Consider the following 57671-nt stretch of genomic DNA (forward strand, 5'->3'; position numbering starts at 1 on the left):
GAAAAATCATAAACGACCTAGTTGTGACAATTTATTATCGAATAAATTCACACTGTGTCGTTAATTCGTTCACATTCCTAGCCTACAATGTAAAGCAGGTTGACAAAACGCTAAGCCATTTTTTGACAGATGGTCATTTTACGAACAGCGTGTCAGCTAAACTAAGTTGAGTATGGGAGCGAAACGCATATGACCCTAGAAATCGCCACTGTCTTAATCACTTTATTAGTCGCCTTTATTCTAATGGCGCTCGAAATTACCACCCCGAATGCGGTGATTCTGTGTGCGTTAAGTTTCTTAATGTTTGTCGGCATTCTATCACCAACGGATGCCCTGTCAGGTTTCTCGAATGATGGCCTAGCAACCATTGCCTTAATGTATATTATTGCGTATGCAATCGCTAAAAGTGACGTCATCACAACTCTATTTAATCGCATTTTAGGAAATGGAAAAAATGAACGACTATCCTTATTAAAATTACTAGCTAGTGTTAGTGTGATTTCACCATTTATGAATAATACACCAATCGTTTCAACGGTGACCCCCATGGTGCAACGGTGGTGCCGAGAAAAGGGCTTAGCGGTATCGAAATTTTTGATTCCGTTATCCTATGCCACAATTTTGAGTGGGTTAACGACGGTGTTAGGGACCTCGACGAATTTGGTGGCCCAGGGGTTGCTATCTAAGTATAATTTGAAGCAATTTGGTATTTTTGATTTAGCCGTTGTCGGGATCCCAATTACCGTGGTGGGTCTAGTCTACTTGGTCACGATTGGCTATAAACTATTGCCGACTTATCGCGGCAACTCAATTGATGAAGTCGTCAAAACCCCGAATGAATATCTGATTGAAATGTCGATTGGCGCGGACTTTGATTATTTAAATCGGACGGTCGCCGCTGCTAAGTTGCGTCACCTAACCAATGTTTATCTAGCGGCGATTAATCGTGAAGGCCAAGCCATCGTTCCGGTTACTGATGGCACGATTTTGCGACTAGGAGACCGACTTTATTTTACTGGTCCTGTGAACTGTATTAATGATTTATTACAGATTAAAGGCTTAATTCCCAGTACTGAAAAAATTAATATGGCGGATATTACCAATGAACGGGCCCGCTTAGTTGAAATCACAATTCCAGAAAACTCTGGTTTGATTAGTCAAAGTGTTAAGTCAGCGGACTTTCGCAATGTCTACGGTAGTGTGATCGTCGCCATTCATCGTAATGCGGTCAAACTGCATGACCAAATTGGTCGTATTACACTGAAGGCGGGCGATAACTTGGTTGCGATTACGGCGAATGAACCGGAACAATTGGCAGCCATGCGTGACGTCCAAGTATTCAATGTCCAAGCAACGAAAAATAAAAATAAGAAGACTAATTATAAAGACTATTTACCAATTTTTTTATTAGTCATGACGATTATAATGTCGTCGTTCAATGTGATTGAACTATTTGTTGGGTTGGCAGTGAGTTGTGTCATCTTGTTCTTAACAAAATGTGTCTCGGTTAAAGACGTGGTCAAAGCGGTTGATATGAATGTTCTATTCCTAGTTGCCAGTAGTTATGGTCTAGGGTTAGCGATGTCCAATGTGGGCGCGGATAAGTATATTGCAAAGCTGTTAGTTAACGTGGCGGGGACGTCGACGCCGATTTTGTTTATGTTCTTGCTATACTTTGTGACGAATTTTTTAACGGCGATCTTGTCAAACGCAGCTGCCATTTCATTGATGTTTCCCATTGTGATTTCGGCCGCAAAAATCGTGGATTTACCTGTGATGATGCTCGTTATGTTGATCACGATTGCGGCGACAGCCGACTTTTCAACGCCAATCGGCTACCAGACTAATCTGATTGTGTATGGTCCCGGTCATTATAAATTTACAGATTATTTTAAAGTTGGAATACCACTGAATCTTATTTGTATGGTGATTTGTGTCTTGGTGACGTATTATCTCTATCTCGTCTAGAAACGGCGTGCAAACTGTTGTTGGTCCGCAAGGAAAGCCTTGCGAATCGACTGCAGTTTTTTTGCTTTTAAAACCCTTGATAAGTCGGCAAAATTGTTATAAAAACAAGGACTTTAATAATTTAGAATAAATGACTAGTATTGCGATGGTAAAGTTGGTATACTAGCAAAGTTTGCTTAGAAACTGGCTAAAGAAAACGTTTTCTTAACCACGACTTCACTTAATGAAAGGAGCGTAAAAATGAACGATTTAACGAAGGGGAACCCGTTAAAACTAATCTTTTGGTTTACGATTCCATTATTAATCGGTAACATTTTTCAGCAATTTTATAGTTTATCAGATACGTTGATTGTTGGTCAGACTTTGGGTGTTAAAGCCTTAGCGGCCGTTGGATCAACTGGGAGTGTCCAATTCTTAATAATTGGGTTTGCTCAAGGCCTAACCGCCGGCTTATCTATCTTAACGGCGCAACACTATGGCGCCAAAGATTTTAAAGCTGTCCGGCGTAGTTTTGCCATTAGTATCGTGGTTAGTTTGGTCGTGGGGATTATCTTAACGATTGTGTCCTTAATCTTTGTTGACCACATCTTAGTCTTAATGCAGACGCCGACTGACATTATTAATGATGCGCGAACCTTCTTACAAATCATGTTGGGCGGCATGTTGGCACCAATTGCCTTCAATTTACTGTCTAATATCATTCGTGCGCTCGGTGATAGTCGGACACCATTATGGTTTTTGATAATTAGTTCGGTGATTAATATCGGCTTGGAATTGCTTTTTATTTTAGGCTTTCATTGGGGAATCGCTGGGGCTGGCTGGGCGACAATTCTCGCTCAATTAATTGCGAGCTTGATGTGTGTGATCTATATCATCGTGCGAGTGCCAATATTACACATTGGTCGGCGCCATTTCAATTTGCGATTGTCTGAACTGAAAGGGCATCTCCGAGTAGGGTTACCAATGGCGTTTCAGATGTCAATTATTGCGATTGGAACGATTGTCTTACAGGCGGCCTTAAATAGCTTGGGGACTAACTCAGTGGCAGCTACCACTGCGGCTCAAAAGATTGACCAATTAGCAACGCAACCCTTAATGTCGTTTGGGGTGACGATGGCCACCTTTGCGGCGCAAAATTTTGGCGCCCATCAATATGAACGCATTATCAAAGGGGTTAAACAAACCATGTGGTTATCTGGCAGCTTCAGTGTGGCCGCCGGATTAATTGAAATTTTATGGGGCAAGCAATTGGTTGGGCTCTTCGTTGGGCACCAAGATATGGCCGTCCTAAACTTATCGCAAACTTATTTTAATGTCATTGGGAGTACTTATATTTTGCTGTCCATGTTATTCATTATGCGAAATACACTGCAAGGTCTAGGCCGAAGTGCCATTCCAACCTTGGCGGGTGCGGCTGAATTATTTATGCGGGTTTTTGCGGCATTAATTTTAGTTCGGTTCTTTGCTTATCCTGGGGCCTGTGCATCAGAACCGCTAGCTTGGTTAGGGTCCGTTGCAGTCTTGTTACCGGCTTATTTACAAGCCGTTCGTGAACTACATCAACGGGCGCGGGCCGAAAAAACGCCCGTTACCCCGACGACGCCAACGGTTGAAGTTGCGTCCAAAAACTAATCTTTTACTTGCAACTCAAGTGGGAATTTGCTAGTATGTGGTATTAATTTGAATTGAGGAGTTTTCTAATGGCTGTGGAATTAAAAATTGGCGATTACGTCCAAGGTAAAAAATTTGCTTCACTTGAACATGATTTTAGTGGTGAAATTGAAAAGGTCTACGAAAATTCAGTTTTAATTTTAATCAAAGAGTTCGACAAATCAGATGCACCAATTGTGAATGAATATAATCATCGGGCAGTCGTACGTAAGGTGGATATCAAGATGATTAAAGCCGCACCAGCGCCCGTTGAGGTTCCCGACTCAGAAGCTTAAATTTTTTTATTTTTTCAATGACAACACAGAAAATATATGCTATACTATTTTCTGTTGTCAATGCGGGTGTAGTTTAGTGGTAAAATACAAGCTTCCCAAGCTTGAGTCGCGAGTCCGATTCTCGTCACCCGCTTAATTAATAATTCGGCTGCTAGTAATGTCACTTGACGTTGCTAGCTTTTTATTTAGGAGGAGCGCTTATGATGACTTTTCAGGCGATTAAGTTTGATGATTTAACGCCACGCCAGTTGAATGCTATTTATCAATTACGGGTGGCAATTTTTGTGGTTGAACAAGCTTGTCCCTATCAAGACGTCGATGATTTGGATTTAACGGCGGTCCATCTGTTAGGCACTACCTCGGCTGGCTTACAGGCTTACGCGCGGTTAATGGTTGAACCACAGCAGCAAGCGCGTATCGGGCGCGTTGTCGTGCGAGCGACTGCACGTGGTACCGGTCAAGGACAGGTACTATTACGTCAGGCCATTGCGACGATTCAACAATTGTGGCCCCAAACGCAACAGATTAATATTCAAGCGCAACATTATTTGGACCGCTTTTATCGGTCATTTGGGTTTGTTCCCGTCTCAGAAGTTTATTTAGAGGACGGCATTCCGCACCAAGATATGATTTTGAAGGTCAACACTGGAACTGATGCTAGTCAAACGGTGTAATATTTGGTATACTAGCGCATGGTTTAAAATGTAAAACGTCTTATGAGAAAGAAAAGTAAGTCAGCTAACTGGCAAGCGAGTTCGGGGTGATGGGAGCCGAATCAGACAAGTTGATTGAAGCGCACTTTTGAGGACGACAATTAGATAATAAGTGGATCTTAACGTCAATTAGAGTGGTACCGCGGGTCATCTCGTCTCTTACATGTTTTTTATGTAAGGGGCTTTTTTTGTCTTGTGACCCTCAAATTCAAGGAGGACAATATGGATTATAAACAACAAGTTGCGGCGGCTTTAGCACCCGCATTACCAGCATTATCAGTGGCTGAAATTACTGAAAAAATTGAACAACCGAAAACGTCAAAACAAGGTGACTTAGCTTTTCCAACGTTTACTTTGGCTAAAACCATGCATCAAGCGCCACAATTGATTGCGGCCGCTTTAGTTGAAAAGCTGGATCAAAGTAACTTTGAAAAAGTGGTTGCGATGGGCCCATATGTCAATTTCTTCTTTAAGAAGACGGCCTTTTCAGCCGATATTTTAGGCCAAATTTTAACGGCCGGTGCTAATTTTGGGGCGGCAAGTATTGGGAATCAAGGCCAAGTGCCGATTGATATGTCATCACCTAACATTGCCAAGCCAATTTCAATGGGCCATTTACGGTCAACGGTCATTGGGAATTCATTGGCTAACATTTTAAGTAAAATTGATTATCAGCCCGTAAAAATCAATCACTTAGGTGACTGGGGTACCCAATTCGGTAAGCTGATCACGGCCTATAAGATGTGGGGAAGTGAAGCGGAAGTTAAGGCTGACCCCATTAATAATTTATTGAAATATTATGTACGTTTTCATAAAGAAGATGTTGACCATCCTGAGATGGATGATGAAGCACGTGATTGGTTTAAAAAGCTTGAAAATGGGGATGCAGAAGCAACTCATTTGTGGGAATGGTTCCGCGCTGAATCATTAAAAGCTTTCAAACAAATTTACCAACGCTTGGATATCGAGTTCGATTCGTTTAAGGGCGAAGCGTTCTACAATGATAAGATGGCGGAAATCGTCGATATTTTAGAAGCTAAAGATTTATTGCATGAAAGCCAAGGGGCCGAAGTGGTTGATTTAAGTAAATATGACTTGAATCCAGCCTTGATTAAAAAATCTGATGGCGCCACCTTGTATATTACGCGGGACTTGGCTGCGGCCGTTTATCGGAAGCGGACCTATGATTTTGTCCAGTCACTTTACGTGGTCGGTAATGAACAAACCAACCATTTCAAGCAGTTAAAGGCTGTGCTAAAAGAAATGGGCTTTGATTGGTCTGATCAAATCTACCACATTCCATTCGGTTTAATTACTCAAGGCGGTAAGAAATTATCAACGCGGAGTGGCCGGGTCATTTTATTAGATAAGGTGCTAGATGATGCCGTTGCATTAGCACATCAACAAATTGAAGCGAAAAATCCAGATTTGGCTAATAAAGATGCGGTTGCGGATGCCGTCGGGATTGGCGCCGTTATTTTCCATGATTTGAAGAACGAACGGATGAATAGCTTTGACTTTAATTTAGAAGAAGTCGTGCGTTTTGAAGGGGAAACGGGTCCTTATGTCCAATATGCCCATGCGCGAGCTGAAAGTATCTTGCGTAAGGCCGGTAGTCCAGCAATTGACACCACTGATCAACAATTAGCGGATCCAGCCGCTTGGGATACCTTAAAGCTATTGAGCGAGTTCCCAGCGACCGTTGTGCGGGCCAGTGATGATTACGAACCATCTGTCATTGCCAAGTATGCGATTCATTTGGCTAAAGCGTTCAATAAGTATTATGGTAATACCAAAATTTTAGTGGAAGATGCGGAATTACCAGCACGTTTAGCCTTGGTTAAGAGTGTCAGCATCGTCTTGAAAGAAGCGTTACGATTATTAGGTGTTAAGGCACCTGACGAAATGTAAGTGTTAGTCTGCAGGGGATGTGACATCAGTCCTTGTTTTAAAAGTCAGTCATAGAGAATCTGCGGATTCTCCATGACTGACTTTTTGATATAACGAAAACAAAGTACAAAAATGGACGTACAATCAAGATTCGGTTGTACGTCCATTTTCACTTTTCAAAGGCTAGATATGTCACAGCCTTTTTATTTATTTGCCATTTTTTCAATAACTTTTAGAACGGTTTTGCCCAGGAAATAAACGATCGTGCGACCCTACGCGAATTCCGATTAAGACTAGTTCATTTTTATCAATCGTGTAAACAACCAGGACATTGTTAGTTTCATTTGGTGTTTTATTTTTCGGTGTATCGCGTAAATGAAATTCATTATATCCGCTCATTCGTCGATTAAGCTCATAATCTTCAAATTCTGGTGGTAATTGTTGTTGTTCAAGCAACAGGTCGATGGCTGTTCGAACTTCGTCAATAATAGTTTTGTCCAAACTGGCTAATCGCTTTAGGTCAGCATTAAAAGTGGCACGTGGTTTAAATCTTAGTTTTTTCATGCTTTAAACTGACCCCAATAATCATCATTTGATTCTACACTTTCATCATCAGGCAAAACATGCCGTTTAATTAATTGATCACGCGCAATTGCATATTCTAATGAACCTTCCTTCGCTTTTAATGCTCTTTCTAGCCAGTCCATTTTTTCTTGCGAAACGATGGCCACTGCCCGACTATTTGAACGTGCAATATAAACGGTCTCGTCTTCGTCATTAACTTGATCTAAATATTTTTTTAAGTTAGCGCGGAAATCACTTTGTGTTAGTGCCAATGTCATCGTACCACCCTCTCTTTGTACCTAATGTTGTACCTTAATTTGTACTGAAAGGCAAAAAATCTTTTTGAAGGGCTAAAACTATGCAACAAGTTGTCTTACCAATCAAAGATTCAAATGTTCTTAAAGAGGTACAAAATACTTTACTTAATAATTTTAAAGCTAGCCGCCGTAACGATACGATTCTTCAAGTTGGGAAAGCTACGCTACTAGGAGTCAGTGACGTTATGTGTTTAAAACCAACAGATATCTTTAATGTTGAATCAAATTGACTTTGGCTAGGAGGTTTTCTTTATGGACTTAGATTTTGAAACAAACAAGTATGATCTTTTTGATGATTGACACCAAAACAAGAATTTACACAAGTGTTGGTCGCGTGCACAGAATGATTAATTCGATTGACAAACTAACGGCGCTTCCGTATAGTTGAACAACATCCGTTGACGGATATTAGAAAGTGATGGCACAATAATTGTGAATGATATTTTACATCAATATAAACTTAATCGGGCCATCGTCATCAGCTTATTAATCGGGCTATTGATTTTTGCCCAGTTGCCACTGATGACCTTAGCTAGTTGTGGAATTGCAGCAGCGATGATGATTCGCACTTGGTTAACGGCGTCGAAGCGGACAGTAAAAGTGGGACTAAGTGTCATTTACGGTGGGGTCATGGTCTTTCAGCTGACATTCAATGCGCTGGTCGTGTTTGCATTACGGGGCGTTAGTCCGCTCTATTATCCCACTAAATTAGTTGCGGTCGGCTTATTGCTATTGCCGCTAGTCGTCGAACGATTTATGATGGTGACGCAGCAAACTGAATTTTATTTACCAACTGCAGAAGATGTGACGGCGATTAGTTTTGCGGAATTACGCCGCAATCGAACCCGGATGCAGGCGACGTTAAAGCAGATGGCTGAAATGAAACAGCGGATTTCGGTGGCACATTTAAAAACGGTCATTACTGATTTGCCACGCCATCGGGCCGCAACTTATATTAATCATGGCACTTTGACAGCCGCTTATTTTACGGCCGCCCAGGCAACACTTGCGGACCAAAATATTTATTTAGTCGTTTCGAATACTGGCAGCCCGGCCAGTGAAATCATTTCATCGTTTACGCAAAAGCAATATAACCATGTGTCACTGGCTTTTGACCGGGAGTTAACGACCATTATTAGTTATAATGGTGGTGATAATGTCTATCCACCAGGGATGAACGCTGAAAACTTGGCGTTCTTTCATCAAAAAGCGGATGCTTCGGTTCTGGTCTATCGGCTACCGGTCACCACGGCGGCCAAGCAATTCATGATTGATAAAATTACTGAAATTAACCGTGAGGGGAGTGCGTATAATCTAGTCGGGCTCGTTGCCAAGCACTCCTTTCGCCCCAATATCATGTTTTGTTCGCAATTCGTCTATACGATGTTGAAGTTAGCTGGTGTCACTTATTTTGATAAAGCGGCGGGAGCAGTTCGGCCAACTGATTTCATTGAACTTGACTATTACAAGCAGTTGAAATTTGAATATGAAATCACATTTTAGGACCACTCAATAATGATGAATGGTGTGGCGCTTGACGTAATCCAAGCGCTTTTTTTGTGCACCGATTTTAGGGGTCTAATTAGGTAACTTTCGATACTAAAAGTTTGCGACCCGTCCTGGTTCATGGCAGTGCTAAGCTTTAAGTTGAGCTGAGATTGCATGCAGGGAAAAGTGGGGGTTTTAGATGAGTTACTTAGAATTACATGGGATTCATAAAGCTTATTATATTGGCAAGCAAGCTTATCCCGTCTTGAATGGGATTGATTTAAAATTTAACTTAGGTGAATTTGTGACCATCTTAGGTGAGTCTGGTGGGGGTAAATCAACCTTAATGAACATTATTGGCGGTTTGGATCGTGATTTTGACGGCGAACTGCGGTTACAAGGTCAACTTTTAGACCATCGTCATGATCGCCAACTAGATCAGTATCGGCGCGCCACAGTGGGCTATATCTATCAGGCTTATAACTTAATCAGTCACCTAACCGTGTTAGATAATGTGATGTTGTCGCTGGATATGACTCGGTTAAAACATGCGGAACGGTTAGCACGTGCGCGTGATTTATTGACTCAGGTAGGCTTACAAGATCAGTTAAAGAAATATCCACAACAACTGTCAGGTGGGCAAAAACAACGGGTCGCTATTGCCCGGGCCTTGGCAAGTGAGCCACAACTTATTATTGCGGATGAACCGACTGGGGCCTTAGACGCGCAAAATACGCAAGAAGTATTGGCGATTTTACAAAAAATTGCGGCGAGTGGGTGCTTAGTGATTTGCGTCACCCATTCGACGACTGTTGCCCAAGCTGGGACCCGGATGGTTCAGTTAACAGGCGGTAAAATTGTCGCAGATACGGCGTTGAAAACAGCATTGCCGCCCGTTAAGTCCCAGCCACGGTTAACGGCTCGAAACTTACCATGGCGCGTCTCATTGGCGACGGCATTTAAACATTTCCGCCATACGTTAAGTTGGAACTCATTAATTGTTTTAGGAACGGCGATTGGATTGTTTGCGGTCTTGTTGTTTGCCGGTTTAGGAAATGGGCTTAAAGGCTACATCAACCATCAAATTAATTCATTAGTTGATCCCCAATCCATTACAGTCATGCGGTATGTTAATAGTGCTAAGGACCAAGAAGAACAGTTTGCTGCCCAAGCCGACCCACAAGCGGCCGGGAGTATTGCAACACACATGCCGACATTTTCAGCGGCTCAATTACAACAGTTGCGTGATTTATCGCAGGTGGTGAAGCTGGAGCCTGGGATTGCGGCAAGTAATGCTATGATTAAGATTGCCGGCACTAGTTATTCGGCCCCCCAATTAACAACGTGGACCAGTGCTGATCAAACGGCTAATTTAAAAGCCGGTCATGTCGCCGGAAATAATCAGATTGTGGTTGATAAGAGCACCATTGCACAAAAATGGTCGGCTAAAAATTGGCGGCAGTTAATTGGTAAACCGGTGATGGTTAGTTATCAAGCAACTAATGCGCAAGGCCGTCCCGTCACGGTGCAACGTCAATTGACGGTAGCTGGCATTGCAGATAGTACCGCTGGTGCCGGTTTAAACGCTGTTAATTATGCGACGATGCAAGCAATGCGTGCGCAAGCTAATGTCAATCAGCAACCGACTTTTGTCACCGTTAGAATTACGCGACGGCAACAAAATGAAGCTGTTGTGAACGCTATTAATCGGTTAAAGGTGAATGGTAAGCCCCAATTTGCCGCAACCAGTATTGCCGCAGCCCTAGATACGGTTAATACCTATGTAACGTTAGCAACGACCATCTTAGCGGCTATTGCGGGCATTTCATTATTGGTTTCGATTTTGATGATTGTTGTAACAATGTTTATGTCTGTCAGTGCGCGTATGAAAGAAATTGGAATTTTGCGGGCATTAGGTGAGAGTCGCCGGGATATTCGGCGGTTGTTTACGGGCGAAGCGTTAATGATTGGCGGGTTTAGCGCTGTGTTAGCCACCGGACTTGCGTATGGTGTTGGTGCCGGTCTCAACCATATCTTATATCGGATTGCTGGTTATCAGTTCATTCAGATTCACCCGATTGATGTGGGGCTAATCGTCGTGATTGCCTTAGTGATTGCCTGGTTAGCGGCCATCTTGCCAGCACGACGGGCAGCTAATTTGAATCCTATTACTGCATTAGCAGCAGAATAAGTTTTTGAAAAGTGTGGTCATTTGTGAGCATTAACCTGAAATCGGCGGTCATTCTGTTTTTTGAATGACCGCCGATTTTTGGTTAAACGGCCCGAATTGACTTTTCGGTCATACATTTTTTGGAAAAAAGTTGACACTCACATCGAAATGGGTATAATTGGCTTTGTTAATGAGTGACTAATTACTCACTAGTTAAAAATAGGCTAGCTTTAAAGGAGTGTGTCGGATGACTAAAGAAATTATTAAAGTAAGTGAGTTACAACAAGGCTATGGTAAGACCGTGATTATTAAAGACATCAATTTATCTTTGAAAAATGGCGATATTTTAGGCCTAATCGGGCCTAGTGGTGCCGGTAAGACCACCTTGGTTAAGACCATTATGGGCATGTTAAAGCCGAAGCAAGGTAGGGTTACTTTATTGGACACCCCCATGCCTAACCGAAAAATGTTAGCAAAAATCGGTTATATGGCGCAAAGTGATGCACTATATGCAGACTTATCAGCACGTGAAAATTTAATCTTTTTTGGTGAAATGCAGGGCATGCGACCAGCTGAACTCAAAAAACGGATTCTTTATGCCGCTAAAATTGTGAATTTAATCCCACAATTAGATCGCCGAGTTGAGGATTATTCGGGTGGAATGAAGCGCCGTTTGTCACTCGCAATTGCTTTGTTGGCGGATCCGCCAATTCTAATTCTGGATGAACCGACCGTTGGCATTGATCCTGAGCTTCGGCAACAAATTTGGCGGGAATTACATCGGATTGCGAATTCAGGCAAGACCATCTTATTAACGACTCATGTGATGGAAGATGCTGAACAGTCCACGCAATTAATGATGATTCGCGGTGGTGAAGCAATTGCACAAGGCACGCCAGCTGACTTAATCAAACAGTATCAAGTGTCGACAGTCGAGGAAGTATTCTTACAAGCGGGGAGAGATCAAGATGCGCACAGCAGCAATGATTAAACGCGTTTTCCGTGAAATGTCACGGGACAAACGAACAATTGCATTAATGTTTATTGCACCATTATTTATTTTGTCGTTAGTTTACTTTTTATTTCAAAGTAATGCGACAACGACGGCATCGCTAGCAACTCGAAATGTCGATCGCACCTTAGTTTCAGCTGTTAAAGGGAAGCATATTAAGATTCATCAGGTGACGACTAAAAAGTCCACAAAGGCGCTCATTCGTACTCATAATTATGATGCACTGATGACTCAAACGGGGGACAAGTTAACGATTACGTTGGCTAATGATGACCAAACTAAAGCGGCCTTGGTTAAACAAAGTTTACAAGCGGCGCAAATTAAATTGAAAACTAAAGCGGCGGCAACGACGATTAAAACGCAAGCCGTTGCAATGAAAAAGTTACAACTCGCTTTAGCCACGGCAACTAAAACTGCAGGCGTCAGCACACCAGCTACGCAGACTAGTCACGCGACGAAAAGGGTTAAAGGGACGACGTCGTATCATCCGACCTATCATTATCTTTATGGAAGTAAGGATTCAACTTTCTTTGATACGCTCTTGCCGATTATGATGGGGTTTGTTGTCTTCTTCTTTGTTTTCCTAATTTCTGGGATTGCGCTATTACGCGAACGGACGACGGGGACTTTGTATCGGTTATTAGCAACCCCCATTAAACGTGGTGAAATTTTAGCGGGGTATTTAATTGGTTATGGCACCTTTGCATTAATTCAAACGTTACTAGTTGTCCTTTTTACGATGGGAGCCTTTAAAATCCAGATTCTAGGGAGTATTTGGACCGTCTTGTTGATTAATGTCATGTTAGCGTTAGTGGCGTTGACTTTAGGGCTCTTAGTGTCTAGTTTTGCGGCTAGTGAGTTCCAAATGGTTCAATTTATTCCAATTGTTGCGATTCCACAGATCTTCTTTGCTGGCATTATTCCGATTAGTTCCTTACCCGATTGGTTACAACCGGTTACTTATATCATGCCGCTGTACTATGGGGCTTCTAGTATGAGTGCGGTCGTGATTAAAGGGGCTAAGTTAATGGATGTGTTACCAAATCTTGGTATTCTAGCCGTGTTTAGTGCGGTGTTCTTAGGTTTGAATTTATTAGTAATGCGACGTTACCGGCAAGTTTAATAAAAATTAAGACTGTAGTATGATTATTAAAGTGTATTCTTAAGCCTAAACGGAGGACCAAATAATGCAAGTTAATAATTTTGAAGTGTTATTCGAACAGACGTTGCAAGCATCAACGCTATCTGAAAAACAACAAGCTGTTCTGCGGGCCAGTCTAGCCTTGTTTGCTGAACAAGGGTTTGATAAGACCAGTACCGGCGAAATTGCTAAACAGGCGGGGGTTTCGGAGGGGACAGTTTTTAAACAATTTAAAACCAAAAAAGGTATTCTGGAAGCCTTAATGCAACCCTTTGTCGCTAAAATTATTCCGTTGGCGATTACAGAGTTTATAACCGAAATTGATAGTAATCAATTTAATGATTTTCGCCAATTTTTAACGTATGTGAGTCGTGATCGAATGGATTTTGCCTTAGCTAATCAAAAACAAGTTAAGATTTTTGTCCAAGAAATGATTCGTGATCCGAAAATTATTCAAACCATGGCAGCCAGATTACAACAATTATTGACTGGTGATCTTGGACAATTATTTAATAAGTTTCAAGCAAGTGGGCAACTTGTTGACTGGCCGTTGCCACGAATTGGTCGCTACATTGCCAGTACGATTGCAAGCTATATTGCGCCGCAGTTGCTAGGAACGTCAACTGATTTTGATACTGAACAAGCCAGTCAAGAGGCAGCTGAATTTTTGGTCCGGGGGTTAACGCCAGTTAAAGGTTAATCACTTTTGGCGCAGGTAGACTAATATTAAAATTATAGTCCTGTTGCTTAAAAGAATATAGATTTTTAGGTTGCCACACTGTTCAGAGAAGGAGCGTGGGCGTATGGATAAAAAGGTCACGATTGAGTTAGATCAAGCCACTGTACATGAACTTGAAGCTGTTTTCAAAGTGCAAGGTTTAACGTTGGAACAAGGTTTTCAGCTTTTTATAACAGCAACCATTGCAACTGGACGACTACCATTTCGAATTGAAAAACCAACGGAACGGCTTAAAGCAGCTTTAGCCAGCACCAACTATGTTGCGTATAGCAACGCTAAAGATGGATTAAAAGCGCTCTTGGGATAAGCTGAACTTTGATTTTAACTTTATTGAACAAAAGCTTGGATAAAAAGCAATTGCTTTTTCGTCATTAAGGCTGTTAATGACTGCTAAAATCAGAAATTCGATAAAAATTAGCTTGGTAGCGTCATCAGCGGAATTTGAAAATTTAAAAAACGATTAGTTGAAATGCCAGTCGAGGAGCATGCTTTTCATTTCCGAACGATGTATTGTACAATACTGCTAGCAATAAATTCAGCAACGTGGGAGCGTCTAAACATGGCAGTTAAATTTTTAAATAGGTTTCAGGTGACACGATGTTAGCGATCATGATTGGGATTGCGATTGGAATCGGATTGCCAATTCAGACCAGTATTAATTCACGTTTACGGCAATCAGTCGGTTCACCATTTTTAGCGTCGTTAATTTCCTTTGCGATTGGCACCATGTTTTTAGGAATCATCACTTTAGGTGTCGATCATTCAATCTGGTTCGCCAATGAATTATTCGTCAGTCAGCCATGGTGGCTATGGCTGGGAGGCCTGTTTGGGGTGGTTTATCTCACAGGAAATATTTTGTTATTTCCTAAACTAGGTAGCGTTCAGACCGTCATTATGCCTGTCTGTGGTCAAATTTTGATGGGATTATTAATTGATAACTTTGGCTGGTTCTATTCCGGGGTGACTCCTCTAACGAGTGTGCGCCTATTAGGAGCTGCTTGTGTTTTGTTAGGGGTTGTGATTACGGTGGCAGTTAGTCAATGGCTGACGACCCGCCACCAACCACGGACTAGTCAAGCTGGTGGTGGTTTTTGGTTTTGGCGATTATTAGGGGTTGGTGCCGGGATGCTTAGTGCCACCCAAACGGCAGTTAATGGACATTTAGGGCAAGTCTTGAATTCTGGCTTAAAAGCAGCGTTGGTTTCATTTTTGTTTGGGACGATTGCGCTAGTGTTGATCAATCTGGTCTTACGTCCTACCTTAACCTTAAGTCGGCCCACTAAGCGGGCTAATCCATGGTGGATGTGGATTGGTGGGATGATTGGGGCACTATATGTGCTCGGCAACGTGTATCTTGTCCCCATGGTTGGCACGGGCTTAGCCGTAGTCATTGTGTTGGTCGGCTTGATTACAGGGAGTTTGCTCATTGATCAGTTTGGTTGGTTAGGGGCTAAGCGGCAACCAATTACCGTCATGCAAGTGCTCGGTTTAGTTGTGATGATTGGCGGCGTAGTGTTAATTCGGCTGTTTTAGGGTGAATAACAGTTCGTTAACTATTGGCTGATGAAGCGTTTGGCACAAGAGCCAGACGCTTTTTTTACGGCTTCAAGTAGCCGTACCAATCCAGAATCTAGCGGGCTTGGCTTATATTTATCCAAGCAATTGGTGGTGGCAATGGCTGGGACCCTGACAGCAAAGTTACCGCTGGCTGGCGGATTTGGAATTCAATTGACGTTATCGCGGCCGATATAATGCCAGTTGTATTAACCAAATGAGTGATAAAAAGGATTTAGTTTCAGCGCTCAAACGTTGAAGCTAAATCCTTTTTGTAATAGCCAATTAATCAGTACTTTAGACCGGAAAGTGTTGTTCAATCAATTGGGTCAGAATTTGAATGCCGCGTTCAAAGCGTTCGGTAGTTTCAAAGGAAAAACTTAAGCGAATCGATTGATTGGGCTGAAAGTCGTAAATATTGCCCGGATTAAAGAGGACATTGTGAGCGGTGGCAAGGTCGAGTAGCTTGGGAATATTGATGCGATCTGCCAAGTGGACCCACAAATAAAAACCACCAGTCGGTGCTTGCCATGTTGCAATTCCATTGTCCCAATAACGATGCAGAATGGCTTGCGCCGCGCTGGCTTTTTGCGCTAGGACGGCGCGGAAGTTTGCTTGGTAAGTCTCATAATCCGGATTAGCTAGAATTTCAGCGAGGACGAGTTGTGATAAGGAACTCGCCCCGTAATCTGTTTGCATCCGGACGTCGGTTAAGCGATCAATGACTGGTTGACTAGCTACCGTCCATCCCAGTCGTAACCCGGGTGCCAGTGACTTGGAAATACTGCCAAAATAAATAACGTTACCTGTCGTATCCATGGCTTTTAACGGCTGTGGCGGTTGGTGGTCAAACCAAACATCTTGATAAGCAGCATCTTCCAAAATTGGTATTTGGTGGTCTTGGGCAAACGTCAAAACTTGTTGACGGCGTTCAGCACTCATGACAATGCCAGTGGGGTTATTAAAAGTTGGAATGGTATACATAATGGCCTGGGAACCGTTACTTGGTGGGGTTAATTGCCAGTAAGCCATCCCTTGACTATCCATCGGTACGCCTGATAGTTGCGTATGGGCCGACTGAAAGACTTGCAGTGATTTAACATAGGTTGGCGCTTCCGTGTAGATGGTCGCATTCTTAGGAAATAAGGATAGTGAAACTAATTGTAGCGCCTGTAACGATCCCGAGGTAATCAGAATGTTGGCAGGGTGTGTCTGAATACCAACTTTAGCGAGGTGCCGTGCAATTTGGATCCGCAAGGCCAAAATCCCAGCAGGTTCTGTATAATTTAAGCTAGTTAAGTGCCGGCCTAGATGGTCAAACGCTTTTTGAAATAGCGCGCGTGGGAATTGGTCGGGTGCCGGTTCACCGGTGCTGAGACGGATGATATCATCCGTCTCAAATTGATTGATTTTTTGGAGCGCATGCGTATTAGGCTTGAATTGGCCAGCTTTGACGTATTGTGTCCAATCGACATGTTCAGCCAATAAGCTCGACCAATGGTTTCCAGAAACAGCCATCCCGGACCCAGGATTACTGGTAATTAGACCGACTGCGATTAAGTCGTCGAGTGCGGTAATCAGGGTACTACGATTAACGCCAAATTGGGCCGCAAGTTGACGTTGGGCCGGTAATTTAGCGCCCACGGGCCAGTCACCATTGGCAATCCGTTGTTGGAAAAAGGCTGTAATTTGCTGATAAATTGGGGTCGTGACCGTTTTGTCAGGCTGCCAGTTAATTTTGATTGGGGTCATGTTAATTAAGAACCTCCTTAAATGGTTGGGAATAAAATTAAGAATTGGTTGGGGACAAAGCTCATTAGGTCTATTATAATCATCTCATGAATTAAAGCCAATTAAGCTAAAGCGCAATTTTGGCTTTCTTAATTGGTTGGATTGGGGATGGAAATTTGTTACAAGTGTTTTTACAAGGCCTCCTGTTTGGAATTGTCTACATTGCACCGATTGGGATGCAGAATTTATTTGTGGTTTCAACGGCCATTGAACAGCCACGGAAACGAGCTTTTCAAGTAGCACTAATCGTGATTGCGTTTGACACGTCACTTTCGTTAGCTTGTTTTTATGGTGTCGGTAAATTATTGCAGACGACCCCGTGGTTGGCGTTAGCGGTGTTATTAGTTGGTAGTTTACTGGTCTTTTACATTGGCTGGGGATTAGTCAGAAAAAAAACAGTCGCGATGGGGACAATGACGACGAGCTTCTCGTACAAGGCAACGATTATAACGGCTTTTTCCGTTGCTTGGTTAAATCCGCAAGCTTTAATTGATGGCTCTGTTTTATTAGGGGCTTTTCGAGTTTCGTTGACCGGAAACTCAGCGCATGCCTTTATGGTGGGCGTCATCTTGGCATCAATGACGTGGTTCTTCGGGCTGACTGGCTTAATTAGTCAGTTTAAGCATTTAATGCAACCAAAAGTCTTATTATGGGTTAATCGCGTATGCGGGATTGTCATTATGTTATATGGGGTCAAATTAATGGTGACCTTCATCACTAAAATATAGTTGCAGCCAACTGAAACAATCGGTATGCTAGTCGTATTGGATTTTTCAGGAGAGGAACGATGAGTAGATGAAAATTGCTGGTTTTGGGGTTGAGTCTTGGTTAAATCAATATGAAAAGCAGGCGACGACTGATATTAGTCAAAGTTCAATTGCCGCTTTATCAATGGCGGAACTCGTCGCTTTGGATGGGCATCAAGGCAAACAATTTTATGCCCAACTCAATCAAACGCGTTTAGATTATGGTTGGATTGAAGGTTCACCAGCCTTTAAACAGCTCGTTAGTGACCTGTACACGCAGGTGCCAGCAGCAAACATCCTGCAAACAAATGGCGCCACGGGTGCGAATCAGTTGGCAATTTATAGTTTGATCGAACCCGGCGATCATGTGATTGCCTTGTATCCGAGCTATCAACAATTATATGATATGCCAAAGTCATTAGGGGCGACCGTTGATTATTGGCACATTCATGAGGACCAGCAGTGGTTACCAGATATTGCGGAATTAAAACAGTTGATCCGACCAGAAACCAAAATGATTTTGTTAAATAATGCGGTTAATCCAACGGGGAGTTTGTTGGATGCCACTTTATTAAAGCAAGTGGTGGCGTTAGCGCGTGAAGTGGGGGCTTATGTCTTAGCTGATGAAGTTTATGAACCCTTGGATGACACGCCATTCACCTCAATTGCTGATCTTTACGAAAAAGGGATTGCCGTGAATAGTTTATCGAAAACTTATTCGGCGCCTGGGATTCGAACGGGCTGGACGGCGACGCAATCAACTGAGTTGACCGAGCTATTTCGCAAGTATCGTGACTATACAATGATTTGTGGTGGGGTTCTCAATGATCAGGTGGCAGTGCTGATTTTACAACATCGCGCTGAAATTTTACAACGAAATCGAGAAATTGTGACCCGTAATTTAGCTCTTTTAACGACTTGGGTCGCACAAGAACCGCGGGTAACGTTGATTGCCCCACAGGCCATCTCAGTTTCTTGTATTAAGTTGATCATTCCGATTGATGATGAAACTTTTTGTCGCGAACTTTTGACTGAGACGGGGGTCTTGCTGGTCCCAGGGTCCCGCTTTGATTGGCCAGGCCATGCCCGCTTGGGTTATTGTACTGATACCCAAACGTTACAGACCGGATTGACTAAATTGAGTCAATTTTTACGGCGCTACGATAAATAAAATTAATAGTTATTCAATTTGAAAGCATATTTTCCGGTTTGAGAACCGTGAAAATATGCTTTTTAAGTCCATAACGTAGTTTGCTAGGTGAATATTTGCTATAATGTATTCATAATTTATCAGGGGAGGTCCCGGGAATGAAGAAGACGGCACGGCAAGCTGTAATCGAACAATTAATCCATCAATATCCAATTGCGACACAGGAAGATTTGATGGCACGACTCAAAGCTGAAGGGATTGCAGCGACGCAAGCGACTATTTCGCGGGACATCCGTGAAATGCAAATTGTGAAGTCGCCAGACGAAAGTGGTCAGGCGCGGTACATGATTTTTAAAGCAAATAATAAGAATGAACAAGATCGGTTATTTGAAAGTCTGCATGAAGTGGTGACTGGCGTTGATCGCGTTGAATTTATGAATATTATTCATACGTTGCCGAGTAACGGGAATTTATTGGCAGCCATTATTGATGATTTGAAGTTACCAGAAGTGAGTGGCACGTTAGCTGGGCACGATACGATTTTTATTGTGAGTCCTAGTGTCACGGTAGCTAAGAGTTTGCACGACTTACTAATGAGTCATGTGCAAGCGGATGAAGATTAAAGCAAGTGGTGCTTAAGACGACGGCCAATCAGGCGGGAGTCTTTTTTGCATTTCGGCCTAGTTCACGGTATAGTTGACCTACCTAATCAATTAGGGGTGGAGGTGTTTAAGATGAAACGAACGAAAAAACAAAGCCTCCGGAAAAATCAAAAACAACGGGATGCCACTTTTGAAAAATTTAAGAAGCAACAAAATGAATTGAATGCGAGCCGCCGTGGTGTCCGCCGGAAATAAAGGTCTGAGTTAAGCCACTCAGGCTTTTTTTGGTTATTATATAGGTATTTTTGAAGATTTGGTCAAACTTTGAGTGATTTAGTTAGCATAATTGAATTTATGATACAATTATTGAGGATTAACAAGTAACGGAGATAACTAGTGCCGTGATAACGGTCAATGGCCGAGGCCCGGCGTCTTTGATGGCGGGTCGGTTATCTTCTGAACAAGGGGAAGATTATGCAAAAAAATGGTTTTTGGGCCACTATCAAGTCCGGTTTACGGATTATTGGTCATTGGCTACACCCATATTGGCAACGTTTTGCTGCAGTGGTTGGCTATCAATGGCACCGGCGGCAAGTTACTCGGTGGCTCACTATTATCGTGCTCAGTATTATTTTAGTCGGGAGCGCTTATCTAACATTCGAAGCTAAAACGGCTAAGATTGGGAACTTACAGGCTGAGTTGGAAAAGACCACAGTGATTTATGATACCGACAATAAAAAAGCCGGGTCGCTCTATTCTCAAAAAGGGACCTATGTTCATTTAAGCCAGATTTCGACAAATTTACAAAATGCCGTGATTTCTACGGAAGATCGTAATTTTTATCAGGAACATGGGTTTTCGATTAAAGGTATTGGGCGGGCCTTTTTACTATTAGTGATGAATAAGGCGCTCGGGCGTAATTACATTAGTGGTGGTGGGAGTACATTAACGCAACAATTGGTTAAAAATGCGTACTTGACCCAGCAACAAACCTTCTCACGAAAATTGCGTGAAATTTTCTTGTCGATTGAAACTGAAAATGTCTATTCGAAACAGCAGATTTTAGCCATGTATCTCAACAACGCCTACTTTGGTCGCGGTGTTTGGGGGCGGAAGATGCGGCTGAGAAATACTTTGGGGTCTCGGCTTCCGAGTTGACCGTGGATCAGGCCGCAACTTTGGCAGGCATGTTAAGTTCACCAAGTGGTTATGACCCCATTAGTCATCCCAAAGCGTCAACGGCGCGGCGGAATGTGGTTTTAAACAATATGGTTAATAATAATAAATTGACTAAAAGTCAATATCAGCTTTATTCACAAAAAGCGATGACGCTGAGTGATAACTATCATTATAATAGTGGCTATAATTATCCCTATTACTTTGATGCGGTCGTTGACGAAGCGATTAATAAGTACGGGTTAAGCGAATCTGACATTATGAATCGTGGTTATAAGATTTATACGTCACTTAATCAAGATGATCAAACGCAGATGCAAACGTCCTTCAAAGATAGCACCTTGTTTCCGGATAATGCGAGTGATGGGACGAAGGTGCAAGGGGCCTCAATCGCTGTTGATCCGACAACTGGGGGCGTCTTAGCCGTTGTTGGTGGGCGTGGGATGCATGTTTTCCGTGGCTTCAATCGGGCTACTCAGATTAAGCGACAGCCAGGATCGACGATTAAGCCGTTAGCGGTGTATACGCCAGCTTTGGAGAGTGGTTATACTTATGATTCGTCGTTATCCAATAAGCAACAGACGTTTGGGTCGAATAAATATGCGCCAAAAAATTATGATAATATTTATTCGACTTCAGTGCCGATGTATCAGGCCTTGGCCCAAAGTATGAATGTTCCGGCCGTTTGGTTATTGAACAAAATCGGGGTCAATAAAGGGTATAAATCCGTTAAGAAGTTTGGCTTACCAGTGACTAAATCGGATGATAACCTGGCCTTAGCGCTCGGTGGCTTAACAACGGGGGTTTCGCCAGCTCAAATGGCGAGTGCTTATACCGCCTTTGCTAATGGTGGGAAGAAAACGACGTCGCATTTCATTACCAAAATTGTGGATGCGAGTGGAAAGACGATTGTCGACAATACGAAGACTAGTAGTAAACGCATCATGTCAGCCAGTGTTGCTAAGAAGATGACCAGTATGATGCTGGGCGTTTATAATAGCGGGACTGGGGCGGCGGCGAAGCCTTACGGGTATAAAATTGCTGGTAAGACGGGGAGTACACAGGCGGATTATAGTACTGGTTCTGGGACGAAAGACCAGTGGATGATCGCCTATACGCCGGATGTGGTTGTCACCACGTGGATTGGTTTTGACTCAACTAATAGTACCCATTATTTGAAGAGCTTATCAGAAAATCAATTGTCAGCGTTATTCAAGAATGAAATGACGAGTATCTTACCGAATACGAAGAATACCAGCTTTGATACGACTGATGCAGCAACGTTGGCGCAACAAGGAGCGGCTAATAGTGACAGTAGTAATAGTAGTAGCTCCGTTTGGGACAATGTTGAAGACAGTGCCGGACAAGTGGGTAAGGCGGTTAAAAGTACGGCTAAAAATTGGTTTTCACAGGCTAAAAAATTGATTGGTAACTAGTCAGGTTAAGGCTATTCAAGGGCTTTCAAAAATGCTAAAATAGTTAGGACCCATACTTGAGGAGGAACTAATCATGGCTGTAAATATTTATGATACTGCAAACCAATTAGAACAAGAATTACGTGACACGAAAGAATTTAAGGAATTGAAGGCCGCTTATGCGACCATGCAAACAAATGCCAGTGCGTTTGATTTGTTTAAGGATTTCCAAGAAATTCAAATGCAATTGTCACAAAAACAAATGAATGGCGAAGACCTCACGGATGATGAAGTTAAAAAAGCCCATGACTTAGCTGATAAGGTCAGCAATGTTGATGAAATTAAAACATTAATGGGTAAGGAACGTAACTTGAACCAGTTAATGAATGACTTGAATCAAGTGATTACGAAACCGGTCCAAGAATTATATCAAGGCTAGTTCGATTGGGGTTAAAAGGGGGCAATGGCGAAAAAATTTTCGTGATTGCCTCTTTTTTTGATTATGGAGGAAAAAATGAAATTTTTGCATGCAGCGGATTTACATTTAGATACCCCGTTTCAAGGGCTAACGGCCCTACCAGCCGCATTACAACAGCAGATCATTGCGGCACCGTTACGGGCATTACAACGATTAGTTGACTTGGCACTTGCACAACAAGTGGATTTTGTTTTATTAGTCGGGGACTTGTTCGATCAGCAAGCCCAAAGTGTGCAAGCGCAAGCGGCTTTAATGACGGCCTTAGAACAGTTGAAGGCGGCTGAAATCCCAGTGGTACTCTCTTTTGGAAATCATGATTTTCAACCAGATTTGACGGTTTGGCAGTTTCCAGATAACGTACATGTTTTGGGTGCGCAAGTAGAGACGGTTACGTTAACAACGGCACAACAAGAACGGGTTGCTATCAGTGGTTTTAGTTATGCGCAGCGTTGGATTACGACCCCCATGGTGCCGGAATTTCCATTTAAAGCGCAAGCCGTGGATTATCAAATTGGCATGTTACATGGACAGGTCGGGACGGCCGGCGACCACTATGCGCCCTTTAATGTTACCGATTTATTAGCGAAGCACTATGATTATTGGGCATTGGGACACATTCATCAACGGCAACAGCTAAATGCCGTACCACCAATCGAATATCCTGGCAATATTCAAGGCCGGCAACGTCATGAGACGGGGGATAAGGGCTGTCTGATTGTGACGAGTCAAGCGAATCATCAGTTAGTACCAACGTTTGAATCATTAACGGATTTGAGCTGGGCCGATTGGACACCGGTATTAAGTGGGAAACTTGATCGAGCCACTTTGCTGGCACAATTAACCGACCAACTTACAGCGTTAGCCACGAATGAGCAGCAATTAGTGACGATTCAATTACCAACGCATGTACAACTGACCGCCAGTGCTAATTTAGCGCTAGAACAGGGCGCCTTGTTGACACAATTACAAACAAAATTAGCGGCGACAACGATTTGGCCGGTGGCCCTTAAGTTGGCGACTTTATCAACGGCGCCGGCCACATTTGGTGTGGCGACGGCAACATGGGAACATGCTGGTCAGCAGGTCGTCACGGCCGCCAATATTGCCGACTTAGCGGGACATTTACTAGATGAACCTTTTCTAAATCAGGCTTTATTAGAAACGTTAACGCCAGCACAATGGCAACAACAGGTCATGACCTTGTTAGCCGATCAATATCAGCTCACGACGACGGAGGCCGATGATGCAAATTAAACGTATAGAAATTGCCGGTTTCGGCAAATTTAGCCAGCAGACCTTTGACTTGGCGAGCGGGTTACAAGTCTTTTATGGGGCTAATGAAACGGGAAAATCCACGTTGCGGGCTTTTATTTTGGGATTGTTATTCGGTTTTCCATCACGGCGCCATCTATTGGCCCGGTATGAACCGAAAACGACCAGTCAATATGGTGGTTCACTAGATTTAATGGTTCAAGGTCAACTTTATCGGCTCACACGGTTAGGCGACCAGCCGGCAAAGTTAGTTCAGCTAAGCACGATGACCCCACAACCGCTATCGCTATTGGCGCATTGGTTGAATCCCTATGATGAGACGAGTTATAAGCAATTATTTACCTTTAATCAGGCTGAGTTAACGGCGCTAAAATCACTGAGTGCGACTGATTTAAATCAACAATTACAACAAGTCGGCACATTAGGAAGTGCGCCATGGCGGGCGACGGCGGCAGCATTACGAACGAGTGCAGATACGCTATATAAACCGCGTGGTCGTAAGCCAGAGCTTAATCAGCGCCTAAAAGCGTATCAAGGGTTAACCGACCAAGTTCAAACGGCTCGCCAACGTTATCCAGATTATCAACAGTTACAGCAACAAGTCCAACAATTAACGGCGCAACAAACACAATTAAATCAGCACTTGTCAGCCGCTAATGTCACCCAACAAACATTGGCTAATTTACGGAATCAGTGGCCAGTTTATCAGCAACTGAAACAGTTACAGGCACAAGCGACAGCGACACAGTCTGCATTGTCGGCGGCTACAGTTCAACGCTATCAGCAGTTAAGCACGACCCAAACTGAATTGCAGCATACGTTAGCAAGTGCCCGCCAACAATTGGCCCAACAGCCTGTTGATCGAGACTCACAGGGCGTATTAGGATTTTACGTTGCCCATCAAGCCCAATTTGAGGCTTTGGAAGCGCAACTACCGCAGTTGCAACAGGCACTAGGGCGTTATCAGACTTTGGCGGGGCAAACGACGGCAGCCAAAGCAGATTATCAGCAACAATTAGCGGCACATCCGGAATTAACGGCGAGTTTGTCGCCACAGCGTCAAGCCGCACTAACAGCTTTAAAATCAGCTTTACTAACCAGACCATCACGGCAACAGCAACATCAAACGACTAAGTCAGCCCAAGTTAAGCCAGATTGGCGGCTGTTCGCAGTTTGCGGCGTGGTGGTGGTGCTTGGCTTACCAGTGTTTGGACTCAAGTGGCTTTTATGGTGCTTAGTTTTAGTGGGCGTCGGTTTATTGGGGTGGGTCGGCTGGCATTCAGCCCATCAGTCTGCAGTGGCGCCCAAGGAGACCGCCTTGAGCGCTGAATTGACGGCGGCGGGATTAGCACCAGACTTAGACCCGGTAGCAGCGCAGACACAATTGGCATTAATTGACGCCTTGCAACGCGCCCAAGCGACGGTGACTCAAGCGGAACAACAATTAGCAGCGCAAGCGGTGACCGTTGGACAGGCCTTAGCTGATTATCAGTTTGCAGCGGCTTGGTTACCGGTTGATGATCAACAATTAGCGGGCAGCGTTGACCGTATCACAGCATTTTATGATCAAATTCATCAAATGATGCAGACGCAAACAATGGCTGGCCCAGATTTTGCTTATACGCAACGACAGGTTCAACAATTGACCACCCAAGTACAGGCAGTTACGGCACAATTACAGCAGTTGGCAACTGAAAATCAATTGGCAGATGCGACCGCACTGGAAACCGCGATTACTGCGCAAGCGGACCAAGTGACCCGCCAAACTAATTTGACGCAATTAGCGGGGCAGCTAACTGCCGCGGAACAACAAGCGTTGGCGCAATATGAGACGTTAGCTGATTTACAGGCCGCAGTTGCGACTAATCGGCAACAACAAACTGAATTGCAGTCGCAGCTTGCACAACAAACTGAAGCATTAGTAACCACACAAACGCAATTAGCACAATTAACAGCAGATGGGCGTTATACTGAATTACGCCAACAACAAGCCAATCAGCAAACTGAAATGACGGTGTTAGCGCGACAGTGGTTGACGCGACAACTAGGGGCCGCTTGGATCGAACAGGCCTTACAGCAATTAACCAATCAGCAGTTACCGACGATTATGGGCCAAGCCACGACCTATTTCGCGCAATTAACCCGACAGCGGTATAATGAAATCAAATTAGTTGATGATGATTTGGTCGTTCAAGCGACGGCTGGTCCAGCTTTTGCGGTTGCAGAGCTATCGACGGCGACCAAAGAGCAACTTTATTTAGCCTTACGCTTAGCCCTGATTGTGCACCTAGGTGATCAGGCGAGCTTACCGATAATGATTGATGATGGGTTTGTGAACTTTGACGAGGAGCGACGACAGTTGGCGTGGCACTTATTAGCAACCGTGGCAACCCACCATCAAATCTTATACTTTACGAATGAAACCGCAGCTTTAACAGCGATGAACGCAACAACTGTGCATAAACTAACCTAATTTTGGGGGTAATGAGGATGACAAAAAAATTATTTGATTATCAGCTTGATGAGACCGTTGAGGGCTTCTTTTTATTGAAAGATTCTGAAGTGCGGGTCACCAAGACCGGTAAAAAATTCTTAGCAATTAATTTTCAAGATACTTCTGGTGAAATTTCTGGGAAGTTTTGGGATGCAAGTGATCAAGACGTGGCACATTTTCAAGCTGGACGAATCGTGCATTTAAAGGGGAAACGAGAAAATTATCAAGGTAATCCCCAAATTAAGATTCAACAAATGCGGTTAACTCAACCGGGAGAACCTCAAGAAGTGCAGCAGTTTGTCGAGCATGCGCCACTCGACACAGCTACGATGGAAGAGCAGTTGAATCAATATGTTTTTGAAATCACGACGCCGAATTGGAACCGAATTGTTCGGCATTTACTAACGCAATTTCATGATGCCTTTTTCAGTTATCCAGCAGCTAAAAAGAATCATCATGCGTTTGCCGGGGGCTTGGCGTATCATACGTTATCCATCTTACGGTTGGCAAAAGCGGTCGCTGATGAATATCCGCACGTTAATCGCTCACTACTCTATGCGGGGGCAATCTTGCATGATATGGGGAAGACGATTGAAATGTCTGGACCAGTGGCGACAACGTACACGTTGGCGGGCAACTTAGTCGGACATATTGTTTTAATTGATGAACAAATTGTTGAAGCGTGCCAACAGTTAAAGATTGATGAGCAGGCAGAATCAGTTTTGATTTTGCGGCATATGATTCTTGCCCATCATGGGTTGTTGGAGTATGGGTCACCAGTGCGTCCACATGTGATGGAAGCTGAGATTTTACATGATTTAGATGATTTAGATGCATCGATTCAGATGATGCAAACGGCGATTATACATGCAAAACCGGGCGAATATACGGAACGGCTCTTTGCAATGGACGGGCGAAACTTTTATCGGCCAGAACATGATGCTAGCAAGTATTTACCAGATAAAGACTAATTTACGACAAAAAAAGACGACCCAGATAGGTCGTCTTTTAAGTTACTTTAAATTAGTTAGTGCTTGAAGATGAAGAAGATGAAGTTGATAGGTATGAAGATAAGATGTTCTTCAAATCACTATCTTTAATCTTAACATTCCCAGCTTTAAGCACCTTAGCAACAACGTTATGCAAGACAGTTGAGTCGCTCATATCGTTATCCAAGATTTGTTTCTTCAATTCAGCGGTGTGATCAGACATCTTACCCTTACCAGGGTTCTTGATCATCCGGATGATTTCATAACCATTGCTGGTCTTAACTGCAGAAGTGGTGTATGCACCGTTCTTCAACTTGAAGGCCGCAGTTAGGAATTTAGAAGAATAGCTTGTATTCGTATTATCGAAAGCAGCTAACTTACCGCCGTCGCTCTTAGAAGTTGAATCAGTTGAATACTTCTTAGCTAACTTCGTAAAGTTGGCTTGGCTAGAATCCTTCTTTAATTCACTAAGAACAGTATCAGCAGTGTCACTCTTCGCAACTAAGATATGTTGAACAGTGACTTTAGGTTCGTATGACTTCCATTGTTTCTTCAAAGCAGCGTCCGTAATCGTTACTTTATCTTTAACGGCTTCTTTGAGTAACAAGTTTGAACGAATCTGTTCCTTGAAGGTCTTAGCAGTCAACCCATTTTGTGTCAATACAGTTGAGAATGAACTCCCATATTGAGATTTATATGTGTTGTATTGCTTGGTAACTGTCTTAGTTGAAACCTTTGAACCGTAGTCTTTTTCGAGGACTTTGTTCAAAATCATTTGTTGCAAGACTTGTTTACCTGAAGAGGTACCCTTCATACTACTATAATATTGACTTTCGGTGATCTTACCACCAGAGGTCGACGCAACTGTCTTGCTGCCACAACCGGCAAGCGTAAAGGTTAACAATACACCGGCGAGCGCAATAAGCCATTTTTTCATTCCGACAACACATCCCATTCTTGAAATAGTTCTGCTCTAGCAGACTTACCAGACTACTATACCATAAGTAAGTTCGCTTCTGCAGGCGGTTGGAAATCTTTACAAAATTTTCAGATAATTCACAACCTCTTCACAAAGTTTAGCACCAGTTAAGGTCAAACTGAATGAAAATGGTTTGTAAATTCAACAACTCAAGTGGCTAAATTAGTCTTTAGGGGTCCATTGGTCAAGCGTTTGTTGCAAGTGGTCGGCATGCTTTTTCATGATTGCCAAGTGGGGTTCTAATTTGAATTGGAACTTGTCCACTTCTGTTTGGATGTCATTTAAGACGTCGCTCGCATGCGTCATTTCGTTACCTAGATTGTTTTGAGCCTCACCGAAATCTTCACGAGCCTGCTGTAAATGGTCGGCAGCATCTAAGACGTCTTGAATATAATCTTTAGCATCCGTGTAAACGGCGCGGGGAGACTTGCGATTGATGATCATATAAGCGGCCACGCCTAGGCCAAGACCGGCGAGACTGCGGCGGAAAAATTTTGCCATCAGAAGGCCTCCTAATCAGTTAACTGAGTTTTAATTGCATTTTGTAAACGCGTATAGTCGGTTTCATCGTATTTCTTAGAATTATCTTTAAAAATCATTCGGAAATCATCTTTATCGCTATAGCGAGGAATTAAATGAAAATGAGAATGAAAGACAGATTGATAAGCAACGGCACCATTGTTATTAACGACATTCATGCCGATAATGCGTTCATCAGAAGCTTTGATGGCCCGGGCAATCTTTGGAATACGAGCAAAAACGGCACTAGCTAAATCACTATCATATGCGAACAGATCAGGCACATGTGTCTTAGGGATAACTAAGGTGTGACCGGGCGTTCCTTGCGAAATATCTAGGAAAGCTTTGACCATGTTGTCTTCATAAATAGTATAACTAGGCACATCGCCGTTGATGATTTTGCAAAAGATACAATCGGCATCGAGTTTGGGTTCAAAAGCTGGCATTTGATGACCTTCTTTTCTAAAATTTAGTTCTATTATACACTAACACCTTTGAAAATGATGGCGCTTTAATTTTTGACGGCGGCTAAAGCGTTGGTCAAATCGCTGGTCAAATCGCTGGGGGCCGGCCCTAATCGGCAATTTTCTTAACGGGGCTATGCTATAATAGAGCTCAACTTACACCATACAGAAAGAGGTTAGATTTATGGCATTATCAGTAAGCCATCTCGTTGGTGGCTATTCACAAATTCCGGTCTTGAAAGATATTAGTTTTCAAGTTGCACCGGGCGAATTAGTGGGCTTGATTGGGTTGAATGGGGCTGGTAAATCGACCACTATTAATCATATTATCGGGTTGTTAACGCCGATGAAAGGGTCGATCATGTTAAATGATGTGACGTTAGCACAGGACCCCCAACAATATAAACAACAATTGGCGTATATTCCAGAAACGCCAGTCTTATATGAAGAATTAACTTTAAAAGAACATTTAGAAATGACGATGTTGGCCTATGGGCTGGATCAAAAAGTCGCATGGGAGCGCGCACATACGTTGCTGAAAACATTTCGTTTGGATAATAAGTTGAGCTGGTTTCCGGCGAACTTTTCTAAGGGGATGAAACAAAAAGTAATGATTGTGTGTGCGTTTATAACTAACGCTAAGTTATTCATTATTGATGAGCCTTTCTTGGGATTGGACCCCTTAGCGGTACATGACTTGCTGGCGTTGATTGCGACTGTCAAGGAACAAGGTGCGGCCGTTTTAATGTCGACGCATGTGTTGGATACCGCTGAAAAATTCTGTGATCGGTTTGTCTTGCTGCACGCAGGTGAGATTCAAACGCAAGGTAGTTTTGAAGAAATTAAAGCGAATTATCCAGATGCGGGGGAGTCTTTGAACGATATTTATCTCAGTTTGACTGGGGTGACTCGGGATGAGTAAGCTTTATCAAAGTCGATTACAACGGCATCTACGTCAAATGTTACGGTATCTACGATTGGTCTTTAACGATCATTTCGTGATTGCGTTAATGTTTTTTGTGGGGGCTTAGGCTTAGCCTATTCTAATTGGCTCAAAACGGTGACGCCACAGATGACATGGATTGTATTGTTGGTGGGGCTCTTATTGTGGGGCGGCCTATCGATTGGCCGGATTGCCACGTTATTAGAACCCGCAGATGCGGTATTTTTGTTGCCACGTGAACAAGATTTACACGGCTATTTAACTCATGCGTGGCGCTATAGTTGGTGGTTGGCACAAGTGGTTCAAGTCATGCTAGTTGGCCTAGTCGTTCCCATCTTAATGTTAGTGGATCAGTTATCAGGCTGGTCATTATTGGCCTTGTTAGCGACGCAACTCTTGTTGAAGGATGGGCAGTTGACTGGCTATGTCACTGCTCTGTATCGATTAACGCGGTCACAGCAACGGTGGCTACGGGGTTTAAATTGGGGCTTGGCGCTGGTCATTATCGGTCTTAGCTTACTGGTCAGTCCGTGGTTAGGCCTCATTTTGGCGGCTGGCTTAGCCGGTGGTCAACGGTGGTGGCATGCCAGCATCTGGCCTAAAACCGTGATTGCTTGGCAAGCAGATATTAAGTTAGAAGCGAACCGGATGCTAGGTATTTATCGGTTCTTTAATCTGTTTACGGATGTGCCGATGGTACAAGGGACGGTTAAACGTCGCCGTTATTTAGATTGGTTACTACGTTGGTTACCGCAAGATCAAGCGCATGCTTTTGGCTATCTCTTAACACGAGGGATGTTGCGAGGAACAGAATTCAGTGGACTGGTCGCTCGACTAACCGTAATTGGTGCGGTTTTGTTGTATTTTAGCGGTCATGGTTGGTTGGCGATGGGACTAGATGTTATCTTCATCTACTTAATTGGGTTCCAGTTGTTGCCGTTTTATAAACGGTACGATAATATTGTCTTTACCCACATTTATCCCTTGCAACCGACACAGCGACGTGCCAACTTTCAGCGTCTATTAGCGGTCATTTTGGGGACCACCGGTGTCATCTTTTTACTGGCTTTTTGGCTGAGTAACGCATCGTTAGGTCAAGTCGGGTTTTTAGCGGTCATTAATGCCGTTGAAATCTATCTCTTAGTTGCATGGTATACCAAGCTACGACTGGGATAGCACCGAAATGGCGGTCCGAATAAAAAGGACTTGACGTAGCCGAGTTTGGTCTTTAGAATGTGATTGTTAAGTGAATTATGGAGCCGGTCGTAAAATGAATTTTTTTGAGAGGAGTGGGGCTGATGGATTTCGAACTTGATGATGGTTGGGCGGTTTATCCGATTGATGGTAATACTGATAAAGCTTTTATGGGTAAGAAGAACCAACAACGATTATTCTTGAAACGGAACGCCTCGCCGTTCTTAGCGGCACTCTCAATGGAGGAAATAACGCCGCGCTTAATCTGGACGAAACGCATCTCAAGCGGTGATACTTTGACCGCGCAAGAATGGCTGAATGGTCAAACTTTAACGAAGCAACAAATGCAGCTGCCTGAAGTGGCGCATTTATTGGCACGTGTGCACAATTCCAAGTTGCTTCATCGGATGTTAACTAAAGTTGGTGGTCAGATTGTCCGACCACAAGATTTTATTCGTCAATATCTTAGTGATTTACCAGATGACTTGCGGCAACATCCATTGATGGCCGACGTCTTGGCGGGGTTAAAGAACCAACTCCCCACTTTGCCAGTGGCCGATTATCGCGTCTGTCATGGTGATTTGAATCATAAAAACTGGTTATTATCGGATCATCGCCAATTATATTTAGTTGATTGGGATGCGGCACGGTTTGCGGACCCCGCTTCAGATATTAGTCTATTATTATGTGAATACTTGCCATTAGCCGCTTGGCAACCGTGGTTAGCGGAGTACGGTGAGACCATGACACCAGCAATGCAGCAACGCGTCATTTGGTATGCTAAGGTGAACTTGTTATTGAATATTAAAGATAATTATTATCGTAATCAATATCACAAAATGAATCATGAAATTATTTTCTTAGAAGAACTGATGCAGCAACAATTATCATTTTTCTAAAATCAAACCTGATAGTCGCGCGTTCCAAGCGGAATTCGCGGCTATTTTAATGAGTAGAGGAGTTAAAAGAACATATGCGTGTACGAAATAAGCCTTGGGCCCCGGAATTAATCAATGCCCATCCAGAACTGATCACTGAAACCCCCGCGGATTTTCGTGGTAAATGGCAAAGCCGGTTTAAGACCCCTCAGCCGCTCCAGATTGAAGTTGGTAGTGGTAAGGGTCAATTCATCATCGAGATGGCGAAACGTCATCCAGAGATTAATTATGTGGCGATTGAGATTCAAACGTCGGTGATTGCACTGATTTTGAAAAAATTAGTCGCTGAACCGTTGCCAAACTTGCAACTGGCTCATGCGGATGGTGAATCGGTGACGACCTTTTTTGAGCCACAGGAAGTCGACCGCCTTTACTTAAACTTTTCTGATCCATGGCCGAAGAGTCGACATGCGAAACGGCGCTTAACCTATAAGACTTTCTTGGCAAGTTATCAAGAAGTTTTAAAGGTACATGGGCAGATTGAATTTAAGACGGATAATCGTGGGTTATTTGAGTTTTCATTAACGAGTATGAATAACTTTGGGTTGCAGTTTGAACAGGTCTGGTTAGACTTGCATGCTGCAATGACACCTGAAGAAAATGTTGAAACTGAATATGAACAAAAATATAGTTCAAAAGGGCCAATTTATAAGATTATTGCGACCTTTCCAACTAAATAGTGAATTAAGACTTGTGCATAATTGCATGGGTCTTTTTTTGGGACGAATTGTCAAACCAAGTGCAACACTTTGTCGAATAAAAGCTCTGCTGGCGTACGTGCAGTGACCCTTATATTTTTACACGAATTTGGATTGAATGGACAATTCAACATAAAAAAGGAAACCAATCCGCCAATGGATTGATTTCCCTATAATAAATCTTCGTCGACAGCCGTTGACAAAGAGCTGAATTTTTCTGAATTTAGAGACGATAAATATCTAAAATACTACCAGTATTGGCATCTGCTAAGAATTCATACTGGACCAATTGACCGTCCTCATAACGTGTCACGCCACCGTAATAGACATCCGTTCGTAAGGCGAACTTCTGTAAGGGGGCTTTTTTCATTTCAATCCAAGAACCTTCAATCGGGGCTTCCTTTAAAAAAGCGCGTTTAACCTGGCTTAAAATTTGATTAGGGGTTGGTCGGCGTAAGCGTTTAAATAGCCCACTAACGGAAAAACCACCAGCAATCCCTGCCATGCCAACTGCTAACAAGCCGCCATATTGAATTTGTTTATGCATATTGTGTGCTCCTTTCGACCAACTCAATGCGGGATTTTTTTGTTCAGAATTAGTATACCAATGATTGACGATAAAACAAATAAAAGTCATAATTAATCCGTAAGATATAGGCAAAATAGGCTATAATATTAAAATGAATGTCTAGAATGAGAGTAAAGGGGTTTCAAATGTTAATTACAAGTTATAATCCAACCGAGTTAGGCGATACTTTAATCGCCATTTTACGACCAGATACTGCTGATCAAAAAATCGAAACGCATCAAAACGTGACCCGTATTAGCGATACCGCTACGGGTGAGACGCTGGGCTACAACTTTTTTGATGTTTCAAAGACCCTGGGCGCTTTAGAAGTGAATGGTCAAGTGCACTTAACTGCGACCCAAGTGGCACAATTAAATGCGTTATTAACAGCCAATGATTTTGAGGCCGACTTGGTCTTAGATACGACACCTAAATTCGTCGTCGGTTATGTTGAAACGGCAACGGATCATCCAAAATCTGATCATTTATTAGTGACAAAAACGCAAATTGGTACGGATCAGCCGTTACAAATTGTTAGTGGGTCACCAAATATGCAAGCTGATATTTTGGTTGTCGTGGCAAAAGTCGGCGCGATGATGCCAGATGGGCTAATCATTTGGCCGGGTGAATTACGTGGCGTGGCTAGTAACGGCATGATTGTTTCTGGTCGGGAACTTCGGTTACCGAATGCGCCGCAACGGCCGGGAGCTTTAATTTTGCCAGCCGATTATCAAAAAGTTGGTGAACCGTTTGATTTCGAACGGGCCCAAACTTTGTTTACAGCTTAAACGATGAGACTATTAAATAGGATGATTGAAAATGACCCATTATGATGGCCCGGCTTTTTACCGGAAATATCACCAACTAACAACTAAAAAACAACCATCGCCAGCGGTCGTTGAACCAACACCACCGGTGGATACGCCACCTATTAGTGCACCAGCGGCACCAGTATCAACGCCAGCGATGCCAGCGAGATCAGCTAGTTCGGCACCTGCTACGCAAAGAACGCATGGCATTTTTCATCCATCACATGTGCCAGCGCAATTAGCGCCAACGGCTCACTCGATGGGGAGCGTCGTGTCAACTGATCAAGCCAATTACTTGGAGATTGAAGCGAGCTTGCACAAAGCTGCGACTAGTTATTTATTGTTTGCAACAGCGACCGATATTGAGCGAGCTGATACTGAATTAGCACAGCTTGAACCGAGTCCGGCTACTGCTCCAGTTATGTCGGCAGCGCCCACGGTAACGTTGACACCAACTAGTCATGCAGCAACGGTGGTCTTTGAACCCGAACAGGCAGTGGCAGTAAGTCGTGCATCGGTAGCCGTGGCTAGCAGTGCGCCGACAGTTGTTTTTGAACCGACCCACCCAATCGACTTAACTGATCGAGTAGCGCCAACAACGGCTACCAGTGCCGTGACGCCACCAGTGACAGTGCCGTCGCTTGATCAAGTTGAACAGCCTGCTACGCCTGAAGTTGCTGTGCCCAGTAGTGCAGTCGCAAGTGCTGTTGGTACTGAAGTTACAGTGACTAGTGAAGTAGCAGCGCCGCAAAGCGTGGCGACTAGTGCTGTCACGACGGTAGCGCCAACCAGTACTGTGACAAGTGCAGCGGCTAAACCGACGCATGGCTTAGGGTTATCGCTCGATGCAATCATGACAGAAGAGCATAATGCACAGGCAGATTTGGCGCTATTCAAAGACGAGCCTAGTAAGCAACCGGCCCCAATAACGCCGGTAGCCGAAGACGACCTGTATCAGCCGGTTGGTGTGGCGCATCCGGCGGTAACGTCGACACCAGTAACATCACAAGCAACGACTGCACCGGCGCCCACGAGTGCCAGTGTTGAGGCCGACGTAACGCCAGTCTCTGCGGCCCATAACGGGACTTCGGCGGCGCCGGTATTAGCTAACCAGGAATTAGCGGCGTATCACTTACCACCATTAGACTTGTTGAAAGCACCGGTCATTCCAGATGAATCTGAAATGGATGATTGGATTGAAGGCAAGGCGAGTGCACTAGATGAATCGCTCGATGCATTTGGCGTCGATGCGAATGTGGTTGATTGGACGATTGGACCAACCGTTACTCAATTCCAAGTGAAATTAGCCCGTGGTGTCAAAGTTAACAAAATTACGAATTTAAATGATGATTTAAAATTAGCCTTAGCGGCGAAAGATATTCGAATTGAAGCGCCAATTCCCGGTCGGAATACGGTCGGAATTGAAATCCCTAATAAAAAATCACGACCAGTTATGTTGTCAGAAGTGCTTAATTCAGATAAATTCCGCGATAGTAAGTCACCATTAACGGTGGCTCTGGGTGTGGATTTATTTGGGCAACCACAAGTTACCGATTTACGGAAAATGCCACACGGTTTAATTGCTGGTGCAACTGGTTCAGGGAAATCAGTCTTTATTAACAGTATTTTAGTTTCATTGTTGTATAAGGCGAATCCGCAAGAAGTTAAGTTGCTCCTAATTGATCCAAAAGCAGTTGAGCTTGCACCATATGATAAGGTGCCGCATTTACTTGCCCCAGTTATTTCAGAGCCCAAAGCAGCGTCAGCGGCTCTGAAATGGGTCGTTGATGAAATGGATAATCGTTATGATAAGTTAGCGGCTGGCGGTGCCCGAAACATTGAACAATTCAATGAAATGGCCGTGGCCCATCACGAAGATGGCCTTAAAATGCCGTATATCGTGATTGTGATTGATGAATTAGCTGATTTGATGATGGTGGCCTCTAGTGAAGTCCAAGATTATATTGCTCGGATTACGCAAAAGGCGCGAGCAGCGGGGATTCATTTGTTGGTCGCAACGCAACGGCCAAGTGTGGATGTCGTGACTGGCTTGATTAAGAATAATATTCCAACACGAATTGCCTTTATGGTGGCCAGTCAGATTGACTCGCGGACTATCTTAGATGCGAGTGGGGCGGAACGATTATTAGGGCGTGGCGATATGCTGTACCTTGGTAATGGGCAAAGTACCCCAATCCGATTGCAAGGGACCTATGTGGACAGTGAGATTGATGATATTGCACAATTTGTCCGTGAACAGGCAGCGCCGCATTATGAATTTCAGCCGGACAATTTAGCGAAACATGAAGAAGTCGCTAAGAGTCAAGATGACTTAATGCCAGAAGTATTGGCTTATTTAGCTGAGGAAGAGACTGTTTCAACTTCGAAACTGCAACGAACTTTTTCAGTGGGATATAACCGGGCAGCGAATATCATTGATGACTTAGAGCAACGCGATTATGTTTCAGCGGCTAAAGGATCGAAACCGCGAGATGTTTATTTTACGGCGGATGATTTAACTAACTTACAAGCTAACTCATAATTAAAAATTAACAATTCATGGTTTAATTAATGAATAACAAATATGGGAGATTAATAACAATGGATAAAGCAACGGTTTATTATTTTGTAGGCATTAAGGGCTCCGGTATGAGTTCATTAGCTTTGATTTTGCACGATAAGGGATTCCAAGTTGAAGGTTCTGATATTGAACAATATACGTTTACGCAAAAGGGATTAGCGGCGGCTGGAATTAAGATGTTGCCATTTTCAGCGGCTAATATTCATGCGGGATTAACAGTTATTGCTGGGAATTCCTTCACTGATGACCATCCTGAAATTAAAAAAGCCCGGGCAATGGGGTTGCCCGTCTATCGCTATCATGAGTTTTTAGGCAAACTAATGGCTGGTTACACGAGTATTGGCGTTGCCGGGACACATGGTAAGACCTCAACCACGGGGTTATTAGCCCATGTGTTGAGTAATATTGCGCCAACCAGTTACTTGATTGGCGATGGGACTGGAAAAGGGACCCCTGATGCCCGTTTCTTTGTATTCGAAGCGGATGAATATCGGCGGCACTTTGTCGCTTACCAACCTGATTACGCGATTATGACCAACGTTGATTTTGACCATCCGGATTATTATCATGATTTGGCGGATGTTCAGTCAGCCTTTAAACAGTTCGGTAGTCAAGTTAAAAAAGGTATCTTTGCCTGGGGTGACGATGAAAGCTTACGGCAATTAGACGTGGACACCCCTATTTATTATTATGGCACCAAGGATCGTGATGATTTTCAAGCCGTCAATATCAATCGGACGACGAAGGGGTCCTCTTTTGAAGTGAACTATCATGGTGAATCACTAGGTGAATTCGAGATTCCGTTGTTCGGGGAACATAATGTCTTGAACAGCACGGCCGTGATCGCGGTGGCTTACTTTGAAAAAGTTGATTTAGATGAAATTCGCCGTGAACTATTAAGTTTTAGCGGTGTTAAGCGTCGGTTCTCCGAGAAAAAAGTGGGCGATATGATGATGATTGATGATTATGCACATCATCCATCAGAAATTAAAGCCACTTTAGACGCTGCCCGGCAAAAATATCCTGATAAGCAAATCTTAGCGGTCTTTCAGCCACATACTTACTCTCGGACTAAGGCCCTCATGGCTGGATTTGCCACGAGTTTAAGCCAAGCAGACCATGTCTTTTTGACGAACATCTTTAGTTCAGCGCGTGAAAAGAGCGGGGATGTGTCATCCAAAGATTTGGCGGCTAAGTTACCTAATGGTGGCGAAATTGTGACCGTCGATGATATGACTGCTTTAACCCAGTATCATGATGCCGTCGTGGTCTTCATGGGCGCCGGCGATATTCAAAAATATGAAAAAGCTTATGAAGCATTGATTGGCTAATAAGCAAAGCTGCTGAGATGGTGACGCCATCTCAATCGGTGAGAAAGCGGCGTTTGGGGCTAAAACCTAAACGCCGCTTAATTATTGCACTGACCTTTACAAAATTTTTAGCGTTTCACCGACCTAACTGTTTTACCTTCTTTGACTAATCTGATAAACTAGATGTCAAGAAAGTTGAGGTGACTGATTGGCAATGTCTGAAAGATTAAGACGCAGTCATGAGATTGAAAAACTAGTGTCAGGTCGGTCACTGACTGATATTAGTGAGTGACGACCCGTGATGACGACGGCAATTAGTACCTTCAACTTAGGCTTTTGAAGAATCAACAGTTAAATTTTTAGGCGAAAGAGGGATTTCTATGAATAATTTTCAAAATAATCAGCAACCAAGCACCATTAACACGCAAGTCGGGTTACGGAGCTTTTTAACTAAAATGTATGGTTACATGACGTTAGCTGTTTTAGTTTCAGCAGTGACGGTGTACTTGGCAATGAATGTCTTCATGACACAAATTAACGCTGCTTTTGGGCAACATCCGTTAATTTTCTTGATTATTTTCATGGTCAGCATGTTTGCAATGATTGGTGGGATTCAAGTCAATGCAACCCGCAATCCGGCAATTAGTTTTTCATTATTAATGCTATTTGCCGTTGTTTTTGGGGTTGAAATGTCCGTTACGTTGGCACTTTATACCAAAGCCACTATTTTTGGGGCTTTCGTAGCTGCGGGGGCGGTCTTTGCAACCATGGCTGTGATTGGGACCACTAGCAAGCGCGACATGTCTAAGTTAGGGACCCACTTGATAGCGGCCTTGATTGGGTTGTTAGTTGCTTCAGTCGTTAACATGTTCTTACAAAGCGCCATGATTAGTTACGTCTTTTCTTACATTGGGGTCTTAATCTTTGCCGGCCTATCCATGTGGGATGCCAATCGGATGCGTGATATGTACCTTAAATATGGCGACCAAGTTTCTTCAACTGGATTAGCGGTCACCGGGGCGCTACAACTCTATTTGGACTTTGTTAACTTGTTCTTATACTTCGTTCAAATCTTTGCTGGCTCTAGCCGGGATTAAATCGTTATTAAATGTCTATTAGTAAACGAGTGCTGACTTAATTGTTCGGCGCTCGTTTTTTAATCGTGAAAGTCCCGTTAGACACGATAATTTGGTACAATTAAAGAAATCGTTCGACTTAAAGGAGCATTCGGTAATGGCAAAAAAATTATTATTGATTGATGGGAATAGCGTGGCGTTTCGAGCGTTTTTCGCATTACACAATCAACTTGAGCGGTTTGTAAACGCCGATGGGTTACACACGACGGCCATCTATGGCTTTAATACGATGCTTGATCATATGATTAAAGCGGTCGAACCAACGGATATGTTGGTTGCTTTTGATGCGGGTAAAACGACATTTCGGACGAGCATGTTTGATGGTTACAAGAGTGGCCGGGCGAAAACGCCGAGTGAATTTTCTGAACAAATGCCATACATTAAAAAATTGTTGGATGCGTATGGGATTCAACATTATGAATTAAAAGACTTTGAAGCCGACGATATTATCGGTACGTTGTCGAAAGCTGCCGACGAGGCGGGGTATACGACCACTATCGTGACTGGTGATCGGGATTTGACCCAATTAACAACGGATCAGACCACGGTTGCGGTCACTGTTAAAGGCGTTTCTGAAGTGGAACGCTATACGCCAGCACATGTGCAAGAAAAGTTAGGCATTACGCCGACACAAATCATTGATATGAAGGGGCTAACCGGCGATACTTCTGATAATTATCCGGGTGTCACTAAAGTCGGTGAAAAAACTGCCCTGAAATTATTGAAACAATATGAGTCCCTTGAAGGGGTCTTCGAAAATGTTGCTGCGATGAAGCCTAGCAAGATGAAAGAACATCTGATTGAGGACCAGGCGTTAGCTGAACGGGCCAAGGTCTTAGCGACTATCAAGCGAGATGCCCCGATTACTGTTGGCTTGGCTGACTTAGCGTATACAGGTCCAGATATTGACCAATTGGCTGAGTTCTATCAAGCGATGGACTTTCAATCTTTCTTAAAAAAATTAAAAATTGCGACCAATGAACCGGCTAAGCCGATTGCGTACACCGAACTAACAACGGCTAATTTAAATGAATTAGCACAATTTAAGACCCATGTGGAATTCTATTTAGAGTTGCCTGCCGCCAATTACCATACCTCAGCGATTGCGGGTTTTGCGATTGGTCATGCCAACCAGTGGTATATCAGTCGTGATGTTGAGCTATTACTCAAGCCGGAATTGGCTGAGCTATTGGCTAGCACGACGATTCAGAAGAACGTTTTTGATATGAAACGGACCATAGTTGGATTGAACCGCTTAGGACTCAGCTTAAAGGCGGTTGACTTTGATTTATTACTCGTCTCATACTTGCTTGATACGAATGATAATAGTAATGACTTGGGCAACTTGGCGGAACAACACGGGTACCTTGATTTACCAACGGATGAAGCGGTCTATGGTAAAGGGGTTAAACGGGCGATTCCAGAAGATGATCATATTTTCTTTAGCCATTTAGCCCGGAAGTTAGCGGCGATTGCGGCATTAAAACCAGACCTTTTAAAGAAGCTGGATGAAAATGAACAAACCCCGTTATACCACGATATTGAAAAACCAATGGCCTTGGTCTTAGCACAAATGGAAATTGCTGGGATTACGGTGGATAGTAGTCGATTGCAGGCCATGGGGAGTCAGTTCAAAGAGCGGCTCAGTGAAATTGAACAAGTGATTTACCAAGAAGCTGGTCAAGAATTCAATATTAAGTCACCCAAACAATTAGGCAAAATTTTATTTGAAGAAATGCATTTACCGGTGCTTAAAAAGACCAAGACGGGCTATTCAACGGCGGTCGATGTATTAGAAAAGTTGGCCCCTGAGGCCCCAATTGTTGCGAACATTTTACAATATCGACAAATTTCGAAGATTCAGTCGACCTATGTTGAAGGGTTATTGGATGCTATTCACTCAACTGACCAAAAAGTGCACACTCGTTACTTACAAACGTTGACACAAACAGGTCGCTTATCTTCCGTTGATCCTAATCTCCAGAACATTCCGGTTCGAGTAGAAGAGGGGCGGCGGATTCGCCAAGCCTTTGTGCCAAGTCATGCTGGTTGGCAGATTTTTTCATCTGATTATTCCCAAATTGAATTGCGGGTCTTAGCACACATCACGCATGATGAAAATATGCAGGCAGCCTTTAAAGCCGGTGATGATATTCATGCGGCAACTGCGATGCGGATCTTTAATTTGAAGTCACCGGCCGACGTGACCCCTAATATCCGCCGGCAAGCTAAGGCGGTTAACTTTGGAATTGTCTACGGGATTAGTGATTATGGCTTATCACAAAATATCGGCATTACGCGCAAGCAAGCACGCAGTTTCATTGACGCTTACTTTGCGGAATATCCAGGCGTGAAGCAATACATGACGGATATTGTTAAAACGGCCAAAGAACAAGGTTACGTGGAAACCATTGCGCATCGGCGCCGATATTTACCAGACATTAATTCAGCTAGTTTTAATCAACGTGCTTTTGCAGAACGAACAGCGATGAACACGCCGATTCAAGGTAGTGCTGCCGATATTATTAAAATTGCGATGATTAATATGCAAGCCCAATTAAAAGCATCTGGGCTAGCGGCAACGATGTTGTTACAGGTTCATGATGAATTGATTTTTGAAGCGCCAGCCGCTGAAATTCCAACGCTTGAAAAGTTGGTGCCAAGTGTGATGGATTCGGCCGTTGAATTAGCCGTACCATTGAAAGTTGAAAGTCATTTTGGCAACACTTGGTATGATGCAAAATAGGAAGTGAAGACATGCCTGAATTACCAGAAGTTGAAACAGTTCGGCGCGGGCTGAATCGCCTTGTTAAAGGGGCGACAATTGCCAGTGTTGAAGTCCGCTGGCCACGAATCGTCAACAATGATGTTGATCGTTTTAAAGCCCGCTTAGTGAATGCGACCATTGAAAAAGTTGATCGGCGGGGAAAATACTTATTATTCCGGTTTAATCATGGCTTGACGATGGTCTCACACTTACGGATGGAAGGTAAGTATAACGTGATGCCTAAGGATGAAGGCCAGACTAAGCATACACACGTTATTTTTCATCTGACGGATCAGCGAGATTTATTGTATAACGACACCCGCAAGTTCGGACGGATGACGCTAGTACCAACGGGTGAAGAAACGACGGTCGGTGGGTTAAAGACCATGGGACCTGAGCCAATTGACAGTGCGTTAACGATGGCGTATTTAACAGCCGTTTTGGCAAAATCCAAGAAAATGATTAAGCCTTTCTTGTTGGATCAAAGCAAGATTGCTGGAATTGGCAATATCTATGCGGATGAAACATTATGGTTGAGTAAAATCCATCCGATGCGACCAGCGAATAGCTTGACCGAAACGGAGATTGCTGCATTACGACAAAATATTATTGCTGAAATGGCACTGGCGATTAAGGGTCACGGCACGACGGTGCATTCTTTTTCGACGGCGTTTGGTGAAGCCGGTCAGTTTCAGAATCAGTTACATGTGTATGGTCGCGAAGGGGAACCTTGTGAACGTTGTGGGACGTTAATTGAAAAAATTAAAGTGGCGCAACGTGGGACCCATTTTTGTCCCCATGAGCAACGGTTGTAGGAGGCTGAAATGACGCAATTAATTGGTTTAACAGGTGGTATTGCAAGCGGTAAGTCGACGGTGTCAGCAATGCTTGCAACTGCTGGCCTACCGATTGTTGATGCTGATAAGTTGGCCTGGCAAGTTGAAGGCCCAGGCATGCCGACGACCGAAAAAATTGCGGCTTATTTCGGTCCTCAGGCATTACAACCAGATGGTCAGCTCAATCGGTCTTGGCTAGGCCAACTGGTCTTTAACGATCCTCAAGCCATGGCTGCGTTGACGGCAATTACGCAGTTACCGATTCAATATGCTATTTTAGAAAAAATTGTGGCATTGGGGCAAGTGACCCCTACGCCGTCAGCCATTATTTTAGATATCCCGTTACTATTTGAAAATGGCTGGGAACAGTTATGTGATCAAGTGATGGTCGTCACAGCGGCGGATGCAGTAATCTTACAGCGCTTAATGGCGCGTAATCACTTGACGGTGGCGGCGGCGAAAGCACGCATGGCAAGTCAATTACCCCTGGCGACAAAAGTCAAACGGGCAAATATTGTGATTGATAACGGGGAAAACATTGATAAAACAAGAACTAGCGTGTTAAAATGGCTGGAAACTATAAAAACTAACTGAAATTTAAACATTGATTAGCAAAGATGAGGTGAGAAGTCTATGCAATGTCCACATTGTCATCATAATGGCTCCCGCGTAGTTGATAGCCGGCCTACTGATGACGGTCGCGTGATTCGGCGACGGCGTGAATGTGAAAACTGTGGGTTTCGTTTTACGACGTTTGAACGCGTTGAGGCGACCCCGTTATTAGTCATCAAAAAGAATGGGGCGCGGGAAGAATTCAATCGCGAAAAAGTATTGCGCGGTATTATTCGGTCAGCTGAAAAGCGGCCCGTTAGCATGGAGACGATGACTAGCGTGGTTGATGACGTTGAAAACCAAGTTCGATCACTCGGCGAGAATGAAATTTCTAGTCAAGTGATTGGGGAATATGTCATGGAAAAACTGGCAGATATTGATGAAATTTCGTATATTCGCTTTGCCAGCGTCTATCGACAATTCAAAGACATGCACGTCTTCTTAAATGAACTACAAGATATGATGGAACGTGATAAAGTAAAATTGGCTAAGCGGACACCTAAAACTGGGGCTGCGCCGAAGCCTAAAAAAGATTAAGTTATGAAGATTGGTGAACAACATGCCTAAAGATGATCCAAACTTGACGCCGAAAGCGGGCTTAGTTGTCCCACCGACATTAGCGTTAAGTGCCACGGAGCAGGCCGTTTTGGCTGAGCTCTATTTACCTTTGATTGGTCCACTGGCTTATAGCCTGTATGCGGCTTTGCGACCGTTACAGCGCCCAACCAGTGACTTAAGTAATCGCCGCAGTCACGCTGAGTTGTTGGGGATATTAAACGTTGATTTGCCCACGGTTTTAGCGGCACGGCGTAAGTTAGAAGCTACGGGGTTACTCCATAGTTACTATCAAAAAGATGAGCTGGGAGAGGTCTATATTTATGAGTTAAAGGCCCCCATGCCAGTGACGCAATTCTTTGAAGATGATCTGCTTAGTGTCTTACTCTTGGACGCCGTGGGTGAATTGCGGTATCAACAATTAGCGACCGCATTTACCCCGGCCACGGTGGATTTGACACAAGCCACGGAGGTCACTGCGAATTTATTAGATGTCTTTCATATTGACAGTCAAAAAGTGACACATGTGCCTAACGAGATTAAGACGGTGCGCCAGCAGTTACCTGCGGCGGCAACCACAAAAGTGACGCCCGACTTAACTGATGAAACGTTTGATTGGCAAGTTTTAGGTCAGATTTTAAAACAAAACTATGTTGATTTAAAGCAGGTCGCCAGTTCACGTCAATTGATTATGACGGAAAGTCGCGTTTATGGAATTAGTGAAGTTGAGATGGCTAAGTTGATTAGTGAAGTCGCCAGTTTAACGACGGGCCGCTTTGATGAAAGTCAGTTGAAACTCTTGATTGCCCGCCGCTACGAACGCCCAATCGCTCCCGCTGAACAGCATGTGGCTGTGGCAGCTACAACGACTCCGGCAACTGCTAAAACCAAGCTATCAACAGCTGAGCAACAACTGGTAGCATTAGCGAAACAACAATCACCGTATGATTTTTTAGCCGATTTGAAGAACGCCAAGCACGGTTTTGTGACCAATGGTGAAACGCGGTTGGTCCATGATTTGGTCAATCGAGGGGTGTTACCAAATGCGGTCATTAATATGGTGATCTATTACTTATTACAAAATCGTGAATTAGCGGCTTTAAACCGGAACTTATTAGAGACCGTTGCGAATGATTGGCAACAACATGACGTGATGACCCCAGAAGCAGCCTTGGCCTACTTGCAACAACGGCAACAGCCAAAGCCAACGACACGACGGAATAATCAACGGCATAGTCGGCCGACCCGGAAAGAAATTGTGCCGAAATGGGCGCAAAAAACAACGGGAACCAAACCTGCGACGAGCAGTGGCAATCAGTTAACAACGGCACAACGTAAACAATTGGCTGAACGGGTCGCAAAATTAGATCCTAATTCAGATGAGGAGGACTAACGCATGGAGAATATTTCTGAGGGCTTAAAAACTTTGATGAATAAGCGCCACCTAAATCAGCAATACCAGGAACTCATGACGACGGTTTATCAGGATCCCGATGTTCGTCAGTTTTTAGCAGCTCATCAGGACGACTTATCTAGTGACGCCATGGAGCGAAGTGCCACGAAGCTCTATGAGTTTTGTCAAGAAAAGCAAAAAGCGGCGCGGCACGAACCTACGCAAGCACCAGGTTATCAACCTGAATTAGTGATGAGTAATCATTTAATTGATATTGCCTATCAACCAACGCCGCAATTCCAAGAAGCCCAGGCGGAACGTGACTTAAAGCACCGGGTCCGCTCGATTAGTATGCCTAAAAATATTCAGTCAGCTGATTTAACGGCCTATGATCAAGATGGCGACCGAGCAACAGCCTTGATGGCGGCGTTAGATTTTATTGACGCATATACGCAGGCGCCTAAACGCTTCCATCGTGGCCTGTATTTGTACGGGTCCTTCGGGGTCGGTAAGACGTTCTTATTGGGAGCAATGGCTAATAATTTAGCGACTCGTGGGTTTCAAACGACGCTTATTCATTTTCCAAGCTTTGCAGTGGAAATGAAACGATCAATTAGTAATAATACGTCGGGCGACAAAGTCGATGCGATTAAGCGGGCCCCTATCTTAATGATTGATGATATTGGCGCAGATTCCTCGTCAACTTGGATTCGTGATGATGTGCTGGGGGTTATTCTGGAATATCGGATGCAAGAAGAGTTACCAACGTGTTTTTCTTCTAACTTTTCCATGCAAGAATTACAAGATGGTTACTTGACTGTCTCGCAAAAAGGCGACGAGGAACCGATTAAAGCCCAGCGAATTATGCAACGGATTCGGTTCTTGACTACTGAAATCGAAATGATTGGTCAAAATCGCCGCTTAGATTCAACGAATTAGGATTGACTTTTAACCTAAAAGTGGTTTAATAAAAACAGATGCAAAAGACATGCTCAACCAATCATTGGTGACAGAGACCGGAACCTAAGCTGGAAGTTCCGGACCGGATTGGCTGAGATACCACTTTTGTGAATATGCTCAAACGAGCCGGAACGCTTCCGTTATTAGCGCTAATGAGTCAGTGACTTTAAGTCGCTGAAAAATCGGGTGGAACCACGTCAATCACGTCCCTGATACTAGTTAATACTGGTATCAGGGACTTTTTTGTCGTCCCGGCGCAGTGTTTTGGTGAATGAGTAAATTTTGAAGGAGTGTGTCAACTTATGGCAAGTATTAAGGTTAAGTTTCCAGATGGCGCTGAAAAGCAATTTGATGCTGGCGTTAGCACCGAAGATATCGCAAAATCTATCAGTCCCTCATTGGCTAAACGGTCAGTGGCTGGGAAGTTCAATGATCAAGTGATTGATTATCGTCAACCCCTGACAACGGATGGTAGCATTGAAATTATTGCCGCTGATAGCGATGAAGGGTTGGCTGTTTTACGTCAAACGGCAGCGCAAGTATTAGCTAATGCAGTTCATCAATTATTCCCTAAAGTTAATTTTGGGAGTGGTGCTGGTAATGCGAACGGGTTCTTCTTTGACACTGATAATCCTGATGGTAAGCAAGTGAGTGAAGATGACCTTGATGCCATCAGCATTAAGATGCAAGCTATCATCAAAAAAGATTTACCAATCGTGCGTGAAGTTCTTTCAAAGGATGCGGCCTTAACTTTAGTTGGTGATAACCCTTACCAACAAGATTTAGTTAATGAACAAGCGGCTGAAAATGACGGCCAAGTCGTTGTCTATAAGCAAGGTGACTTTGTTGATTTATCAAACGGGGCACAATTAGCTTCAACGGGTAAAGTTAAAATTTTCAAGTTATTATCCGTTGCTGGGGCTTATTGGCAAGGCAAGTCCAGCAATCCAATGTTACAACGGATTTACGGGACGGCTTTCTTAAAGCAAAAAGCGTTAGATGAAGATCTTAAACGGCGGCAAGAAGCACGTGAACGTGATCACCGGGTTATTGGGAACGATTTAGATTTATTCTTCGTCGATCCGAAGGTCGGAAATGGTCTGCCATACTGGATGCCAAATGGGGCCACGATTCGTCGTCAAATCGAACGTTACATTATCGACAAAGAAGTCGCTAATGGATACCAACATGTTTACACGCCAGTTTTAGCAAACTTGGATGTTTACAAGCAATCTGGCCATTGGGATCATTATCGTGAAGATATGTTCCCACCAATGGATATGGGTGATGGCGAACAATTGGAATTACGGCCAATGAACTGCCCGTCACATATTCAAATTTACAATCACCATATTCGCTCATATCGTGAATTACCATTGCGGATTGCTGAACTTGGTATGATGCACCGTTACGAAAAATCCGGGGCTTTAACTGGGTTGTCACGGGTACGTGAAATGACACTAAATGATGGTCATACCTTCGTTGCGTTGGATCAAATTGAAGAAGAATTCAAGAATATCTTACGTTTAATGGTCCAAGTTTACGATGACTTTGACATTTCTGATTACCGCTTCCGTTTAAGCTATCGTGATCCTGAAAACAAGGCTAAATACTTTGATGACGATGCCATGTGGGAACGCAGTCAAAAAATGTTGAAGTCCGCGATGGATGATATGGGCTTAGACTACTTCGAAGCAGAAGGTGAAGCTGCCTTTTACGGTCCTAAGTTGGATGTGCAAACTAAGACGGCCTTGGGTGGCGAAGAAACATTATCAACCATTCAATTGGACTTCTTGTTGCCTGAACGCTTTGATTTGAAGTATGTCGGTGCCGATGGTGAAGAACATCGACCAGTCATGATTCATCGGGGCTTGGTTTCAACGATGGAACGCTTTGTTGCTTACTTAACTGAAATTTACAAGGGTGCTTTCCCAACTTGGTTAGCCCCTAAGCAAGTTAACATTATTCCAGTTAACAATGGCGCCCATGGTGCTTATGCTGAAACCGTTCGGCGTCGTTTAGCCGCAGTTGGGATTCGAGTTAGCATTGATGACCGTAATGAAAAGATGGGGTACAAGATTCGTGAATCACAAACGAAGAAAGTCCCATACTTGCTCGTTGTCGGTGATCAAGAAGTTGCCAACGGCAGTGTTTCAGTCCGGAAATATGGTGAAGAGAAGACCGAATCTGAAGGTGTCGATATGTTTATCGGCGCTATCAGTCAGGAAGTCAAGAACTACAGTCGTGGTGCTAGCAAATAAATAGTTGACTTACGATTTTAGTTCTGCTATAGTATTGAAGTTGAGAAAAAAAGCAGAAGCACCCGCTTCTCGCCTAGATAACCAGAGTTATCGGGCAGACGAACGATGAATTGATTCCCATTAACGGGGTTGAGCGGGCGTGTTATGCGCCTGCTCTTTTTTGTGGATTTCTCGAAATTTTACGGAGGTGAATTACCATAGCTAAAGATTCAATGGTTAATGACGGCATCCGTGCTCGTGAAGTACGTTTGATTGCCAGTGATGGTGAACAATTAGGTGTCCAGTCACGACAAGAAGCAATGAAGATTGCTGAAGAGGCAAGCTTAGATCTTGTATTAGTTGCACCGAAAGCGAAACCACCTGTGGCCAGAATTATGGATTATGGGAAGTATCGTTTCGAGCAACAAAAGAAGCAACGGGAAGCCCGTAAGAAACAAAAGGTTGTTAGCATTAAAGAAGTTCGCTTGAGCCCAGTAATTGACACCAATGACTTTAACACGAAGCTGAAACATGCTGAAAAGTTCTTGTCAAAAGGTGATAAAGTTCGGGTTTCCATTCGCTTTAAAGGTCGGGCCATTACCCATAAGGATATTGGTCGTCAGGTTTTAAATCGAATGATTGAAGCAACTAAAGAATATTCGTCGGTTGAAGCCTATCCTAAGATGGACGGCCGGAGCATGTTCTTAGTGCTAGCACCAAAAACTGATAAGTAATTTCTAGGAGGATTATTGATTATGCCAAAACAAAAGACAAACCGCGCTGCAGCCAAGCGTTTCAAGGTAACTGCAAAAGGTAACATTAAGAGCGCCAACGCTTTCACAAGTCATCGTTTCCATGGTAAGACTAAGAAACAACGTCGCCAATTACGTGGTACGGCTGTGATCGAAAAGCCAATGGTCAAAACATATCACAAGTTATTACAAAAATAATTAACACGTTTTAGTTAAATCTAGGAGGAAATAAGATGGCTCGAGTAAAAGGTGGAACAGTTACACGCAAACGTCGTAAACGAATTTTAAAATTAGCTAAAGGTTACCGTGGTGCTAAGCATATCCAATTTAAGGTTGCTAAGGACCAAGTAATGAAGTCATACCAATACGCTTTCCGTGATCGTAAGAAGCGTAAAAGTGACTTCCGTCGTCTTTGGATTGCCCGGATTAATGCGGCAGCCCGGATTAACGACATCAGCTATAGCAAATTAATGCACGGTTTGAAGCTTGCTAACATCGATATGAACCGTAAGATGTTGGCTGACTTAGCTATTAACGATGCTGATGCTTTCAAAGCATTGGTTGAAGAAGCTAAAAAGGCCTTGGCCGCTTAATTAAAAATCCGTCACTAACGAGTTAGTATCGGTGGACCGGTGATGATACCATTTGGGTATTGTTACCGGTTTTTTTGTGCTAATTTTATGAAAATAGACTTTTGATATGGCAGTTTTGTATGGTATTATGATTAAAAACTGATTATATTTTGGGCTTAATCCGTCTAAATGCTAACTTTGAATCTCTAGAATTAAGTTTAGAGAAGGTGTAGTTATGACCAAACAAACTGCAGTTACAAAATATTATCTTTATGCTATATTCACGCAACTTCGGTTTACACGCATTGTTAATGTGATTTTTTTAGTGCAATTCTTAAAATTTAGTCTCGTTCAGTTTGCTTTCCTGCAATCACTATTTCTTTTTTCGCAATTTGCGGCTGAATTACCAAGTGGCATTCTTGGTGATCTATTCAAGAAGCGACGCATTGTTGTGATGGGCCTGATGATTCTCACTATTTCGCCGCTGCTGTTAGTTTCAATAGTGTGGTTAACAAAGACTGTCGGCTTTATTTTGTTAGTGATTTCATTTATTGTTGAGGGGATTGGCAATGCATTTCTGAGCGGCGCCGATGATGCCCTTTTTTTTGAAGCGATTCGCGATGAAGGCAAAGCAGATAAGTACGGAGAAATAAGAGGAAAAATGCAATTATTTACGGCGATTGCAACGGGCATTGCGACTTTCTTAGGTGGGGTGCTTTATGAAATTGGCCTTTTCTTACCTTATCTGATGCAATCAATGATGCTCGTCTGTGGCTTAATTGTCATCTTAACGGTCCAAGCGACGGCTGATTTGTCTAAGCAGCAGCCCTCAACGGAGTCAAGCAACCGTATCAGCAGTATTCTAGCCATTTTTAAAGCGATGCTAAAATCTGCGAATATATGCTTTATGTTTGTTTTTGCAACGTTAATTGTCGCGATGGTGAATGCTGTCTTTTCGTTATTACCAGCATACGTGTCTAAATTAGGGTTCTCATCAGCTGCAAATGGTATTATTTTTATGATTTTCAGTTTCATTGGTGGGATTGTGGCAACCCAAGCTTATCGCCTCTCAAAAATCGGGTTTAAAAGACTTATCCTGATTATTTCAGTTATTCTAGTAATTGGTGGTGTCTTTCAGGTTCAAACTAACAATTACTTCTTCTTAATCGGTATTGGCCTGTTATATATTACGGTCGATATTTTAGATCCAATTGTTATGGCAATGCTGAATTTATGGGTTAAGGATGAAGCTCGGGCTACTTTTATTTCAGGACTTTCCTTTGCGATTAGTTTGGTGACCATGATTGTGAGTCCAATTATTGGCTTTATTATTCAAAAGTTCGGCACCGTTCACATGTTAGTCATAATTTCAACGGTTACCATAATAGCTGTGGTTTTAGCTTACTATTTAATTTTAAAAACAAAGAAAATTCAGGTATGATATTATAGAAAATGGCCGTTTTTGTTAAAGGCGCAAATAACCCTTATTAAGGAGTTGAATTCATGGCTATCGAAATACGATCAGTCACAGTAAATGACATTGAAAGCTTGCAACAGGTCAGTATTGAGACGTTTTCAGATACATTTGGTACAGAAAATTCAAAAGAAGATTTGGAAAAATATTTAAAGTCAGCGTATAACAAGCCAAAGCTGCTGGCTGAAATCAAAAATCCTGATACTGATTTTCAATTAATCTATTATAATGATGATGTCGCAGGTTATCTTAAGTTGAATGAAAATACCGCCCAAACGGAATTAAAAGTTAAAGATGCTATCGAGGTGGAACGTATCTATATTAGAAAGTCATTTCATCGCTTAGGTCTGGGAAGTCGATTGATTAACTATGCCTATCAACAAGCTACAAGAAAGCATAAACATTATATTTGGTTGGGTGTTTGGGAACATAATCTAGGTGCAATGGCCTTTTATAAAAAGCAGGGCTTTAGTGCTTTTAGTGCGCATATTTTTAATTTGGGCAATGATCAACAACGTGATATTTTGATGAAAAAGGAACTTTTGACAGCCAAGGATTGATAGGAGATTCTTGGCCTGTTTATTTTAATAATAAAGCGATGACGGTCAAAAAGTCCCGTACCTAATTGAGTTAAGTCAATTAAGGACGGGACTTTAAAGTGAATAAGGGGAAATTTAATAGGTTACAAATAGTGTTGAAACAATGGTGCCTGACACCGTACATGAAACTTAAGTAACTGACTTGGTGTTGATATAATGGCTTGATTAATAAAAGTTGCACTTTCCTTGAAAAGCCTCTATTATGAAAAGATAACTGAATTTATCAACTGGCCGATAACTAGTCCGGTCAAGACCGGCTATTAAAAGGTTGCGGGAGTATGATAAAATAGGCATGTGGGGTCTGGCGACTAAGCAGGCCTGCGCATAGACTAAGCGAGAAGCGAAGGGGAAAACGATGATTAATCAATTTAAACCAACTTGGATGATACCAGCAATCTATAATATAACGCCAGCTCAGCTGCGCGAAAAGGGGATTAAGGCGGTCTTTACTGATCTTGATAATACCTTGATTGCATGGGACAATCCGGATGGTACCCCGGAACTTAAAAAATGGCTACACGCCCTGCAAGATGCTGGCATTCCGTTAGTTGTGGTTTCCAATAATTCAGAAGTCCGGATTGCCAAAGCCGTAGCAGCATTGGAACTACCGTTTGTGTCCCGGGCTCTGAAGCCGTTACCATTTGGTATTCAAAAAGCGCGGCACCAACTGGGAATACGACGTACTGAAGTTATTATGGTTGGTGATCAGTATATTACCGACATGTGGGCTGCACATGCGGCGGGCGTGCCCAGCGTCTTAGTCCAACCAATTGTTAAGACCGATGCGTGGAATACCCGCATTAACCGATTTTTTGAACGGTTTATTAAGGCCCGGTTAGCCCATCGTTATCCAGAAATGCATTTTCAGGAGGAACTTAAATAGTGAGTGAATCAACTCAAGTAACACCAGCAGAACCTTTATACTGTATTGGCTGTGGGGCCGCCATTCAAACGACGAACGCCCAATCAGCTGGCTACACACCAGCCTCAGCTTTAAAAAAGGCGTTAGAAAATGAGACGAAAGATTTATATTGTCAACGTTGTTTCCGCTTACGACACTATAATGAAATTGTGCCCGTAGACTTAACCGATGATGATTTTAGACATCTTTTAGCGACGATTCGGGAAGCCGATGCGTTGGTTGTCTATGTTGTTGATATTTTTGACCTTAATGGGAGCATTATTCCCGGGCTACAACGCTTTGTCGGGAGTAACCCGGTGCTATTGGTTGGGAACAAAGAAGATGTCTTACCACGCCAATTACGACGGACTAAGTTACGGGAATGGATGAAGCAACAGGTTCGGTCCCAAGGCATCAAACCCGTCGATGTTGCGTTGACTAGTGCGAAAAAAGGCCATTCAATTGACGAATTATTAGCGCTAATTGAAAAGTATCGTCGCGGTCGCGATGTTTATGTTGTTGGGGTGACTAATGTGGGTAAGTCGACGTTAATCAACCGAATTATTGCGAATAATACCGGTTTGAAAGACTTGATTACGACGTCGCGGTTCCCCGGCACGACGTTGGATAAGATCGAAATTCCATTAGATGATGGGCATAAGATGGTCGACACACCAGGGATTATTCATCCCGAACAAATGGCGCACGTCTTGAGTGGTGATGACTTGAAATTGGTCTCACCACAAAAAGAAATCCGGCCCAAGGCTTATCAATTAGGCAATGGTCAGACGTTATTCTTAGGTGGCGTGGCTCGGTTGGATATTGTGGATACGGCTAAACCAGCTGGTATCGTGTATGCGGATAATAATTTAACGTTACACCGAACACGGACGGAGAATGCCGAAAACTTTTATACGAAACATGTCGGCGAATTGATCACACCGCCAACTGGTGATGCAATCAAAGATTTCCCACCATTGGTGCGGCATGAGTTTAAGACGACAGAAATTAGTGATGTTGTCTTTGAAGGTCTGGGTTGGGTAACAGTCCCGGCCGGAACTCGATTAGCTGGCTGGGCACCTAAAGGGGTCGATGTTTTGACCCGCCCAGCAATGATTAATAGGAAATAGGAGAAGTTAATGGAAAACTTAAAAGGTAAACAAAAACGTTATTTACGCAGTTCGGCGCATCACATGCGGCCCTTATTCGCAGTTGGTAAAAATGGACTGACTGACGAGTGGTTAACGCAATTGACGGGCGCTATCGACAAGCGTGAACTAATTAAGGTTAATATTTTACAAAATTCAGAGGTCACAACAGCTGAAGTTAAAGCTGCTGTGGAAGCTAAAACGCCAATTACAGTTGTTCAAACGATTGGTCGTGTTTTAGTGTTATACATGCCAGCGAGTGACGCCGATTTACGGCATTATTCGTTGCAAGTTGACAAGCTTTAAGGAGGAATCTTGGGTGAAAACGGTTAGTCAAACGGCGACCAAAGTTTTGGCCGAAACAGTGACCGATATTCAAAAGCGACGGGTTGGCATTTTAGGTGGAACTTTCAATCCTCCTCATCTTGGTCACTTAATCATGGCCCAACAAGTGGGGGACCAATTAGGTTTGGACGAAGTTCGCTTCATGCCAGATGCCCAGCCGCCACATGTTGATGAAAAGACTACGATTGCCGCTAAAGATCGTGCTAATATGGTGCAACAAGCCATCGTTGGTAATCCGTTATTCAAGTTAGAAACTGCCGAACTAAAGCGTGGTGGCAAAAGCTACACGTATGATACAATTAAGGCTTTAAAGGCCCAACATCCAGAAGTGCAATATTACTTTATTATCGGTGGGGATATGGTAGCGTATCTGCATACTTGGTATCGCATTGATGATTTAGTAAAATTAGTCACTTTTGTGGGTATCAAGCGGGCTAGTTATCCCACCACGAGTCAATATCCGGTCATCTGGGTGGATGCCCCCTTAGTGGCGATTAGTTCAACACAGATTCGCCAAAAAGTTAGTCGGGGGCACACTGTTCGGTATTTAGTGCCTGACGCTGTTGCCGACTATATTAAGGAGCATCACTTATATGAGCAAACCGATTGAGTATCAGGCTAACTTGGTGCCGTATACGCACGCTGAATTGATGGCGAAGGTTGCGGCACAGTTGACTGACAGTCGTTACCAGCATTGCTTACGTGTCGAACAAACCGCACGTGAGTTAGCACAAGCTAATGGGGTTGACCCAGAATTAGCGGCGATTGCCGGCTTATTGCATGATTATGCGAAGCAACGGCCAGCAGAAACATTCATCAAAATTATTAAAACGCGTGGTCTGAATCCAGCTTTGCTGGCTTATGGCAATGGGGTTTGGCATGGTGTAGTAGGTGCCGAATTAATTAAGCAAGAGTTGCACATTTATAATGAAGACATTCTAAATGCGGTCCGCTTGCACACGGTTGGCGCCCCCTACATGTCCACCTTAGCGCAAATCGTGTTTATGGCTGATTTTATTGAACCACAACGCGATTTTCCAGGTGTTGATGAAGCACGGCAACTGACTAAAAAATCACTTGCAGCTGGGGTTCGTTATCAGATTCAACATACGTTGAACTATCTAGTCACTAAGGGTGCACCGGTGTACCCCGCCACGCTGGCAACATATAATGCGTGGGTCGGTGGTGTCGGGACGGTACCCAACAATTAAGTTATTATTTAAAGGGAGAATTACATGGAAAGCAAAGCATTATTACAATTAACAGTTAAAGCGGCCGATGATAAACGTGCCGAAGATATCGTTGCCTTAGATGTGGCCGAAGTTAGCTTGATGGCTGATTATTTTGTCGTCTTATCAGCAGATTCACGGCGACAAGTCCAAGCCATTGCGGATAACATTGTGAGTGAAATCCGGCAAGCCGGCTCTGACGTTAAGAGTGTTGAAGGTCGAACGGCTGGTGAATGGATTTTAGTTGACGCCGGTGATGTGATTGTACACGTCTTCCAAAAGGATGCGCGGCAACACTATAACTTAGAAAAGCTATGGTCCGATGCACCGTTAGTTGCGGTGGATCAATGGGTTAACGCATGATTTACCAAACGTTTGCCGAACTTTACGACGAACTTTTCGATCCAGCCATGTACCAGCAATGGCTGGATTTTGTGCGTCGTGAATTACCTCAGCAGGACGGTGAAATTCTGGAACTTGCTTGTGGCACCGGTCGGCTCGGTGTGTTATTGGCCCAGGCGGGTTACCACGTCACCGGTTTAGACTTGTCCGATAATATGTTGGCCTTAGCCCAGCAGCACATCGAAGCTGCGGCAGTGGCAATGCCATTATTGGAAGGCAATATGTTAGATCTATCCGAATTAGGCACGTTTTCAGCGGTCACTTGTTTTGCCGATTCATTTTGTTATTTACCAGATTTAGCCCAAGTTCAAACAGCTTTTACACAAGTGGCCGCGCATTTAACGGCAACGGGTAAATTCTTATTCGATGTTATTACGCCTCATCAAACCGATGACGTCTATCCAGGTTATATGTACAATTATCGCGATGAAGAACGGGCCTTTATGTGGACCAGTTATGCGGGTGAAGTTGCGCATAGTGCGGAGCATGACTTGAGTTTCTTTATTTGGAATGCTGAAAAAGACGCGTTTGATGAAGTGAGTGAGCTCCATCAAGAACGCACTTATGTCTTAGCGGACTATCAACGGGCGTTAGCAGCGGCGGGATTCAGTCAAGTTAAAGTGACTGCTGACTTTGGTCAAGCAGCCCCTAACGAGCAAACGACCCGCTGGTTCTTTGAATGCCAAAAGTAGGTGAAATGGATGCGAGCAGTTGGGGTCATAACTGAATACAATCCCCTGCATAATGGACATCAGTTCCATTTACAACAGGCCCGGGCGCAAACGCAGGCTGATTGTACTGTTGTTGTAATGAGTGGTAATTGGTTACAGCGTGGCGAACCAGCTATTTTAGATAAATGGACGCGCACACAATTAGCCTTAGCTGCTGGTGCTGACTTAGTGGTAGAGTTACCCGTCTTTTTTGCGACACAACCAGCACATTTATTTGCGCAGGGTGGGGTCGAACTATTAGCGGCGTTGCAGTGTGACAGCTTAGTATTTGGGACGGAACATCCAGCATTGGACTTTGATCAATTATCAACGGCGTTACCTCAGACTCAAGCTGCGTTTAAGCAGTACAACGCGACGTATGCAACACAGTTTAATACGGCGTTACAGCAGGCGACGGGGGT

General features: G+C 43.5%; 55 protein-coding genes, 1 tRNA gene, 3 pseudogenes and 1 other annotated feature (1 of these 60 cut by a window edge). Of the genes and pseudogenes, 52 read left to right on the forward strand and 7 right to left on the reverse strand.

The genetic code is table 11. The features are described 5' to 3' along the window. The first annotated feature begins 189 nt into the window (after positions 1-189). The 6 genes from C5Z26_RS01235 to argS all read left to right on the forward strand — a co-directional run bounded on the left by C5Z26_RS01235 (position 190) and on the right by argS (position 6538). Positions 190-1968 (forward strand): SLC13 family permease, encoded by a 1779-nt coding sequence (locus tag C5Z26_RS01235; RefSeq protein ID WP_105448221.1) that lies wholly within the window; start codon positions 190-192, stop codon positions 1966-1968. 240 nt (positions 1969-2208) lie between these two features. After that, positions 2209-3600, forward strand: a complete 1392-nt coding sequence (locus C5Z26_RS01240) for an MATE family efflux transporter (protein WP_105448222.1) — start codon at positions 2209-2211, stop codon at positions 3598-3600. A 68-nt stretch (positions 3601-3668) separates the two neighbouring features. Further along, complete coding sequence (locus C5Z26_RS01245; protein ID WP_105448223.1) at positions 3669-3914, forward strand: DUF2187 domain-containing protein; 246 nt, start codon at positions 3669-3671, stop codon at positions 3912-3914. Between the two features lie 62 nt (positions 3915-3976). Continuing rightward, a tRNA-Gly gene (locus C5Z26_RS01250) sits at positions 3977-4047 on the forward strand. A gap of 70 nt (positions 4048-4117) precedes the next feature. After that, on the forward strand, positions 4118-4588 hold the full coding sequence (locus C5Z26_RS01255; protein ID WP_105450102.1) for a GNAT family N-acetyltransferase: 471 nt from the start codon (positions 4118-4120) through the stop codon (positions 4586-4588). A 261-nt stretch (positions 4589-4849) separates the two neighbouring features. Further along, positions 4850-6538, forward strand: a complete 1689-nt coding sequence (gene argS / locus C5Z26_RS01260) for an arginine--tRNA ligase (RefSeq protein WP_105448224.1) — start codon at positions 4850-4852, stop codon at positions 6536-6538. A gap of 201 nt (positions 6539-6739) precedes the next feature. Here the strand turns inward: argS and C5Z26_RS01265 are convergent, their stop codons facing one another. Further along, complete coding sequence (locus C5Z26_RS01265) at positions 6740-7081, reverse strand: type II toxin-antitoxin system YafQ family toxin (RefSeq protein WP_105448225.1); 342 nt, start codon at positions 7079-7081, stop codon at positions 6740-6742. Further along, positions 7078-7359: a type II toxin-antitoxin system Phd/YefM family antitoxin gene (locus C5Z26_RS01270; RefSeq protein WP_105448226.1), complete on the reverse strand. Its 282-nt coding sequence runs from the start codon at positions 7357-7359 to the stop codon at positions 7078-7080. The genes C5Z26_RS01265 and C5Z26_RS01270 overlap by 4 nt, the downstream gene beginning before the upstream one ends. Before the next feature lie 80 nt (positions 7360-7439). On the opposite strand from C5Z26_RS01270, the pseudogene C5Z26_RS01275 reads away from it, so the two are divergent. The 9 genes and pseudogenes from C5Z26_RS01275 to C5Z26_RS01315 all read left to right on the forward strand — a co-directional run. Then, positions 7440-7625 (forward strand): annotated as a pseudogene (locus C5Z26_RS01275) (hypothetical protein); the annotation flags it as partial. Positions 7626-7830: 205 nt separating this feature from the next. Next, entirely contained in the window at positions 7831-8901 is a 1071-nt protein-coding gene (locus tag C5Z26_RS01280) for a hypothetical protein (protein ID WP_105448227.1), read from the forward strand. A gap of 184 nt (positions 8902-9085) precedes the next feature. After that, complete coding sequence (locus C5Z26_RS01285) at positions 9086-11077, forward strand: ABC transporter ATP-binding protein/permease (RefSeq protein ID WP_105448228.1); 1992 nt, start codon at positions 9086-9088, stop codon at positions 11075-11077. Positions 11078-11303: 226 nt separating this feature from the next. Continuing rightward, positions 11304-12047 carry an ABC transporter ATP-binding protein gene (locus C5Z26_RS01290; RefSeq protein ID WP_105448229.1) on the forward strand — a complete coding sequence of 248 codons (744 nt, stop codon included), beginning with the start codon at positions 11304-11306 and terminating at the stop codon, positions 12045-12047. Then, entirely contained in the window at positions 12025-13191 is a 1167-nt protein-coding gene (locus C5Z26_RS01295) for an ABC transporter permease (RefSeq protein WP_105448230.1), read from the forward strand. The genes C5Z26_RS01290 and C5Z26_RS01295 overlap by 23 nt, the downstream gene beginning before the upstream one ends. Positions 13192-13255: 64 nt before the next feature. Then, a complete protein-coding gene (locus C5Z26_RS01300) occupies positions 13256-13909 on the forward strand; it encodes a TetR/AcrR family transcriptional regulator (RefSeq protein WP_105448231.1) in 654 nt (217 codons plus the stop codon). A 103-nt stretch (positions 13910-14012) separates the two neighbouring features. Continuing rightward, positions 14013-14255, forward strand: a complete 243-nt coding sequence (locus C5Z26_RS01305) for a type II toxin-antitoxin system RelB/DinJ family antitoxin (RefSeq protein WP_105448232.1) — start codon at positions 14013-14015, stop codon at positions 14253-14255. Positions 14256-14545: 290 nt separating this feature from the next. Beyond that, positions 14546-15481 carry a DMT family transporter gene (locus tag C5Z26_RS01310; RefSeq protein WP_105448233.1) on the forward strand — a complete coding sequence of 312 codons (936 nt, stop codon included), beginning with the start codon at positions 14546-14548 and terminating at the stop codon, positions 15479-15481. A 39-nt stretch (positions 15482-15520) separates the two neighbouring features. After that, the gene (locus C5Z26_RS01315; RefSeq protein ID WP_158682778.1) at positions 15521-15700 is read left to right on the forward strand and encodes an ATP-binding protein; all 180 of its coding nucleotides are present in this window, start codon (positions 15521-15523) and stop codon (positions 15698-15700) included. 99 nt (positions 15701-15799) lie between these two features. Here C5Z26_RS01315 and C5Z26_RS01320 read toward each other — a convergent pair whose 3' ends face one another. Then, positions 15800-17254, reverse strand: coding sequence for an aminotransferase-like domain-containing protein (locus tag C5Z26_RS01320; protein ID WP_105448235.1), 1455 nt, complete (start codon positions 17252-17254; stop codon positions 15800-15802). Positions 17255-17409: 155 nt separating this feature from the next. On the opposite strand from C5Z26_RS01320, the gene C5Z26_RS01325 reads away from it, so the two are divergent. The 9 genes and pseudogenes from C5Z26_RS01325 to C5Z26_RS01365 all read left to right on the forward strand — a co-directional run bounded on the left by C5Z26_RS01325 (position 17410) and on the right by C5Z26_RS01365 (position 27597). Next, positions 17410-18021 (forward strand): LysE/ArgO family amino acid transporter, encoded by a 612-nt coding sequence (locus tag C5Z26_RS01325; protein WP_370447976.1) that lies wholly within the window; start codon positions 17410-17412, stop codon positions 18019-18021. Positions 18022-18088: 67 nt separating this feature from the next. Continuing rightward, positions 18089-19210, forward strand: a complete 1122-nt coding sequence (locus C5Z26_RS01330) for an aminotransferase (RefSeq protein ID WP_105448236.1) — start codon at positions 18089-18091, stop codon at positions 19208-19210. Between the two features lie 137 nt (positions 19211-19347). Next, entirely contained in the window at positions 19348-19812 is a 465-nt protein-coding gene (gene argR / locus C5Z26_RS01335) for an arginine repressor (RefSeq protein WP_105448237.1), read from the forward strand. Between the two features lie 111 nt (positions 19813-19923). Next, positions 19924-20046, forward strand: coding sequence for a hypothetical protein (locus C5Z26_RS12685; RefSeq protein ID WP_105448238.1), 123 nt, complete (start codon positions 19924-19926; stop codon positions 20044-20046). A 219-nt stretch (positions 20047-20265) separates the two neighbouring features. Further along, positions 20266-22403, forward strand: a pseudogene (locus tag C5Z26_RS01345) (transglycosylase domain-containing protein). 73 nt (positions 22404-22476) lie between these two features. Further along, positions 22477-22821, forward strand: a complete 345-nt coding sequence (locus C5Z26_RS01350; protein WP_105448239.1) for a YlbF/YmcA family competence regulator — start codon at positions 22477-22479, stop codon at positions 22819-22821. A 75-nt stretch (positions 22822-22896) separates the two neighbouring features. Beyond that, the gene (locus C5Z26_RS01355; RefSeq protein WP_105448240.1) at positions 22897-24114 is read left to right on the forward strand and encodes a metallophosphoesterase family protein; all 1218 of its coding nucleotides are present in this window, start codon (positions 22897-22899) and stop codon (positions 24112-24114) included. Next, positions 24104-26605, forward strand: a complete 2502-nt coding sequence (locus C5Z26_RS01360) for an ATP-binding protein (protein WP_105448241.1) — start codon at positions 24104-24106, stop codon at positions 26603-26605. Before C5Z26_RS01355 ends, C5Z26_RS01360 begins: the two co-directional genes overlap by 11 nt. Positions 26606-26622: 17 nt before the next feature. Further along, positions 26623-27597, forward strand: a complete 975-nt coding sequence (locus tag C5Z26_RS01365) for a 3'-5' exoribonuclease YhaM family protein (RefSeq protein ID WP_105448242.1) — start codon at positions 26623-26625, stop codon at positions 27595-27597. A gap of 52 nt (positions 27598-27649) precedes the next feature. On the opposite strand, the gene C5Z26_RS01370 is transcribed toward C5Z26_RS01365, so the two are convergent. From C5Z26_RS01370 to C5Z26_RS01380, 3 genes are all read right to left on the reverse strand, one after another. Next, positions 27650-28552 carry a peptidylprolyl isomerase PrsA gene (locus tag C5Z26_RS01370; protein ID WP_105448243.1) on the reverse strand — a complete coding sequence of 301 codons (903 nt, stop codon included), beginning with the start codon at positions 28550-28552 and terminating at the stop codon, positions 27650-27652. Between the two features lie 204 nt (positions 28553-28756). Then, positions 28757-29095 (reverse strand): hypothetical protein, encoded by a 339-nt coding sequence (locus C5Z26_RS01375; protein WP_105448244.1) that lies wholly within the window; start codon positions 29093-29095, stop codon positions 28757-28759. An 11-nt stretch (positions 29096-29106) separates the two neighbouring features. Then, positions 29107-29559: an HIT family protein gene (locus C5Z26_RS01380; RefSeq protein WP_105448245.1), complete on the reverse strand. Its 453-nt coding sequence runs from the start codon at positions 29557-29559 to the stop codon at positions 29107-29109. Between the two features lie 202 nt (positions 29560-29761). Between C5Z26_RS01380 and C5Z26_RS01385 the strand changes: the two genes are divergently transcribed. From C5Z26_RS01385 to trmB, 4 genes and pseudogenes are all read left to right on the forward strand, one after another. Next, on the forward strand, positions 29762-30499 hold the full coding sequence (locus tag C5Z26_RS01385) for an ABC transporter ATP-binding protein (protein ID WP_105448246.1): 738 nt from the start codon (positions 29762-29764) through the stop codon (positions 30497-30499). A 37-nt stretch (positions 30500-30536) separates the two neighbouring features. Continuing rightward, positions 30537-31696: pseudogene (locus C5Z26_RS01390) on the forward strand (ABC transporter permease). 122 nt (positions 31697-31818) lie between these two features. After that, complete coding sequence (locus C5Z26_RS01395; RefSeq protein ID WP_105448247.1) at positions 31819-32613, forward strand: phosphotransferase family protein; 795 nt, start codon at positions 31819-31821, stop codon at positions 32611-32613. A 74-nt stretch (positions 32614-32687) separates the two neighbouring features. Then, positions 32688-33332, forward strand: coding sequence for a tRNA (guanosine(46)-N7)-methyltransferase TrmB (gene trmB / locus C5Z26_RS01400; RefSeq protein WP_105448248.1), 645 nt, complete (start codon positions 32688-32690; stop codon positions 33330-33332). 241 nt (positions 33333-33573) lie between these two features. On the opposite strand, the gene C5Z26_RS01405 is transcribed toward trmB, so the two are convergent. Continuing rightward, positions 33574-33897: a PepSY domain-containing protein gene (locus C5Z26_RS01405; protein WP_105448249.1), complete on the reverse strand. Its 324-nt coding sequence runs from the start codon at positions 33895-33897 to the stop codon at positions 33574-33576. A 167-nt stretch (positions 33898-34064) separates the two neighbouring features. Between C5Z26_RS01405 and ytpR the strand changes: the two genes are divergently transcribed. The 24 genes from ytpR to C5Z26_RS01525 form a co-directional block, all read left to right on the forward strand. Then, on the forward strand, positions 34065-34706 hold the full coding sequence (gene ytpR, locus C5Z26_RS01410) for a YtpR family tRNA-binding protein (protein WP_105448250.1): 642 nt from the start codon (positions 34065-34067) through the stop codon (positions 34704-34706). Positions 34707-34737: 31 nt separating this feature from the next. Next, positions 34738-37269: a DNA translocase FtsK gene (locus tag C5Z26_RS01415; RefSeq protein ID WP_105448251.1), complete on the forward strand. Its 2532-nt coding sequence runs from the start codon at positions 34738-34740 to the stop codon at positions 37267-37269. A 59-nt stretch (positions 37270-37328) separates the two neighbouring features. Further along, positions 37329-38639 carry a UDP-N-acetylmuramate--L-alanine ligase gene (gene murC / locus C5Z26_RS01420; protein ID WP_105448252.1) on the forward strand — a complete coding sequence of 437 codons (1311 nt, stop codon included), beginning with the start codon at positions 37329-37331 and terminating at the stop codon, positions 38637-38639. A 359-nt stretch (positions 38640-38998) separates the two neighbouring features. Beyond that, positions 38999-39715 carry a Bax inhibitor-1/YccA family protein gene (locus C5Z26_RS01425; protein WP_105448253.1) on the forward strand — a complete coding sequence of 239 codons (717 nt, stop codon included), beginning with the start codon at positions 38999-39001 and terminating at the stop codon, positions 39713-39715. Positions 39716-39851: 136 nt separating this feature from the next. Beyond that, positions 39852-42500: a DNA polymerase I gene (gene polA / locus C5Z26_RS01430; protein ID WP_105448254.1), complete on the forward strand. Its 2649-nt coding sequence runs from the start codon at positions 39852-39854 to the stop codon at positions 42498-42500. An 11-nt stretch (positions 42501-42511) separates the two neighbouring features. After that, the gene (mutM, locus tag C5Z26_RS01435; protein WP_105448255.1) at positions 42512-43336 is read left to right on the forward strand and encodes a DNA-formamidopyrimidine glycosylase; all 825 of its coding nucleotides are present in this window, start codon (positions 42512-42514) and stop codon (positions 43334-43336) included. A gap of 9 nt (positions 43337-43345) precedes the next feature. Further along, positions 43346-43951, forward strand: coding sequence for a dephospho-CoA kinase (gene coaE, locus C5Z26_RS01440; protein WP_105448256.1), 606 nt, complete (start codon positions 43346-43348; stop codon positions 43949-43951). 39 nt (positions 43952-43990) lie between these two features. Further along, complete coding sequence (gene nrdR / locus C5Z26_RS01445; RefSeq protein WP_105448257.1) at positions 43991-44506, forward strand: transcriptional regulator NrdR; 516 nt, start codon at positions 43991-43993, stop codon at positions 44504-44506. 22 nt (positions 44507-44528) lie between these two features. Then, complete coding sequence (locus C5Z26_RS01450) at positions 44529-45917, forward strand: replication initiation and membrane attachment family protein (RefSeq protein ID WP_105448258.1); 1389 nt, start codon at positions 44529-44531, stop codon at positions 45915-45917. Positions 45918-45920: 3 nt separating this feature from the next. Beyond that, entirely contained in the window at positions 45921-46856 is a 936-nt protein-coding gene (dnaI, locus tag C5Z26_RS01455) for a primosomal protein DnaI (protein ID WP_105448259.1), read from the forward strand. 323 nt (positions 46857-47179) lie between these two features. Continuing rightward, positions 47180-49138, forward strand: a complete 1959-nt coding sequence (gene thrS, locus C5Z26_RS01460) for a threonine--tRNA ligase (RefSeq protein ID WP_105448260.1) — start codon at positions 47180-47182, stop codon at positions 49136-49138. A 44-nt stretch (positions 49139-49182) separates the two neighbouring features. Further along, positions 49183-49306 (forward strand) — a sequence feature (ribosomal protein L20 leader region). 44 nt (positions 49307-49350) lie between these two features. Further along, positions 49351-49851 carry a translation initiation factor IF-3 gene (infC, locus tag C5Z26_RS01465; RefSeq protein WP_199774916.1) on the forward strand — a complete coding sequence of 167 codons (501 nt, stop codon included), beginning with the start codon at positions 49351-49353 and terminating at the stop codon, positions 49849-49851. Between the two features lie 21 nt (positions 49852-49872). After that, positions 49873-50067 carry a 50S ribosomal protein L35 gene (gene rpmI, locus C5Z26_RS01470; protein WP_024623797.1) on the forward strand — a complete coding sequence of 65 codons (195 nt, stop codon included), beginning with the start codon at positions 49873-49875 and terminating at the stop codon, positions 50065-50067. 35 nt (positions 50068-50102) lie between these two features. After that, positions 50103-50462 carry a 50S ribosomal protein L20 gene (gene rplT / locus C5Z26_RS01475; RefSeq protein WP_105448262.1) on the forward strand — a complete coding sequence of 120 codons (360 nt, stop codon included), beginning with the start codon at positions 50103-50105 and terminating at the stop codon, positions 50460-50462. Positions 50463-50676: 214 nt separating this feature from the next. Continuing rightward, the gene (locus tag C5Z26_RS01480; protein ID WP_105448263.1) at positions 50677-51882 is read left to right on the forward strand and encodes an MFS transporter; all 1206 of its coding nucleotides are present in this window, start codon (positions 50677-50679) and stop codon (positions 51880-51882) included. 62 nt (positions 51883-51944) lie between these two features. Next, positions 51945-52475 carry a GNAT family N-acetyltransferase gene (locus C5Z26_RS01485; protein WP_105448264.1) on the forward strand — a complete coding sequence of 177 codons (531 nt, stop codon included), beginning with the start codon at positions 51945-51947 and terminating at the stop codon, positions 52473-52475. 394 nt (positions 52476-52869) lie between these two features. After that, a complete protein-coding gene (locus tag C5Z26_RS01490) occupies positions 52870-53397 on the forward strand; it encodes a YqeG family HAD IIIA-type phosphatase (RefSeq protein WP_105448265.1) in 528 nt (175 codons plus the stop codon). Then, a complete protein-coding gene (gene yqeH / locus C5Z26_RS01495) occupies positions 53397-54545 on the forward strand; it encodes a ribosome biogenesis GTPase YqeH (RefSeq protein ID WP_105448266.1) in 1149 nt (382 codons plus the stop codon). Before C5Z26_RS01490 ends, yqeH begins: the two co-directional genes overlap by 1 nt. A 9-nt stretch (positions 54546-54554) precedes the next feature. Next, positions 54555-54869: a ribosome assembly RNA-binding protein YhbY gene (gene yhbY / locus C5Z26_RS01500; RefSeq protein ID WP_105448267.1), complete on the forward strand. Its 315-nt coding sequence runs from the start codon at positions 54555-54557 to the stop codon at positions 54867-54869. 13 nt (positions 54870-54882) lie between these two features. After that, a complete protein-coding gene (locus tag C5Z26_RS01505; RefSeq protein WP_105448268.1) occupies positions 54883-55518 on the forward strand; it encodes a nicotinate-nucleotide adenylyltransferase in 636 nt (211 codons plus the stop codon). Then, positions 55502-56119, forward strand: a complete 618-nt coding sequence (yqeK, locus tag C5Z26_RS01510; protein WP_105448269.1) for a bis(5'-nucleosyl)-tetraphosphatase (symmetrical) YqeK — start codon at positions 55502-55504, stop codon at positions 56117-56119. Before C5Z26_RS01505 ends, yqeK begins: the two co-directional genes overlap by 17 nt. A gap of 24 nt (positions 56120-56143) precedes the next feature. After that, positions 56144-56500 carry a ribosome silencing factor gene (rsfS, locus tag C5Z26_RS01515; RefSeq protein WP_105448270.1) on the forward strand — a complete coding sequence of 119 codons (357 nt, stop codon included), beginning with the start codon at positions 56144-56146 and terminating at the stop codon, positions 56498-56500. After that, a complete protein-coding gene (locus C5Z26_RS01520) occupies positions 56497-57231 on the forward strand; it encodes a class I SAM-dependent DNA methyltransferase (RefSeq protein ID WP_105448271.1) in 735 nt (244 codons plus the stop codon). The genes rsfS and C5Z26_RS01520 overlap by 4 nt, the downstream gene beginning before the upstream one ends. A 9-nt stretch (positions 57232-57240) precedes the next feature. Further along, positions 57241-57671, forward strand: the 5' end (the start) of a protein-coding gene (locus tag C5Z26_RS01525; RefSeq protein WP_105448272.1) for a nucleotidyltransferase. It continues 715 nt past the right edge of the window; only the first 431 of its 1146 coding nucleotides appear in the window; the start codon lies at positions 57241-57243; the stop codon falls past the right edge of the window.

The organism is Lactobacillus sp. CBA3606 (assembly GCF_002970935.1).
In the GTDB taxonomy this organism is placed as follows: Bacteria; Bacillota; Bacilli; order Lactobacillales; family Lactobacillaceae; genus Lactiplantibacillus.

Excerpts from the sequence above, each read along its gene's own strand:
- argS (WP_105448224.1), top strand. The coding sequence starts at position 4,850 with ATGGATTATAAACAACAAGTTGCGGCGGCTTTAGCACCCGCATTACCA.
- C5Z26_RS01235 (WP_105448221.1), top strand. The coding sequence starts at position 190 with ATGACCCTAGAAATCGCCACTGTCTTAATCACTTTATTAGTCGCCTTT.
- C5Z26_RS01385 (WP_105448246.1), top strand. The coding sequence starts at position 29,762 with ATGGCATTATCAGTAAGCCATCTCGTTGGTGGCTATTCACAAATTCCG.
- C5Z26_RS01330 (WP_105448236.1), top strand. The coding sequence starts at position 18,089 with ATGAAAATTGCTGGTTTTGGGGTTGAGTCTTGGTTAAATCAATATGAA.
- trmB (WP_105448248.1), top strand. The coding sequence starts at position 32,688 with ATGCGTGTACGAAATAAGCCTTGGGCCCCGGAATTAATCAATGCCCAT.
- C5Z26_RS01375 (WP_105448244.1), bottom strand. The coding sequence starts at position 29,095 with ATGGCAAAATTTTTCCGCCGCAGTCTCGCCGGTCTTGGCCTAGGCGTG.
- C5Z26_RS01480 (WP_105448263.1), top strand. The coding sequence starts at position 50,677 with ATGACCAAACAAACTGCAGTTACAAAATATTATCTTTATGCTATATTC.
- C5Z26_RS01285 (WP_105448228.1), top strand. The coding sequence starts at position 9,086 with ATGAGTTACTTAGAATTACATGGGATTCATAAAGCTTATTATATTGGC.
- C5Z26_RS01355 (WP_105448240.1), top strand. The coding sequence starts at position 22,897 with ATGAAATTTTTGCATGCAGCGGATTTACATTTAGATACCCCGTTTCAA.
- thrS (WP_105448260.1), top strand. The coding sequence starts at position 47,180 with ATGGCAAGTATTAAGGTTAAGTTTCCAGATGGCGCTGAAAAGCAATTT.
- C5Z26_RS01370 (WP_105448243.1), bottom strand. The coding sequence starts at position 28,552 with ATGAAAAAATGGCTTATTGCGCTCGCCGGTGTATTGTTAACCTTTACG.
- nrdR (WP_105448257.1), top strand. The coding sequence starts at position 43,991 with ATGCAATGTCCACATTGTCATCATAATGGCTCCCGCGTAGTTGATAGC.
- polA (WP_105448254.1), top strand. The coding sequence starts at position 39,852 with ATGGCAAAAAAATTATTATTGATTGATGGGAATAGCGTGGCGTTTCGA.
- C5Z26_RS01240 (WP_105448222.1), top strand. The coding sequence starts at position 2,209 with ATGAACGATTTAACGAAGGGGAACCCGTTAAAACTAATCTTTTGGTTT.
- coaE (WP_105448256.1), top strand. The coding sequence starts at position 43,346 with ATGACGCAATTAATTGGTTTAACAGGTGGTATTGCAAGCGGTAAGTCG.
- C5Z26_RS01365 (WP_105448242.1), top strand. The coding sequence starts at position 26,623 with ATGACAAAAAAATTATTTGATTATCAGCTTGATGAGACCGTTGAGGGC.
- C5Z26_RS01395 (WP_105448247.1), top strand. The coding sequence starts at position 31,819 with ATGGATTTCGAACTTGATGATGGTTGGGCGGTTTATCCGATTGATGGT.
- C5Z26_RS01290 (WP_105448229.1), top strand. The coding sequence starts at position 11,304 with ATGACTAAAGAAATTATTAAAGTAAGTGAGTTACAACAAGGCTATGGT.
- C5Z26_RS01380 (WP_105448245.1), bottom strand. The coding sequence starts at position 29,559 with ATGCCAGCTTTTGAACCCAAACTCGATGCCGATTGTATCTTTTGCAAA.
- mutM (WP_105448255.1), top strand. The coding sequence starts at position 42,512 with ATGCCTGAATTACCAGAAGTTGAAACAGTTCGGCGCGGGCTGAATCGC.
- C5Z26_RS01265 (WP_105448225.1), bottom strand. The coding sequence starts at position 7,081 with ATGAAAAAACTAAGATTTAAACCACGTGCCACTTTTAATGCTGACCTA.
- C5Z26_RS01300 (WP_105448231.1), top strand. The coding sequence starts at position 13,256 with ATGCAAGTTAATAATTTTGAAGTGTTATTCGAACAGACGTTGCAAGCA.
- C5Z26_RS01255 (WP_105450102.1), top strand. The coding sequence starts at position 4,118 with ATGACTTTTCAGGCGATTAAGTTTGATGATTTAACGCCACGCCAGTTG.
- C5Z26_RS01350 (WP_105448239.1), top strand. The coding sequence starts at position 22,477 with ATGGCTGTAAATATTTATGATACTGCAAACCAATTAGAACAAGAATTA.
- C5Z26_RS01270 (WP_105448226.1), bottom strand. The coding sequence starts at position 7,359 with ATGACATTGGCACTAACACAAAGTGATTTCCGCGCTAACTTAAAAAAA.
- C5Z26_RS01485 (WP_105448264.1), top strand. The coding sequence starts at position 51,945 with ATGGCTATCGAAATACGATCAGTCACAGTAAATGACATTGAAAGCTTG.
- C5Z26_RS12685 (WP_105448238.1), top strand. The coding sequence starts at position 19,924 with ATGAAACGAACGAAAAAACAAAGCCTCCGGAAAAATCAAAAACAACGG.
- C5Z26_RS01310 (WP_105448233.1), top strand. The coding sequence starts at position 14,546 with ATGTTAGCGATCATGATTGGGATTGCGATTGGAATCGGATTGCCAATT.
- ytpR (WP_105448250.1), top strand. The coding sequence starts at position 34,065 with ATGTTAATTACAAGTTATAATCCAACCGAGTTAGGCGATACTTTAATC.
- C5Z26_RS01305 (WP_105448232.1), top strand. The coding sequence starts at position 14,013 with ATGGATAAAAAGGTCACGATTGAGTTAGATCAAGCCACTGTACATGAA.
- dnaI (WP_105448259.1), top strand. The coding sequence starts at position 45,921 with ATGGAGAATATTTCTGAGGGCTTAAAAACTTTGATGAATAAGCGCCAC.
- C5Z26_RS01415 (WP_105448251.1), top strand. The coding sequence starts at position 34,738 with ATGACCCATTATGATGGCCCGGCTTTTTACCGGAAATATCACCAACTA.
- infC (WP_199774916.1), top strand. The coding sequence starts at position 49,351 with ATGGTTAATGACGGCATCCGTGCTCGTGAAGTACGTTTGATTGCCAGT.
- C5Z26_RS01360 (WP_105448241.1), top strand. The coding sequence starts at position 24,104 with ATGCAAATTAAACGTATAGAAATTGCCGGTTTCGGCAAATTTAGCCAG.
- murC (WP_105448252.1), top strand. The coding sequence starts at position 37,329 with ATGGATAAAGCAACGGTTTATTATTTTGTAGGCATTAAGGGCTCCGGT.
- rpmI (WP_024623797.1), top strand. The coding sequence starts at position 49,873 with ATGCCAAAACAAAAGACAAACCGCGCTGCAGCCAAGCGTTTCAAGGTA.
- C5Z26_RS01520 (WP_105448271.1), top strand. The coding sequence starts at position 56,497 with ATGATTTACCAAACGTTTGCCGAACTTTACGACGAACTTTTCGATCCA.
- C5Z26_RS01450 (WP_105448258.1), top strand. The coding sequence starts at position 44,529 with ATGCCTAAAGATGATCCAAACTTGACGCCGAAAGCGGGCTTAGTTGTC.
- yhbY (WP_105448267.1), top strand. The coding sequence starts at position 54,555 with ATGGAAAACTTAAAAGGTAAACAAAAACGTTATTTACGCAGTTCGGCG.
- argR (WP_105448237.1), top strand. The coding sequence starts at position 19,348 with ATGAAGAAGACGGCACGGCAAGCTGTAATCGAACAATTAATCCATCAA.
- C5Z26_RS01295 (WP_105448230.1), top strand. The coding sequence starts at position 12,025 with ATGCGCACAGCAGCAATGATTAAACGCGTTTTCCGTGAAATGTCACGG.
- C5Z26_RS01425 (WP_105448253.1), top strand. The coding sequence starts at position 38,999 with ATGAATAATTTTCAAAATAATCAGCAACCAAGCACCATTAACACGCAA.
- C5Z26_RS01490 (WP_105448265.1), top strand. The coding sequence starts at position 52,870 with ATGATTAATCAATTTAAACCAACTTGGATGATACCAGCAATCTATAAT.
- C5Z26_RS01405 (WP_105448249.1), bottom strand. The coding sequence starts at position 33,897 with ATGCATAAACAAATTCAATATGGCGGCTTGTTAGCAGTTGGCATGGCA.
- rsfS (WP_105448270.1), top strand. The coding sequence starts at position 56,144 with ATGGAAAGCAAAGCATTATTACAATTAACAGTTAAAGCGGCCGATGAT.
- yqeK (WP_105448269.1), top strand. The coding sequence starts at position 55,502 with ATGAGCAAACCGATTGAGTATCAGGCTAACTTGGTGCCGTATACGCAC.
- rplT (WP_105448262.1), top strand. The coding sequence starts at position 50,103 with ATGGCTCGAGTAAAAGGTGGAACAGTTACACGCAAACGTCGTAAACGA.
- C5Z26_RS01245 (WP_105448223.1), top strand. The coding sequence starts at position 3,669 with ATGGCTGTGGAATTAAAAATTGGCGATTACGTCCAAGGTAAAAAATTT.
- C5Z26_RS01320 (WP_105448235.1), bottom strand. The coding sequence starts at position 17,254 with ATGACCCCAATCAAAATTAACTGGCAGCCTGACAAAACGGTCACGACC.